At 71.6% G+C, this 56,305-nt stretch carries 52 protein-coding genes and 1 riboswitch (1 of these 53 cut by a window edge); of the genes, 19 read left to right on the forward strand and 33 right to left on the reverse strand.

Going from position 1 to position 56,305, the window contains the following annotated elements; genetic code table 11:
• Positions 1-244: 244 nt before the first annotated feature.
• Together ACQKM2_RS17995 and ACQKM2_RS18000 are read right to left on the reverse strand one after the other, a co-directional pair.
• Complete coding sequence (locus ACQKM2_RS17995; protein WP_405977798.1) at positions 245-688, reverse strand: SRPBCC family protein; 444 nt, start codon at positions 686-688, stop codon at positions 245-247.
• A 152-nt stretch (positions 689-840) separates the two neighbouring features.
• Complete coding sequence (locus ACQKM2_RS18000) at positions 841-1,041, reverse strand: hypothetical protein (protein WP_427710790.1); 201 nt, start codon at positions 1,039-1,041, stop codon at positions 841-843.
• 221 nt (positions 1,042-1,262) lie between these two features.
• Between ACQKM2_RS18000 and ACQKM2_RS18005 the strand changes: the two genes are divergently transcribed.
• The 3 genes from ACQKM2_RS18005 to ACQKM2_RS18015 all read left to right on the forward strand — a co-directional run bounded on the left by ACQKM2_RS18005 (position 1,263) and on the right by ACQKM2_RS18015 (position 4,472).
• Positions 1,263-2,297, forward strand: a complete 1,035-nt coding sequence (locus tag ACQKM2_RS18005) for an Rv2578c family radical SAM protein (protein WP_427710792.1) — start codon at positions 1,263-1,265, stop codon at positions 2,295-2,297.
• Positions 2,298-2,432: 135 nt separating this feature from the next.
• Entirely contained in the window at positions 2,433-4,022 is a 1,590-nt protein-coding gene (locus ACQKM2_RS18010) for an alpha/beta hydrolase (RefSeq protein ID WP_427710794.1), read from the forward strand.
• 24 nt (positions 4,023-4,046) lie between these two features.
• On the forward strand, positions 4,047-4,472 hold the full coding sequence (locus tag ACQKM2_RS18015; RefSeq protein WP_427710795.1) for a RidA family protein: 426 nt from the start codon (positions 4,047-4,049) through the stop codon (positions 4,470-4,472).
• Positions 4,473-4,577: 105 nt separating this feature from the next.
• On the opposite strand, the gene ACQKM2_RS18020 is transcribed toward ACQKM2_RS18015, so the two are convergent.
• The gene (locus ACQKM2_RS18020; protein WP_427710797.1) at positions 4,578-5,147 is read right to left on the reverse strand and encodes a HEAT repeat domain-containing protein; all 570 of its coding nucleotides are present in this window, start codon (positions 5,145-5,147) and stop codon (positions 4,578-4,580) included.
• Positions 5,148-5,533: 386 nt separating this feature from the next.
• On the opposite strand from ACQKM2_RS18020, the gene ACQKM2_RS18025 reads away from it, so the two are divergent.
• The 9 genes from ACQKM2_RS18025 (at position 5,534) to pssA (ending at position 16,587) form a co-directional block, all read left to right on the forward strand.
• On the forward strand, positions 5,534-7,336 hold the full coding sequence (locus ACQKM2_RS18025; RefSeq protein ID WP_427710799.1) for a 3-hydroxyacyl-CoA dehydrogenase family protein: 1,803 nt from the start codon (positions 5,534-5,536) through the stop codon (positions 7,334-7,336).
• 181 nt (positions 7,337-7,517) lie between these two features.
• Positions 7,518-8,333: a TetR family transcriptional regulator gene (locus ACQKM2_RS18030; protein WP_427710801.1), complete on the forward strand. Its 816-nt coding sequence runs from the start codon at positions 7,518-7,520 to the stop codon at positions 8,331-8,333.
• A gap of 423 nt (positions 8,334-8,756) precedes the next feature.
• Complete coding sequence (ccrA, locus tag ACQKM2_RS18035) at positions 8,757-10,094, forward strand: crotonyl-CoA carboxylase/reductase (protein WP_427710802.1); 1,338 nt, start codon at positions 8,757-8,759, stop codon at positions 10,092-10,094.
• A gap of 38 nt (positions 10,095-10,132) precedes the next feature.
• Positions 10,133-12,202, forward strand: a complete 2,070-nt coding sequence (locus ACQKM2_RS18040; protein ID WP_427710804.1) for a protein meaA — start codon at positions 10,133-10,135, stop codon at positions 12,200-12,202.
• A complete protein-coding gene (locus ACQKM2_RS18045; protein ID WP_427710806.1) occupies positions 12,199-13,173 on the forward strand; it encodes an HpcH/HpaI aldolase/citrate lyase family protein in 975 nt (324 codons plus the stop codon). Before ACQKM2_RS18040 ends, ACQKM2_RS18045 begins: the two co-directional genes overlap by 4 nt.
• A 3-nt stretch (positions 13,174-13,176) precedes the next feature.
• Positions 13,177-13,689 (forward strand): MaoC family dehydratase, encoded by a 513-nt coding sequence (locus ACQKM2_RS18050; protein ID WP_427710808.1) that lies wholly within the window; start codon positions 13,177-13,179, stop codon positions 13,687-13,689.
• Positions 13,690-13,691: 2 nt separating this feature from the next.
• Positions 13,692-14,897, forward strand: a complete 1,206-nt coding sequence (locus tag ACQKM2_RS18055) for an acyl-CoA dehydrogenase family protein (RefSeq protein ID WP_007267474.1) — start codon at positions 13,692-13,694, stop codon at positions 14,895-14,897.
• Between the two features lie 186 nt (positions 14,898-15,083).
• The gene (locus ACQKM2_RS18060) at positions 15,084-15,740 is read left to right on the forward strand and encodes a phosphatidylserine decarboxylase (protein WP_125817380.1); all 657 of its coding nucleotides are present in this window, start codon (positions 15,084-15,086) and stop codon (positions 15,738-15,740) included.
• A complete protein-coding gene (pssA, locus tag ACQKM2_RS18065; protein ID WP_185911220.1) occupies positions 15,727-16,587 on the forward strand; it encodes a CDP-diacylglycerol--serine O-phosphatidyltransferase in 861 nt (286 codons plus the stop codon). Before ACQKM2_RS18060 ends, pssA begins: the two co-directional genes overlap by 14 nt.
• A 398-nt stretch (positions 16,588-16,985) precedes the next feature.
• On the opposite strand, the gene ACQKM2_RS18070 is transcribed toward pssA, so the two are convergent.
• From ACQKM2_RS18070 to ACQKM2_RS18090, 5 genes are all read right to left on the reverse strand, one after another.
• Positions 16,986-17,996, reverse strand: coding sequence for a 2-hydroxyacid dehydrogenase (locus ACQKM2_RS18070; RefSeq protein ID WP_427710811.1), 1,011 nt, complete (start codon positions 17,994-17,996; stop codon positions 16,986-16,988).
• Between the two features lie 93 nt (positions 17,997-18,089).
• Positions 18,090-19,121, reverse strand: a complete 1,032-nt coding sequence (locus ACQKM2_RS18075; protein ID WP_007263649.1) for a 6-phosphofructokinase — start codon at positions 19,119-19,121, stop codon at positions 18,090-18,092.
• Positions 19,122-19,276: 155 nt separating this feature from the next.
• Positions 19,277-19,921 (reverse strand): response regulator, encoded by a 645-nt coding sequence (locus ACQKM2_RS18080; RefSeq protein WP_427710936.1) that lies wholly within the window; start codon positions 19,919-19,921, stop codon positions 19,277-19,279.
• 53 nt (positions 19,922-19,974) lie between these two features.
• Positions 19,975-21,186, reverse strand: a complete 1,212-nt coding sequence (macS, locus tag ACQKM2_RS18085) for a MacS family sensor histidine kinase (protein WP_427710812.1) — start codon at positions 21,184-21,186, stop codon at positions 19,975-19,977.
• Between the two features lie 57 nt (positions 21,187-21,243).
• Positions 21,244-22,035, reverse strand: coding sequence for a lysophospholipid acyltransferase family protein (locus tag ACQKM2_RS18090; protein WP_427710937.1), 792 nt, complete (start codon positions 22,033-22,035; stop codon positions 21,244-21,246).
• 160 nt (positions 22,036-22,195) lie between these two features.
• Here ACQKM2_RS18090 and ACQKM2_RS18095 point away from each other — a divergent pair, with 160 nt between their 5' ends.
• Entirely contained in the window at positions 22,196-22,975 is a 780-nt protein-coding gene (locus tag ACQKM2_RS18095; RefSeq protein ID WP_427710814.1) for an alpha/beta hydrolase, read from the forward strand.
• The gene (locus ACQKM2_RS18100; protein WP_427710816.1) at positions 22,968-23,525 is read left to right on the forward strand and encodes a hypothetical protein; all 558 of its coding nucleotides are present in this window, start codon (positions 22,968-22,970) and stop codon (positions 23,523-23,525) included. The genes ACQKM2_RS18095 and ACQKM2_RS18100 overlap by 8 nt, the downstream gene beginning before the upstream one ends.
• A 71-nt stretch (positions 23,526-23,596) precedes the next feature.
• Here ACQKM2_RS18100 and ACQKM2_RS18105 read toward each other — a convergent pair whose 3' ends face one another.
• The 7 genes from ACQKM2_RS18105 to ACQKM2_RS18135 form a co-directional block, all read right to left on the reverse strand.
• Entirely contained in the window at positions 23,597-24,370 is a 774-nt protein-coding gene (locus ACQKM2_RS18105; protein WP_427710817.1) for a glycosyltransferase family 2 protein, read from the reverse strand.
• A 165-nt stretch (positions 24,371-24,535) separates the two neighbouring features.
• Entirely contained in the window at positions 24,536-25,312 is a 777-nt protein-coding gene (locus ACQKM2_RS18110) for an endonuclease/exonuclease/phosphatase family protein (RefSeq protein WP_427710819.1), read from the reverse strand.
• 74 nt (positions 25,313-25,386) lie between these two features.
• Positions 25,387-26,328, reverse strand: a complete 942-nt coding sequence (locus ACQKM2_RS18115) for an ROK family glucokinase (protein WP_427710821.1) — start codon at positions 26,326-26,328, stop codon at positions 25,387-25,389.
• Between the two features lie 61 nt (positions 26,329-26,389).
• Positions 26,390-26,857 carry a DUF5304 domain-containing protein gene (locus ACQKM2_RS18120; RefSeq protein ID WP_427710823.1) on the reverse strand — a complete coding sequence of 156 codons (468 nt, stop codon included), beginning with the start codon at positions 26,855-26,857 and terminating at the stop codon, positions 26,390-26,392.
• A 67-nt stretch (positions 26,858-26,924) separates the two neighbouring features.
• A complete protein-coding gene (locus tag ACQKM2_RS18125; protein WP_427710825.1) occupies positions 26,925-28,082 on the reverse strand; it encodes an ArsA family ATPase in 1,158 nt (385 codons plus the stop codon).
• 174 nt (positions 28,083-28,256) lie between these two features.
• Complete coding sequence (locus ACQKM2_RS18130; RefSeq protein WP_007263665.1) at positions 28,257-28,700, reverse strand: SRPBCC family protein; 444 nt, start codon at positions 28,698-28,700, stop codon at positions 28,257-28,259.
• A gap of 107 nt (positions 28,701-28,807) precedes the next feature.
• Entirely contained in the window at positions 28,808-29,590 is a 783-nt protein-coding gene (locus ACQKM2_RS18135) for a metallophosphoesterase family protein (RefSeq protein ID WP_427710827.1), read from the reverse strand.
• Between the two features lie 253 nt (positions 29,591-29,843).
• Between ACQKM2_RS18135 and ACQKM2_RS18140 the strand changes: the two genes are divergently transcribed.
• Positions 29,844-31,640 carry an AMP-dependent synthetase/ligase gene (locus ACQKM2_RS18140; RefSeq protein WP_427710829.1) on the forward strand — a complete coding sequence of 599 codons (1,797 nt, stop codon included), beginning with the start codon at positions 29,844-29,846 and terminating at the stop codon, positions 31,638-31,640.
• 3 nt (positions 31,641-31,643) lie between these two features.
• Here ACQKM2_RS18140 and ACQKM2_RS18145 read toward each other — a convergent pair whose 3' ends face one another.
• From ACQKM2_RS18145 to ACQKM2_RS18175, 7 genes are all read right to left on the reverse strand, one after another.
• Positions 31,644-33,251 (reverse strand): GMC oxidoreductase, encoded by a 1,608-nt coding sequence (locus ACQKM2_RS18145; RefSeq protein WP_427710831.1) that lies wholly within the window; start codon positions 33,249-33,251, stop codon positions 31,644-31,646.
• Positions 33,252-33,429: 178 nt separating this feature from the next.
• A complete protein-coding gene (locus ACQKM2_RS18150; RefSeq protein WP_427710833.1) occupies positions 33,430-34,572 on the reverse strand; it encodes a glycosyltransferase family 4 protein in 1,143 nt (380 codons plus the stop codon).
• 21 nt (positions 34,573-34,593) lie between these two features.
• A complete protein-coding gene (locus ACQKM2_RS18155) occupies positions 34,594-35,718 on the reverse strand; it encodes a hypothetical protein (RefSeq protein ID WP_427710835.1) in 1,125 nt (374 codons plus the stop codon).
• 25 nt (positions 35,719-35,743) lie between these two features.
• The gene (locus ACQKM2_RS18160; protein WP_427710837.1) at positions 35,744-36,802 is read right to left on the reverse strand and encodes an NlpC/P60 family protein; all 1,059 of its coding nucleotides are present in this window, start codon (positions 36,800-36,802) and stop codon (positions 35,744-35,746) included.
• A gap of 234 nt (positions 36,803-37,036) precedes the next feature.
• A complete protein-coding gene (locus tag ACQKM2_RS18165) occupies positions 37,037-38,056 on the reverse strand; it encodes an NlpC/P60 family protein (RefSeq protein WP_427710839.1) in 1,020 nt (339 codons plus the stop codon).
• 193 nt (positions 38,057-38,249) lie between these two features.
• Positions 38,250-39,614 (reverse strand): NYN domain-containing protein, encoded by a 1,365-nt coding sequence (locus ACQKM2_RS18170; RefSeq protein ID WP_427710939.1) that lies wholly within the window; start codon positions 39,612-39,614, stop codon positions 38,250-38,252.
• A gap of 39 nt (positions 39,615-39,653) precedes the next feature.
• Positions 39,654-39,893, reverse strand: coding sequence for a hypothetical protein (locus ACQKM2_RS18175; protein WP_007263676.1), 240 nt, complete (start codon positions 39,891-39,893; stop codon positions 39,654-39,656).
• A gap of 113 nt (positions 39,894-40,006) precedes the next feature.
• Between ACQKM2_RS18175 and ACQKM2_RS18180 the strand changes: the two genes are divergently transcribed.
• Both ACQKM2_RS18180 and ACQKM2_RS18185 read left to right on the forward strand, forming a co-directional pair.
• Positions 40,007-40,741: a rhomboid family intramembrane serine protease gene (locus ACQKM2_RS18180; RefSeq protein ID WP_427710841.1), complete on the forward strand. Its 735-nt coding sequence runs from the start codon at positions 40,007-40,009 to the stop codon at positions 40,739-40,741.
• Positions 40,738-41,019, forward strand: coding sequence for an Lrp/AsnC family transcriptional regulator (locus tag ACQKM2_RS18185; RefSeq protein ID WP_007263678.1), 282 nt, complete (start codon positions 40,738-40,740; stop codon positions 41,017-41,019). Before ACQKM2_RS18180 ends, ACQKM2_RS18185 begins: the two co-directional genes overlap by 4 nt.
• A gap of 133 nt (positions 41,020-41,152) precedes the next feature.
• Here the strand turns inward: ACQKM2_RS18185 and ACQKM2_RS18190 are convergent, their stop codons facing one another.
• From ACQKM2_RS18190 to ACQKM2_RS18215, 6 genes are all read right to left on the reverse strand, one after another.
• Positions 41,153-42,544 (reverse strand): aminotransferase class V-fold PLP-dependent enzyme, encoded by a 1,392-nt coding sequence (locus ACQKM2_RS18190; RefSeq protein WP_427710843.1) that lies wholly within the window; start codon positions 42,542-42,544, stop codon positions 41,153-41,155.
• A 236-nt stretch (positions 42,545-42,780) separates the two neighbouring features.
• Positions 42,781-42,897: riboswitch (SAM riboswitch) on the reverse strand.
• A gap of 90 nt (positions 42,898-42,987) precedes the next feature.
• Complete coding sequence (gene trpD, locus ACQKM2_RS18195) at positions 42,988-44,052, reverse strand: anthranilate phosphoribosyltransferase (RefSeq protein WP_427710845.1); 1,065 nt, start codon at positions 44,050-44,052, stop codon at positions 42,988-42,990.
• Between the two features lie 163 nt (positions 44,053-44,215).
• Positions 44,216-45,853 carry a cytochrome b gene (locus ACQKM2_RS18200; protein WP_427710847.1) on the reverse strand — a complete coding sequence of 546 codons (1,638 nt, stop codon included), beginning with the start codon at positions 45,851-45,853 and terminating at the stop codon, positions 44,216-44,218.
• The gene (locus tag ACQKM2_RS18205) at positions 45,850-46,908 is read right to left on the reverse strand and encodes a cytochrome bc1 complex Rieske iron-sulfur subunit (protein WP_362468740.1); all 1,059 of its coding nucleotides are present in this window, start codon (positions 46,906-46,908) and stop codon (positions 45,850-45,852) included. Before ACQKM2_RS18205 ends, ACQKM2_RS18200 begins: the two co-directional genes overlap by 4 nt.
• Entirely contained in the window at positions 46,905-47,714 is an 810-nt protein-coding gene (locus ACQKM2_RS18210) for a cytochrome bc1 complex diheme cytochrome c subunit (protein ID WP_007263683.1), read from the reverse strand. Before ACQKM2_RS18210 ends, ACQKM2_RS18205 begins: the two co-directional genes overlap by 4 nt.
• A 76-nt stretch (positions 47,715-47,790) precedes the next feature.
• Positions 47,791-48,411, reverse strand: a complete 621-nt coding sequence (locus tag ACQKM2_RS18215) for an aa3-type cytochrome oxidase subunit III (RefSeq protein ID WP_007263684.1) — start codon at positions 48,409-48,411, stop codon at positions 47,791-47,793.
• A gap of 186 nt (positions 48,412-48,597) precedes the next feature.
• Here ACQKM2_RS18215 and ACQKM2_RS18220 point away from each other — a divergent pair, with 186 nt between their 5' ends.
• Positions 48,598-48,999: a hypothetical protein gene (locus tag ACQKM2_RS18220; protein WP_362468736.1), complete on the forward strand. Its 402-nt coding sequence runs from the start codon at positions 48,598-48,600 to the stop codon at positions 48,997-48,999.
• A gap of 96 nt (positions 49,000-49,095) precedes the next feature.
• On the opposite strand, the gene ACQKM2_RS18225 is transcribed toward ACQKM2_RS18220, so the two are convergent.
• From ACQKM2_RS18225 to coxB, 4 genes are all read right to left on the reverse strand, one after another.
• Positions 49,096-50,343, reverse strand: a complete 1,248-nt coding sequence (locus tag ACQKM2_RS18225; RefSeq protein WP_427710850.1) for an Ig-like domain-containing protein — start codon at positions 50,341-50,343, stop codon at positions 49,096-49,098.
• A gap of 116 nt (positions 50,344-50,459) precedes the next feature.
• On the reverse strand, positions 50,460-50,858 hold the full coding sequence (locus ACQKM2_RS18230) for a cytochrome c oxidase subunit 4 (protein ID WP_125818808.1): 399 nt from the start codon (positions 50,856-50,858) through the stop codon (positions 50,460-50,462).
• Positions 50,855-52,585 (reverse strand): aa3-type cytochrome oxidase subunit I, encoded by a 1,731-nt coding sequence (gene ctaD / locus ACQKM2_RS18235; RefSeq protein ID WP_125818809.1) that lies wholly within the window; start codon positions 52,583-52,585, stop codon positions 50,855-50,857. Before ctaD ends, ACQKM2_RS18230 begins: the two co-directional genes overlap by 4 nt.
• Positions 52,582-53,556, reverse strand: coding sequence for a cytochrome c oxidase subunit II (gene coxB / locus ACQKM2_RS18240; RefSeq protein WP_427710853.1), 975 nt, complete (start codon positions 53,554-53,556; stop codon positions 52,582-52,584). The genes ctaD and coxB overlap by 4 nt, the downstream gene beginning before the upstream one ends.
• 305 nt (positions 53,557-53,861) lie before the next feature.
• Here coxB and ACQKM2_RS18245 point away from each other — a divergent pair, with 305 nt between their 5' ends.
• Positions 53,862-55,241: a cysteine desulfurase/sulfurtransferase TusA family protein gene (locus ACQKM2_RS18245; protein ID WP_427710855.1), complete on the forward strand. Its 1,380-nt coding sequence runs from the start codon at positions 53,862-53,864 to the stop codon at positions 55,239-55,241.
• Between the two features lie 273 nt (positions 55,242-55,514).
• On the opposite strand, the gene ACQKM2_RS18250 is transcribed toward ACQKM2_RS18245, so the two are convergent.
• Positions 55,515-56,305, reverse strand: partial view of an ATP-binding protein gene (locus tag ACQKM2_RS18250; protein ID WP_427710857.1) — the final stretch only. It continues 1,684 nt past the right edge of the window; the window shows 791 of its 2,475 coding nt (coding positions 1,685-2,475); its start codon lies off the right edge, out of view — the gene reads right to left on this strand; the stop codon is at positions 55,515-55,517.

Genomic DNA, 56,305 nt, shown 5'->3' on the forward strand with positions numbered 1-56,305 from the left:
CGGGGAGCCCCCCTCCGCGCGCCCGGGGGGGGGGGGGGCCCGCCCCCCCCCCCCCGCGGGGCGGGGGGGGCCGCCCCCCCCCCCCCCCGCCCCCCCCCGGGCCGGGGTGCGGGCCGGGGTGCGCGGCGGGTCGAGGGGCGGGTCGCGGGCCGGGTGGAGGGGCGGCTCACGGCGGGCGGGAATTCCACCCGAACCGGTGAGCCGTCCCCCGGCGCTGTCCCGCCGGCGGCCGTGGTGCCGTCCGTCAGGCGCCGACTTCCTTGGCCAGGTTGTCGAGGACGGTGTCGTAGATGCGGCCGAGGCCCTTGGGGGCGAAGGTGCGCTCGAAGAAGCCGCCGATGCCGCCGGCGCCGTTCCAGACGGTGCTGACCACGGCGCGGGAGCGTCCCTCGCCGGCGGGGGTCACGGTCCAGGTGGTGACCATGGAGGAGTTGCGGTCCTTCTCCACGAGCTGGCCGTCGGTGGGCTCGGTGACCTCCAGCAGGCAGTCCCGTACGCGCTTGCTGGTGGCCTGGAGCTTCCAGTGGACCAGGGTGCCCTCGCCGTCCCCGCCCTCGCGCACCTCGTACTCGCTGAAGTGCTCGGGGAGCAGCTTGTTCCGGGTGCCGGTGTAGTCGGCCAGCGCGTCGAACACGGTGTCCGCGTCGGCCTCGATGATGCGCTCCGTGGTGGCCTCGACCTGCGCCATACCTGTTCCTCCAGCAGTCGTGAACGTTGCGGCGGCAAGCCAATCACCTCCGGGGCGGGCGCCCAAATCCGCCCTCCGTCGCCGGGCGGCCCCGGCCGGGGGCGAGGGGCCTCCGGCCGGGGGGACGGGACCGCTGCCGTCCTGACCGGTCCTCAGGAGAGGAGGCCGAGGAGGTTGCCCAGGGCGATGGTGGCGAAGTTCACGTCGTAGTTGTACGAGTTGCCGCTGCCGATGACGCTGCCGCCGAGGCCGTCGCCGCCGCCCAGGGCCGCGGCGTGGGCGGCGGTCGACGAGACCCCGCACACGACGATCGCGCCGACCGCCGCCAGGGAGGACTTGAGGAAGTTACGCATTTCATCACCTTTCATGATCTGTCGGACGTCGATTGCCTTCCCGGCGGGCCGGGCGGGACGCCCTCGCCGCGGGGCGGGCAACCCCATCGGCGCAGCACTTGCGGCCACTCGCAGCACCGCCCGCCCGCACCGGCGGGTTCTCGCCCGCACGATCATGGGAACGTTTGTTCTATTCTCGGGTCCCCGTCCGCGTCACCGTCCCCGTCACCGAGGAGGCATCCATGCGCTGGGAGAATCTGACCGGGGCGCCGGGCAGCGGTCCGGCCGCCCTGTTCGGGGCCGGCTCCGTCGTCACCCGCACCTTCGACACCCCCGAGTTCCGCGGGATCACCTTCCACGAGGTGCGGGCCCGCTCGATCGTCAACCGGGTGCCCGGGGCCTCGCGGATGCCGTTCGAATGGACCGTCAACCCCTACCGGGGCTGCAGCCACGCCTGCGTCTACTGCTTCGCCCGCAAGACCCACGGCTACCTCGACCTGGACACCGGGATCGGCTTCGACTCCCAGATCGTCGTCAAGGTCAACGCCCCCGAGCTGCTGCGCCGCGAGCTGGCCGCGCCGCGCTGGGGCGGCGCGCACATCGCGATGGGCACCAACGTCGACTGCTACCAGCGCGCCGAGGGCCGCTACCGCCTGATGCCCGGGATCATCGGGACGCTGCGGGAGCGCGCGAACCCCTTCTCGATCCTCACCAAGGGCACGCTGATCCTGCGCGACCTGCCCTTGCTGCGGCAGGCCGCCGAGGTCGCCGAGGTCGGCGTCTGCGTCTCGGTCGGGTTCACCGACACGGGCCTGTGGCGGACCGTGGAGCCCGGCACCCCCTCCCCCGCCGCCCGGCTGGCCGCCGTACGGGCCCTGACGGACGCGGGCCTCGAATGCGGGGTGCTGATGGCGCCGGTGATCCCCTTCCTCGGCGACTCCCCCGAGCAGCTGCGGGCGACCGTCCGGGCGGTCGCCGCGTCCGGGGCGGCCTCCGTGACACCCCTGGTACTCCATCTGCGGCCGGGGGCGCGCGAGTGGTTCACGGCCTGGCTCGGCCGTCATCACCCGCACCTGGTCGAACGGTACGAACGGATGTACGCGGGCGGCTCGTACGCGCCCACCTGGTACCAGCGCCGGATCACCCGCCAAGTCCACGAGCTCGCCGCCGAATTCGGCATCGGACCGGCCCGGCGCGGGCAGCCGCGGGCCCTGCCCGAGCCGGAGCGGCCCGCCGCCCCGGCCCCCGCCGGACCGACGCAGCTGACGCTGATGTGACCCCGCGGCACGCACCGCCCGTGACCCGGACGCCTCCCGACGGGTCATCACATCGGGCCAATGCGCGACCCAATCCCGTCTTCCCGCCACGGTTTCCGGGACGATTCCGCCCAGAACCCTCGGCTGGGAGGCCCCATGCTCCACCCCTCGAAGCTGCGCCCCGCGAAGAAGCGGGCCGCCGTCCTGCTGGCGATCTCCACCGTCGCCGCCGCACTCGCGACCCCCCTCACCGCCGCGCCGGCCGCGCCCGCCGAGGCGCCCGCCCCGGCCGCCGCGGGCCTGCGCTGGACCGGCTGCGCGACGCCCCGCTACCCGACGCTGCAGTGCGCCTCCCTCAAGGTCCCGCTCGACCACGAGCAGCCCGCCGGGCGGCAGATCTCCCTGGCCCTGACCCGCGTCCCGCACACCGCCGCCGCCTCCCAGGGGCCGCTGCTGGTCAACCCCGGCGGCCCGGGCGGCAGCGGCCGCGCGCTGGCCGGGTTCATCGCCTCGGCCCTGCCCAAGGACGTGGCCGCCCAGTACGACGTGATCGGCTTCGACCCCCGGGGCGTGGGCAAGAGCGAGCCCGCCCTCGACTGCGGGTCCGGGCACTTCAACCCGGTACGGCCCGACTCCGTGCCGCGGGACGGCGCGACCGAGCGGGCCAACCTGGAGCGGGTGCGGTCCTTCGCGGTGTCCTGCCAGGAGAAGCACGCGGACGTGCTCCCGTACGTCGGCACCGTCTCGGCGGCCCGCGACCTGGAGGTGCTGCGCACCGCGCTGGGCGCGCCGAAGCTCAGCTACTTCGGCTACTCCTACGGCACCTACCTGGGCGCCGTGTACGCCAAGCTCCACCCGGACCGGGTGCACCGGCTGGTGCTGGACTCCGTGGTCGACCCGGGCGGCGTCTGGTACGCGGACAACCTCTCGCAGGACCTGGCCTTCGACGCCCGCCACAAGGCGTTCCTGGCCTGGGTGGCCCAGTACGACTCCACGTACCACCTGGGCACCGACCCGGCCCGGGTCGAGGAGCGCTGGTACGCGATGCGCGAGGCGCTGCGCGGGGCCCCGGCGGGCGGGAAGGTGGGCCCGGCCGAGCTGGAGGACACGTACATGCCGGGCGGCTACTACAACGGCTACTGGCCGTCGCTGGCCGAGGCCTTCGCGGCGTACGCGGTCAAGCAGGACCCGAAGCCGCTGGTGGCGGCGTACGAGCGGCTGGGCGCGGTGGAGCCCTCGGCGAACAACAGCTACAGCGTCTACACGGCGGTGCAGTGCCGGGACTCGGCGTGGCCGCGGGACTGGAACCGCTGGCGGGCCGACATGTGGCGGACGCACGCCAAGGCGCCCTTCATGACCTGGAACAACGCCTGGTACAACGCGCCGTGCGCGTTCTGGCCGACGCAGCCGCTGGAGGCTCCGGACGTGACGAACACCGCGCTGCCGAAGGCGCTGCTGTTCCAGGCGACGGAGGACGCGGCCACCCCGTACGAGGGTGCGGTGAGCATGCGGGACAAGCTGGCGGGCTCGGCGCTGGTGGTGGAGGAGGGCGGAGGCAACCACGGCATCGCCCTGAGCGGCAACAAGTGCCTGGACGAGAAGCTGTCCGCGTACCTGAGGACGGGCCAGGCGGCGGACGCGACCTGCCAGGCGCAGCCCGCGCCGAAGCCGGCCACGGCGACCCGGGCGGTGCCGCCCTCGGCGGGCGGTGCGGCCCTGCACGGGCTGCTGGGCTTCCGGGGCTGACGCCGGGCGGGCAAGATCGTCCGCATGACTCTTCCTTCGAACGCCGACAGCCACCTCACCCGTATCGCCGCGCCCGAGGGCGTCAGCCCCGGCACCGGTTACAGCCACGTCGTCTGGGGCACCGGGCGGTTCGTGGCCGTGTCGGGGCAGTGCGCCTTCGACGAGAAGGGCGAGGTGGTCGGCGAGGGCGACCCGGCCGCGCAGGCGCGGCAGGTGTTCGAGAACCTGCGGCGGTGCCTGGCGGCGGCCGGGGCGGGCTTCGAGGACGTGGTGAAGCTGACGTACTTCGTCACGGACGTGGCCGACCTGCCGGCGGTGCGGGCGGCCCGGGACGAGGTGATCGCCCCGGACCGGCTGCCGGCGTCCTCGGCGGTCCAGGTCGCGGCCCTGTTCCGCCCGGAACTCCTGCTGGAGGTGGAAGCCTTCGCGGTGATCCCGGCGGAGCGCTGAGGGCACCGCTGCGCGGGGGTCCGGGGGCGGAGCCTTCGGGGAACGGGCGAAGGGCGGGTAGGGGACCGGCCCCGCGCAGCGGCATGCGCACCGCCCGGCCAGGGCTTACGCGTCGGGGTGCCCCGCCATCAGCCCGGCCAGGGCCTCGGTGGCGGCCAGCGCCAGCCGGGGGTGGGCCTGGGCCCGGACGAGGACGTCGCGGGCCCGGGCGTCGGCGAGGGCGCCCAGGCCCTCGACGCAGGCCAGGGCCACCCGCCAGTACGGGTCGTGCGGGGCCAGCAGCCGGGACAGGGTCTTGATCAGGGCCGGGGCCGACTCGGGCGCCCGCAGCGCGGTCAGCAGCCGGACCGGGTGCAGGGCGTAGGCCGTGCGCAGGGAGTTCGTCGCCAGGGCGGCCGCCGCGCGGGCGGTGCGCGGGTCGCCGAGGACGCCGAGCGCCTGAGCGGCGGCGGCGCAGCGGGCCGGGTCCCGGTGGTTGAGCAGCAGGACCAGTGGTTCGAAGGCCCGCCGGTCCCCGGCCATCCCGAGCCGGTACGCGGCCAGTTCGCGGGCCCACAGGGGCAGCCCGGCGGAGGTCAGGGAGGCGGCCAGGGCGTCCGGCGCCGCCGCGAGCAGTTCCGCGTACGCGGCCGAGCCGTCGGCCTCCGCCCGCAGGCGTTCCAGGACGTCGTTCACGCGGCCACCCTAGGGCCCCGCGGCCCCCGGTAGGCGGCGTTCCGCGGAGCCCGCTGATCGATGATCGATGATCGGTACATTTGGGCGGTACAGGTCACATCTCCGCGCTCTGGCGGACCAGTTACCGGCCGGTTAATGTCCTTCCCAACACGTACGGACGCGGCCTGGTGACGCAGCCGCCCCGTACCAGTCGGTCCGTTCGCTCGACCGTTTCACCCGTACGGCTGGACCCCGGGACAGGGTTCCGCCGTCTCCACCCGCCGCGCCCCCATCCCTCTCCGGGCGCACCGCCGGGTCCGCTCCGCACGGCTCTTCCGTACGGCATCCGCGCGCGCCGTGCGCCGCGCGCTCCCTCAGTCGTCACCCTCTTCCACTGGAGTCCCGCGATGGACCTTCCGTCCACGTCCAGTCAGTCCTCCCTCCGCACCGTCGCCGTCGTCGGCCTCGGCACGATGGGCACCGGCATCGCCGAGGTGCTCGCCCGGGCCGGCCGCGAGGTCATCGGCATCGACGTCAGCGAGGCCGCCACCCGACGCGCCGCCGGGGCCCTCGCGGCCGCCACGGCCCGCTCGGTGGCCAAGCACAAGATCACCGAGCAGGAGCGCGAGGCGGTCCTGGCCCGCTTCCGCACCTTCACGGACATCGGGGCCGCCGCCGAGGCCGACCTCGTCATCGAGGTGGTCCCGGAGGACTACGACCTCAAGCACCGGATCATCGGCGAGCTCGACGCGGTCGTCCGGCCCGACACCGTGCTGGCCACCGGCACCAACGCGCTGTCCGTGACCCGGCTCGCCGCCGAGTCCCGGCACCCGGAGCGGGTGCTGGGCATGCACTTCTTCAACCCGGCCCCGGCGATGAAGCTCGTGGAGGTCGTCTCCAGCGTGCTGACCGCGCCGGCGGCCGTCGAGGCGGTCACCGAGCTGGCGGTGGAGCTGGGCAAGCAGCCCGTCGCGGTCGGCGACCGGCCCGGCTTCGTCGCCGACGGCCTGCTCTTCGGCTACCTCAACCAGGCCGCCGCGATGTACGAGGCCAAGTACGCCTCCCGCGAGGACATCGACGCGGCGATGAAGCTGGGCTGCGGCCTGCCGATGGGGCCCCTGGCCCTGCTCGACCTGGTCGGCGTGGACACCGCGCGCACCGTGCTGGAGGCCATGTACGCCTCCTCGGGCGACCGGCTGCACGCCCCGGCGCCGATCCTGGGCCAGCTCGTCGAGGCGGGCCTGACCGGGCAGAAGGCCGGGCGCGGCTTCTACACGTACGAGGCCCCGGGCAGCCCGGTGGCCGTCCGCGACCTGCAGACCCCGCTGGACGGGTCCCTGCTGGGCGCGGGCCGTCCGGTCTCCTCGGTCGGCGTGGCCGGCTCCGGGACCATGGCGAGCGGCATCGCTCAGGTCTTCGCGCAGGCCGGCTACGACGTGGTGCTGGCCGCCCGCAGCGAGGAGAAGGCCGAGGCCGCGAAGGCCGCGATCGGGAAGTCCCTGGGCCGTGCGGTGTCCAAGGGCCGACTGACCGAGGAGGCCGCCGCGCAGACCCTGGACCGGATCACCCCGGCCGGGTCGCTGGACGCCTTCGCGGACGTGGACCTGGCGGTCGAGGCGGTCGCCGAGGACCTGGAGGTCAAGCAGCAGCTCTTCGCGGGCCTGGACAAGGTCTGCAAGCCGGGCGCGGTGCTGGCCACCACCACCTCCTCGCTGCCGGTGATCGCGGTCGCGCGGGCCACCTCGCGTCCGCAGGACGTGATCGGCATGCACTTCTTCAACCCGGCTCCGGCCATGAAGCTGGTCGAGGTGGTCCGGACGGTCCTGACGGCCGACGACGTGCACGCCACGGTCCGCGAGGTCTGCACCAAGGTGCGCAAGCACCCGGTGGACTGCGGGGACCGGGCCGGCTTCATCGTGAACGCGCTGCTGTTCCCGTACTTGAACAACGCCGTCAAGATGGTCGAGCAGCACTACGCGGGCATCGACGACATCGACGCCGCGATGAAGCTGGGCGGCGGCTACCCGATGGGGCCCTTCGAGCTCCTCGACGTGGTCGGCCTGGACGTGTCGCTCGCCATCGAGAAGGTCCTCTACCAGGAGTTCCGCGACCCCGCCCTGGCGCCGTCCCCGCTGCTGGAGCACCTGGTGGCGGCGGGCTGCCTGGGCCGGAAGACCGGCCGCGGATTCCGTGAGTACGCCCGCCGGTAGGGGGACACCCCCTGACCCCCGGCCGGGCCCCGATCAGGATGCGTGGGGAGGGCTGCTCGGGTCCGCCGGACCCTCACGGCGGACATACCCTCCCGAGCCCAGTGCGGGCCCTCCCCCGCATCCACCCCCCTCGCACCCCCCTCCGGCGCGCGCGCCTGCGCGAATGAAGTACTTTCGCTCTATGTCCCAGCCCGCCAAGACCTCACCCCGCGCCACGTCGGCCGCCGACTCCCAGGAGAGCGCGGCCGGCACCCGGGCGGCCGCCCAGCGGCTCAAGATGCGCCGCGAGCTCGCCGCCGCGGCGATGGAGCTCTTCGCGACCAAGGGGTACGAGGCCACGACGGTCGACGAGATCGCCGCGACCGCCGGGGTGGCGCGCCGGACCTTCTTCCGGCACTTCCGCTCCAAGGAAGAGGCGATCTTCCCGGACCACGACGACACCCTGATCCGCGCCGAGGCCGTCCTGGACGTGGCTCCGGCGCACGAGCACCCGCTCGACACGGTGTGCCGGGGGATCAAGGAAGTCATGAAGATGTACGCCGCCTCGCCGGCGGTGTCGGTGGAGCGCTACCGGCTGACCCGCGAGGTGCCGGCGCTGCGGGAGCGGGAGATCGCCTCGGTGGCCCGCTACGAGCGGCTCTTCACCCGCTACCTGCTCGCCCACTTCGACGAGACCGACCACCACGACGGCAACGACGACCCGCTGCTGGCCGAGGTGGCCGCCTCCGCGGTGGTGACCGCGCACAACCACGTGCTGCGGCGGTGGCTGCGGGCGGGGGGCCAGGGGGACGTGGAGGCCCAGCTGGACCACGCCTTCGCGATCGTCCGCAAGACCTTCGGGTCGGGGATCGGCGCCGGCCGGACACCGGGCGCGGCGGTCGAGGCACCGCAGGCGGCGGTGCGCACGGAGGGTGAGGTCCTGGTCGCGGTGGCGCGTACGGACGCTCCGCTCGACGAGGTCATGCGGACCATCGAAGAGGCACTCAGGAACAAGTAGGCGGTCGCCCCTCCAGCAGCAGGAGGCGACCTCCGTCACAGCGGCCGCTCCCATTCCGGGGGCGGCCGTTTTCCTTTGTCCGAGTTGCCCCTACTCGCGGGTAACTCTGATCGATCATCGCTCATCTGCGCAGGTCAATCGGCAAGTGAGAGAAATTTTTGGCACCCAGTGCCTTGCCGAGTGACACGGGGTGCCATACGTTGAGTCCCGTCCGGATGTCCCCGCGGCCCACACCCACTCGGTACGGAACGCGCCCCGGATGCCTGCGTCACCAGGCCCCGCTCGCCCTCACCACAGGCGCGACAGCACAGCAGCAGCACAGCTCCGCCGGACCGACGGCACCTCGCAGCACCACACCACACGTAACCGCGCACCCGCGTATCCCTCAGCGCACCCTCATCAGCGCTTGCCGGAGGCAATACCGTGAAGGACATCCTGGACGCGATTCAGTCGCAGTCCGCCACCGCCGCAGACTTCGCCGCACTGCCGCTCCCCGACTCGTACCGCGCGATCACCGTGCACAAGGACGAGGCGGAGATGTTCGCGGGGCTCACCACCCGCGAGAAGGACCCGCGCAAGTCCCTGCACCTGGACCAGGTCCCGGTTCCGGAACTCGGCCCGGGCGAGGCCCTGGTGGCCGTCATGGCCTCCTCGGTCAACTACAACTCGGTGTGGACCTCGATCTTCGAGCCGGTTTCCACCTTCAACTTCCTGGAGCGCTACGGGCGCCTGTCGGAGCTCACCAAGCGCCACGACCTCCCGTACCACGTCATCGGCTCCGACCTCGCGGGCGTCGTGCTGCGCACCGGCCCCGGCGTCAACTCCTGGAAGCCGGGCGACGAGGTCGTCGCGCACTGCCTCTCGGTCGAGCTGGAGTCCTCGGACGGGCACAACGACACGATGCTCGACCCCGAGCAGCGCATCTGGGGCTTCGAGACCAACTTCGGCGGCCTGGCGGAGATCGCCCTCGTCAAGTCGAACCAGCTGATGCCGAAGCCCGACCACCTGAGCTGGGAGGAGGCCGCCTCCCCGGGCCTGGTCAACTCCACCGCCTACCGCCAGCTGGTCTCCCGCAACGGCGCCGGCATGAAGCAGGGTGACAACGTCCTGATCTGGGGCGCCAGCGGCGGCCTCGGCTCCTACGCCACCCAGTTCGCCCTGGCCGGCGGCGCCAACCCGATCTGCGTCGTCTCCTCCCCGGAGAAGGCGGAGATCTGCCGCAAGATGGGCGCCACGGCCGTCATCGACCGCAACGCCGAGGGCTACAAGTTCTGGAAGGACGAGCGCACCCAGGACCCGCGCGAGTGGAAGCGCTTCGGCTCGAAGATCCGCGAGCTGACCGGCGGCGAGGACATCGACATCGTCTTCGAGCACCCGGGCCGCGAGACCTTCGGCGCCTCCGTCTACGTCACCCGCAAGGGCGGCACGATCACCACCTGCGCCTCGACCTCGGGCTACATGCACGAGTACGACAACCGCTACCTGTGGATGTCCCTCAAGAAGATCATCGGCTCGCACTTCGCGAACTACCGCGAGGCGTGGGAGGCCAACCGCCTGATCGCCAAGGGCAAGATCCACCCCACCCTCTCGAAGGTCTACTCCCTGGAGGAGACCGGCCAGGCGGCGTACGACGTCCACCGCAACCTCCACCAGGGCAAGGTCGGCGTCCTCGCCCTCGCCCCCGAGGAGGGCCTCGGCGTCCGCGACCACGAGATGCGCGCCAAGCACCTCGACGCGATCAACCGCTTCCGCAACGTCTGAGTCTGTAGTCCACTCAAAGGCCATAAGGATCGCCTGAGATGACAGAGCGCCAGAAGGACCGTCCGTGGCTCATGCGGACGTACGCCGGCCACTCCACGGCCGAGGCGTCCAACGAGCTGTACCGCCGCAACCTCGCCAAGGGCCAGACCGGCCTGTCGGTCGCGTTCGACCTCCCGACGCAGACCGGCTACGACCCCGACCACGTCCTCGCCCGCGGCGAGGTCGGCCGGGTCGGGGTCCCGGTCTCCCACCTCGGCGACATGCGGCGGCTGTTCCAGGACATACCCCTGGAGCAGATGAACACCTCGATGACGATCAACGCCACCGCCATGTGGCTGCTGGCGCTCTACCAGGTGGCCGCCGAGGAGCAGGGCGCGGACATCGCCCAGCTCCAGGGCACCACCCAGAACGACATCGTCAAGGAGTACCTCTCGCGCGGGACGCACGTCTTCCCGCCCGGGCCCTCGCTCCGCCTGACGACGGACATGATCGCGTACACGGTCAACCACATCCCGAAGTGGAACCCGATCAACATCTGCAGCTACCACCTGCAGGAGGCCGGGGCCACGCCGGTCCAGGAGATCTCGTACGCGATGTCCACCGCGATCGCCGTCCTGGACTCGGTGCGCGACTCGGGCCAGGTGCCCGAGGAGCGCTTCGGCGAGGTGGTCGCCCGCATCTCCTTCTTCGTGAACGCGGGCGTCCGCTTCATCGAGGAGATGTGCAAGATGCGCGCCTTCGGCCGGATCTGGGACAAGGTCACCAAGGAGCGCTACGGCATCGAGAACGCCAAGCAGCGCCGGTTCCGCTACGGCGTCCAGGTGAACTCGCTCGGCCTGACCGAGGCGCAGCCCGAGAACAACGTCCAGCGCATCGTGCTGGAGATGCTCGCGGTCACCCTCTCCAAGGACGCCCGGGCCCGCGCGGTGCAGCTGCCCGCCTGGAACGAGGCGCTGGGCCTGCCCCGGCCCTGGGACCAGCAGTGGTCGCTGCGCATCCAGCAGGTCCTGGCCCACGAGAGCGACCTGCTGGAGTACGAGGACATCTTCGCCGGCTCCCACGTCATCGAGGCCAAGGTCGACTCCCTGGTCGCCGACTGCCTGGCCGAGATCGACCGGATACAGGAGATGGGCGGCGCCATGGCGGCCGTCGAGTCCGGGTACCTGAAGTCCCAGCTGGTCTCCTCGCACGCCGAGCGGCGCGCCCGGATCGAGGCCGGCGAGGACAAGATCGTCGGGGTGAACTGCTTCCAGCAGACCGAGGAGAACCCCCTCACCTCCGACCTCGACGGGGCCATCATGACCGTCGACCCGGCGGTGGAGGCGTTCACCGTCGAGCGGATCACCCGCTGGCGGGCCGAGCGGCAGGAGTCCTCGGACCGGCAGGGGAACGGCGACCCGTTCGTCTTCCCGACCGCCGGGCAGGCCCTGGACCGGCTGAAGGAGGCCGCCGCCGGGACCGAGAACCTCATGGAGGCCACCCTGGAGTGCGCCCGCGCCGGTGTCACCACCGGTGAGTGGGCGAACGCCCTGCGCGAGGTCTTCGGCGAGTTCCGCGCCCCGACCGGCGTCTCCTCGGCCCCGGTCGCCGTCACCGCCGAGGAGGGCACCCCGCTGGCCCTGGTCCGCGAGAAGGTCTCCCGGACGGCGGACGAGCTGGGCTCCGGCCGACTGCGCCTGCTGGTCGGCAAGCCCGGCCTGGACGGTCACTCCAACGGTGCCGAGCAGATCGCCGTGCGGGCCCGCGACGCCGGGTTCGAGGTGGTCTACCAGGGCATCCGGCTGACTCCCGAGGAGATCTCCTCGGCGGCCCTGGCCGAGGACGTGCACTGCGTGGGACTGTCCATCCTGTCCGGTTCGCACAGCGCACTGGTCCCGGACGTCCTGGAACGACTGCGCACGGCGGGGGCGGGCGACATCCCCGTCATCGTCGGGGGCATCATTCCGAACGCCGACGCCGTCACGCTGAAGGCCGCCGGGGTGGCCGCCGTGTTCACCCCGAAGGACTTCGGCATCACGGAGATCATCGGCCGTATCGTCGACGAGATCCGCAAGGCCAACAAGCTCCACCCTCTCAACATCGCTGAAAGCACGGAGGTCCCCGCATGACCACGCCCCTCTCCCCCGTGAACCGGCTGCGTCCGCGCCGCTCCTGCCTCGCGGTCCCGGGCTCGAACCCGCGGTTCCTGGAGAAGGCCCAGGGCCTGCCGGCCGACCAGGTCTTCCTGGACCTGGAGGACGCCTGCGCCCCGCTCGCCAAGGAAGGCGCCCGCCACACCATCGTGGACGCGCTGAACAACGGCGACTGGACCGGCAAGACCCGCGTGGTGCGCGTCAACGACTGGACCACCCACTGGACGTACCGCGACGTCATCACCGTCGTGGAGGGCGCGGGCCAGAACCTCGACTGCATCATGCTGCCGAAGGTCCAGGACGCCCAGCAGGTCGTCGCCCTGGACCTGCTGCTGACCCAGATCGAGAAGACCATGGGCTTCGAGGTCGGCAAGATCGGCATCGAGGCGCAGATCGAGAACGCCAAGGGCCTGGTCAACGTCGACGAGATCGCCGCCGCCTCGCCGCGCCTGGAGACCATCATCTTCGGCCCGGCCGACTTCATGGCCTCGATCAACATGAAGTCCCTGGTCGTGGGCATGCAGCCGCCCGGCTACCCCGCGGACGCCTACCACTACATCCTGATGCGGATCCTGATGGCGGCCCGTACGCACAACCTCCAGGCCATCGACGGCCCCTTCCTCCAGATCCGCGACGTGGACGCCTACCGCGAGGTCGCCGGCCGCGCCGCCGCCCTGGGCTTCGACGGCAAGTGGGTGCTGCACCCCGGCCAGGTCGACGCGGCCAACGAGGTCTTCTCGCCCTCCCAGGAGGACTACGACCACGCCGAGCTGATCCTCGACGCCTACGACTGGTGCACCTCCGAGGCGGGCGGCAAGAAGGGCTCCGCGATGCTCGGCGACGAGATGATCGACGAGGCCAGCCGCAAGATGGCCCTGGTCATCGCCGGCAAGGGCCGGGCCGCCGGCATGCAGCGCACCACCAAGTTCGAGATCCCGGGAGCCTGAGCCATGCAGTTCGGACGCACTTACGAGGAGTTCGAGGTCGGCGCGGTCTACAAGCACTGGCCCGGGAAGACGGTCACGGAGTACGACGACCACCTCTTCTGCCTCCTCACCATGAACCACCACCCGCTCCACATGGACGCGAACTACGCCGAGAACACGACCGACTTCGGCAGGAACGTGGTGGTCGGCAACTACGTCTACTCGCTGCTGCTCGGCATGTCCGTGCCGGACGTCTCCGGGAAGGCCATCGCCAACCTGGAGATCGAGTCCCTGCGGCACGTGGCGCCGACCTTCCACGGCGACACGATCTACGGCGAGACCACCGTCCTGGACAAGACCCCGTCCAAGTCCAAGGACGACCGCGGCATCGTCTACGTGGAGACCAAGGGCTACAAGCAGGACGGCACCCTCGTCTGCGTCTTCCGGCGCAAGGTGATGGTCCCGACCGAGACGTACATCAAGGCGCGCGGCGGCGAGCAGCCCGGCCGGCCTCAGCTGAAGGAACAGGGGAAGTAGCCATGGCACGACTCGCCCAGACCGCCGGGCTCACGGACGTCCAGCAGGAGATCCTCAAGACCGTCCGGGAGTTCGTCGACAAGGAGATCATCCCGGTCGCGACCGAGCTGGAACACCGCGACGAGTACCCGCAGCAGATCGTCGACGGCCTCAAGGAGCTGGGCCTCTTCGGCCTGATGATCCCGGAGGAGTACGGCGGCCTGGGTGAGTCGCTGCTCACCTACGCGCTGTGCGTCGAGGAGATAGCCCGCGGCTGGATGTCCGTCTCGGGCATCATCAACACGCACTTCATCGTGGCGTACATGCTCAAGCAGCACGGCACGCAGGAGCAGAAGGAGTACTTCCTCCCGCGCATGGCGCTGGGCGAGGTGCGCGGCGCGTTCTCGATGTCGGAGCCCGGGCTGGGCTCGGATGTGTCGGCCATCACGTCGAAGGCGGTGAAGGACGGCGACGAGTACGTCCTGAACGGCCAGAAGATGTGGCTGACGAACGGCGGCTCCTCGACCCTGGTGGCCGTTCTGGTCCGGAGTGACGAAGGACACCCCGAGGGCACCGCGCCCCACAAGTCGATGACCACCTTCCTCGTGGAGAAGGAGCCCGGCTTCGGAGAGGTCCGTCCGGGCCTGACGATCCCGGGCAAGATCGACAAGATGGGCTACAAGGGCGTGGACACGACCGAGCTCATCATGGACGGACTGCGCATTCCGGCCAATCGGGTCCTCGGAGGCCAGACGGGCCGAGGGTTTTACCAAATGATGGACGGCGTCGAGGTCGGCCGCGTCAACGTGGCGGCGCGTGGCTGCGGCGTCGCGCAGCGTGCTTTCGAACTGGGTGTCTCCTATGCCCAGCAACGTCACACTTTCGGCAAGGCGATCGCCGAGCACCAGGCCATCCAGTTCAAGCTGGCCGAGATGGCTACCAAGGTCGAGGCCGCCCATGCCATGATGGTGAACGCGGCACGCAAAAAGGACTCCGGGGAACGAAACGACCTCGAAGCCGGGATGGCGAAGTACCTCGCCTCCGAATACTGCAAGGAGGTCGTCGAGGATGCCTTCCGTATCCACGGCGGCTACGGGTTCTCGAAGGAGTACGAGATCGAGCGCCTCTACCGGGAAGCGCCGATGCTTCTGATCGGTGAAGGAACCGCCGAGATCCAGAAAATGATCATCGGGCGACGCCTGCTCGAGGAGTACCGACTCCAGGGCTGAATGTCCCTTTTGCGGTGGATCATCCGATGATCCACCGCAGAAGAGTCACCGGCAGTCACTGGCTGACGGCCATCGACTCGGCTTCTGGCTTGCCCAGTTGTTGCGCGCAACCGATAGCATTCCAGTAAAGCCGCCGTCCCGTCCCCCCGTTTGCGGCGCGGCAATCACCCGCTACGAAGGTCATCCATGCCCCACAGCCAAACCTCTGCACACCGCGACAGCCTCTCCGGCGTACGCCTCGCGCGCGGAGCATCGCCGTGGCTTCTGCCGACCGTCGCCACCGCGGCGCTCAGCCTCACCCGGGCCCGCAAGTCCGGACGCTGGGCCGCGGCGGCCGTGCCCGCCACCGCTCTCGCGGCGGGCATGCTGTGGTTCTTCCGCGACCCCGAGCGCGAGATCGCCCAGGGCCGTGTCATCTCGCCCGCCGACGGTGTGGTGCAGAGCATCATGCCGTGGAAGGACGGGCGCACCCGCGTCGCGATCTTCATGAGCCCGCTGAACGTCCACGTCAACCGCGCGCCCCTGGCGGGCACGGTGACGTCCGTGGAGCACATCCCCGGCGGGTTCGTCCCGGCGTTCAACAAGGAGAGCGAGAACAACGAGCGCGTCGTCTGGCACTTCGACACCGAGCTCGGCGACATCGAGATGGTGCAGATCGCCGGCGCCGTCGCGCGTCGCATCGTCCCGTACCTGCCGGCCGGAACCAAGGTGGAGCAGGGCGAACGCATCGGTCTGATCCGCTTCGGCTCCCGCGTCGACATCTACCTCCCGGAGGGCGTCGAGGTCGCGGTCGAAGTCGGTCAGGCCACCACCGCGGGGGTGACCCGAATTGACCGTGACTGACCCCGAGACTCCTGCCACCGGCTGGGTTCCCGAATCCGCCGAGGAGGAGTCCGCCGAGGACGACATGCCGCTCTCACTGCGGCTGTCGATAGCGGACACGCTCACCCTCGGCAACGCCACGTGCGGATTCATGGCGGTGTACTTCACCACCACCGGGATCCTCATCCCGCACCTCACCGGCAGCGGCGAGTCGGGCATGGCCCGGCACAGCGCGGCGACCGCGGTGATACTGATGCTGCTCGCGGCGGTCTTCGACCTCTTCGACGGCATCGTGGCCCGCAAGCTGCGCAGCTCGCCGATGGGCGCGGAGCTGGACAACCTGTCCGACCTGATCAGCTTCGGGCTGGCGCCCGCGTACTTCGTGCTCGTCTACGGCATGGTCGCCGACGACGCGCACCAGAAGATGTCGGCGCTCGCCGCGATCGTGGTGCTGCTGGCGGTCGTCCTGCGGCTCGCGAGATTCAGCTGCGTGACGATGAAGGACGGCATGTTCCAGGGCATGCCGAGCCCCTTCGGTGCGCTGACGGTCGTCTCGATCGTGCTGCTGGAGCTGCCGTTCGTCCCGACGCTGCTGGCGATCATCGGGGTGGCCTGGCTGATGGTGAGCCGGGTCGAGTACCCCAAGCCGCGGGGTGTCCTCGCGGCGGCGATGCTGAGCTGGATCGTCGGGGCGATGGGCCTCCTGGCGGCCTGGGCGTTCGACGCCCCGGGCGGCCAGCTGCTCCTCCAGACCGGCTGCGCGCTCCAGATCGCCCTGGCGGCGACCATCCCGCTGTTCGCGACGACCCGTCGCGCGAACACGTTCCGCCACAACCGGCGCGAGGCACGCGCGGCGCAGCTCCCGTAGCCCGGCCGCTTTTGAAGGCCCCGGGGTGCCACTGGCCCTCCGGGGCCTTCCCGTTTCTGATGCGCCGCTCGCGCGGCTCGGCCGCGGGCGGCCTCCCCGGCTTCGCGCCGCTGCGCCGGACTCCGTCCGTCGGGTGCGGGGCGGGGTCGGTCTGGCCGGCTGGTGCCGGTGGGCGTGTGCGGGTGGTGTGCCGCTGCGCTGGCTGGGTCCCCTACCCGCCCTTCCTCCGTTCCCCGGGCGCTGCCCGGACCCGTACGGGCGCTTCGCGCCCGTCGCCTCAAACGCCGGCGAGGCTGAAATCAGCCTCGCCGGCGTTTGAGGCGCGGGTCCGGGCGGAGCCCGGGGAACGGTGGAAGGGAGGGTAGGGGACCTCGCCCCGCGCAGCGGCCACCCACGGCTCACGGGAGGGGCGAGACCAGGACGTTCTCGGAGCGGCGCCCGGCCAGGTAGTCCGCCACGTTGCGGACCGTCGCGTCGACGATCTGCCCCACCGCGTCCAGCGTGTAGTACGCCTGGTGGCTGGTCACGACCACGTTCGGGAACGTCACGAGCCGGGCCAGCGTGTCGTCCTCGACCGCCTCCAGGGACCGGTCCGTGAAGAAGACCCCGGCCTCCGCCTCGTACACGTCCAGGCCCACCCCCGTGAACCGCCCCGCCCGCAGCTCCGCGACCAGCGCCTCCGAGTCGATCAGCCCGCCCCGGCTGGAGTTCACGAGGACCGCGTCGTCCCGCATCGCCTTCAGCGCGGCCGCGTCGACGATGTGGTGCGTCGCCTCCAGCAGCGGCACGTGCAGGCTGATCAGGTCGGCGGACGCGAACAGCTCGTCCTTGTCCACGTACGCCATGCCCAGCTCCACGCACGCCGGGTTCGGCGCGAGGTCCCAGCCCAGCAGCTTCATGCCGAAGCCGTGGGCGATCCGGGTGAAGGCCTCGCCGATCTTGCCGGTGCCCAGCACCCCCGCCGTTCGGCCCCGCAGGTCGCGGCCCATCAGGCCGTTCAGGCGGAAGTCGAAGTCCCGGGTGCGGTTGGATGCGCGGACGATCCGCCGGTTCACGGCCATGGCCAGCGTCCAGGCGAACTCCGCCACCGAGTACGGGGAGTAGTACGAGACCCGGCCGACGGTCATGCGGAGCTGCCGGGCCACGTCCAGGTCGATGTTGTTGAAGCCGGTGGAGCGCTGCGCGATCATGCGGGTGCCGCCGGCGGCCAGGGTGCGCAGGACCCGCCCGTGCAGTTCGGCGTTGACGCTGGAGGAGACGACCTCGTACCCGGCGGCGATCGGCGCGGTGTCCTCGCCGAGGAAGACGTCGAGGCAGCGGACCTCGTGGCGCCCCTGGAAGTGTTCCTCGAAGGCGCGCTCCAGCAGGGGCTTCTCGTCGGCGGTCACGCCGAAGGCCAGGATCTCCACGCTCGCTCGCTCCCCACAGGTCGGTCGGCCACGGGTCGTTTCGTCACGATACGACCCGTGGCCGAGGTCTGCAGGCGCCGGCCGGCACGAGCCTCAGCCGAAGAAGACCCCGACCTCCTCGTACAGCGCGGGGTCGACCGTCTTCAGCTTGGCCGTGGCCTCCGCGATCGGCACGCGGACGATGTCCGTCCCCTTCAGCGCGACCATCTTGCCGAAGTCGCCGTCGCGCACCGCGTCGATCGCGTGCAGCCCGAAGCGGGTGGCGAGCCAGCGGTCGAAGGCGCTCGGGGTGCCGCCGCGCTGGATGTGCCCGAGGACCGTCGTACGGGCTTCCTTGCCGGTCCGCGACTCGATCTCCTTGGCCAGCCACTCGCCCACGCCCGACAGCCGGACGTGTCCGAAGGAGTCGCGGGAGACCGCGTCCTTGAGGACGAGGTCGCCGTCCTTGGGCATGGCCCCCTCCGCGACCACCACGATGGGTGCGTAGCTGGCCTTGAAACGGGAGGTCACCCAGGCGCAGACCTGCTCCACGTCGAAGCGCTGCTCGGGGATGAGGATGACGTTGGCGCCGCCCGCCAGCCCCGAGTGCAGGGCGATCCAGCCGGCGTGCCGGCCCATGACCTCGACGACCAGGACCCGCATGTGGGACTCGGCCGTGGTGTGCAGCCGGTCGATGGCCTCGGTGGCGATGCCCACGGCGGTGTCGAAGCCGAAGGTGTAGTCGGTGGCCGAGAGGTCGTTGTCGATGGTCTTCGGTACGCCGACGCAGGGGACGCCGTACTCCTCGTAGAGCCGGGCGGCCACGCCGAGGGTGTCCTCGCCGCCGATCGCGACGAGCGCGTCGACCTCGAACTTGGCGAGGTTCTCCTTGATGGCGCGGACACCGTTCTCCGTCTTGAACGGGTTGGTGCGCGAGGAACCGAGGATGGTGCCGCCCCGGGGCAGGATGCCCCGGACGGCGGGGATGTCCAGCGGGACGGTGTCCCCCTCGACCGGCCCCCGCCAGCCGTCCTTGAAGCCGACGAACCCGTATCCGTACTCCTGCGTGCCCTTGCGGACGACGCCCCTGATCACCGCGTTGAGTCCGGGGCAGTCGCCGCCGCCGGTGAGCACTCCGACCTTCATGGAATCTCCCTTCGTCATGACGGTCACGCTAGTGGTGACTCAGGTCACAGCAAGGGGCCCGGAAAGCCCAATTCCGGTGACGGCACGGCGCGTTGCGTAAGCCCGTTCACTCGTACGGGGAGCCGAGGTGCAAGTAAGTACGACGTACGAACGGGTTACGCGTCGTCGAGCCCGCGCTCTATCGCGTACCGGACGAGCTCCACCCGGTTGTGCAGCTGGAGCTTGCCCAGGGTGTTCTGCACGTGGTTCTGGACCGTGCGGTGGGAGATCACCAGCCGCTCCGCGATCTGCTTGTACGACAGCCCCTTCGCCACCAGCCGCAGCACCTCGGTCTCCCGGTCGGTCAGCTGCGGCGCCTTCGGCACGTCGGGCGCGGCCGGCGCCGGGTCGGTGGCCAGCCGCCGGTACTCGCCGAGGACGAGGCCGGCCAGGCCCGGCGTGAACACCGGGTCCCCGGCCGCCGTCCGGCGGACCGCGTCGATCAGCTCCTGCGCCCCGGCCGACTTCAGCAGGTAGCCGGTCGCCCCGGACTTCACCGCCTCCAGGACGTCGGCGTGCTCACCGCTGGCCGACAGCACGAGCACCCGCAGCGCGGGATCGGCGCCGACCAGCTCCTTGCAGACCTGCACCCCGGGCATGCCCGGCAGGTTGAGGTCGAGGACCAGCACCCGCGGCGCCACCGCACGGGCCCGGCGTACCGCCTCCGGCCCGTCGCCGGCCGTGGCGACGACGTCGAAGCCCGCGGCGGCCAGGTCGCGGGCCACCGCGTCCCGCCACATCGGATGGTCGTCGACGACCATCACCCTGATGTCCTGGAGCTGGAGCTGGAGCTCGCTGCCGGCGTTCGCGTCGTTCACTGGGTCCTCCCCCTCGGTACTTTCAGTTCCACTTCGGTGCCCTGTCCGGGGACGGACACCAGCTCGGCGCTGCCGCCGAGGTCGCGCAGGCGCCCGCGGATGGACAGGGCCACGCCCATGCGCCCCTCGCCCTCCGCCTGGTCGAGCCGGCCGGCCGGGATGCCCGGGCCGTCGTCCCGTACGGTCACGATCACCTCGTCGCCCCAGTCCTCGACCAGGATCCAGGCACTGGCGCCCTCCCCGGCGTGCTTGCGCACGTTGTCCAGGGCCGCGCCGACCGCCGCCGCCAGCTCCCGCGCGGCGGGCGCCGGCAGCACCACCGGACTGCCCGGCTCGGCGAAGCTCACCCGGGACCCGGCGTGCGGGGCCAGCAGCGAGCGCAGGTCCAGTTCGGCCTCCTCCGCGCCGGGCTCCTCCACCTCGTACATGTCCACCAGCGCGCCGAGCGACCCGTCGCGCGAGACCCGGGAAGGCCGCACCAGCCCGCTGGAGACCAGCGTGCGCAGCGCCACCTCCTGCTCCCCCGCCATCCGGCCCAGCTCGGCGGCCTCACCGCCCAGCTCGGTGCCGCGGCGCTGGACCATGGCGAGGACCTGGAGGACCCCGTCGTGGATGTCGCGGGCGAGGCGCTCGCGCTCGCGGGTCGCGGCCTCGATCTCCAGGGCGCGGGCGAGGGTGGCCTCACTGGCCCGGGCGACCTCGACGACGTAGCCGATGGCGATGGAGGCCACCCAGACCAGCAGCACGTTGTGCAGGGCGTCCCGGGTGGGGTCGCCGCCGTGGATGACGAGGTTGGCGGCGGCCACGAAGGTCGAGGCGAAGCCGGCCCAGCGCCAGCCGCCCTTGAGGGCGAAGGCCAGGACCGAGCCCGCGGTCCAGATGCTGGGGAGCGTGGGGCCGCCCGCCGTGATCCGCGCGTGGGTGTCGGCGAGCGGGGTGAGGAGGATGCCGGTCAACGCGACGGCGAGGTCGGCGACGAGGAAGCCCTTGGTGCAGCTGGCCGCGTTCGCCACCCGGCGGTGGGTGGCCAGCGTCCAGACGGCGAGGAGGCCGAGGTAGCCGGCCGCCACCATCGGCTGGTCGAACTTCCGGTAGGCCGTTGCGAACAGCAGGGCCGCGTAGACCATGGTGAGCAGCCGGTACGCGGTCAGTGCCTGCCACAGCGGCTGCTCGACCGACATCCGTACGACGCGCTCGCGCTTCGCCATCTCCCCCACCCGCCCTGTCCCCGCGGACCCGGCCTCCCGGCCGGCCCGCCGCGCGCGCTACTCCGCGCCCGTCTCTCCCTTGGCCTTCTCGGCTTCGGCCTGCTCGGCCTTCTCGGCTTCGGCCTTCTCGGCCTTGGCCGCCTTGTCGGCCGCCTTGCCGCTCTCCTTGGCCGCCTTCTCCGCGTCCGCGATCTGCCGCTTGGCGGCCGTCGCGTAGATGTCCACGTACTCCTGGCCGGAGAGCTTCATGATCTCGTACATGACCTCGTCGGTCACCGAGCGGAGGATGAAGCGGTCCCCGTCCATGCCCTGGTAGCGGCTGAAGTCCAGCGGCTTGCCGATCCGGATGCCCGGGCGCATCAGCTTCGGGACCACCTTGCCGGGCGGCTGGATCTTCTCGGTGTCGATCATCGCGACGGGGATCACGGGCGCACCGGTGGCCAGCGCCACCCGGGCCAGACCGCCCGGCTTGCCGCGGTAGAGGCGGCCGTCGGGTGAACGCGTCCCCTCGGGGTAAATACCGAACAGCTCCCCGCGCTCGATGACCTCGATGCCGCTCTTGATGGCGGCCTCGCCCGCACCGCGCGCGCCGGAGCGGTCCACCGGGAGCTGGCCGACGCCCTTGAAGAAGGCCGCCGTCAGCTTGCCCTTGACCCCCGGGGAGGTGAAGTACTCCGCCTTCGCGATGAAGGTCACCTTCCGGTCCAGTACGGCCGGCAGGAAGAAGGAGTCGGAGAAGGACAGGTGGTTGCTCGCGAGGATCGCCGGCCCCTCGGCGGGAATGTTCTCGAGGCCCTCCACCCACGGCCTGAAGGCGAGCTTCAGGGAACCCCCGATGGAGAACTTCATTGCGCCGTAGATCAACTCGAAAGCCTTCCTGTGTCTGTCGAACAGACCATATCCCGTGGGCCCGCGCGGAGCGCCCGACGGCCCTGGTCGGTGTCATCCCGGTCGCGTACGGTGAAGTCACACAGCGCAACGCACCCCCCACCCTTCGAAGGAGACCCTGGTGCCCGTCCTCCCTGGAGCAGAGCCGTTCCGCCACGAGGGCGGAGAGGTGGGCGTACTCCTCTGCCACGGCTTCACCGGTTCGCCCCAGTCGCTCCGCCCCTGGGCCGAGTACCTGGCCGAGCGCGGGCTGACCGTCTCGCTCCCGCTGCTGCCCGGGCACGGGACGCGCTGGCAGGACATGCAGCTCACCGGCTGGCGGGACTGGTACGCGGAGGTCGACCGGGCGCTGCGCGAGCTGCTGGACCGGTGCGAGCAGGTCTTCGTCTTCGGACTCTCCATGGGCGGCGCGCTGACGCTGCGGCTGGCCGCCAAGCACGGTGACGCCATCAGCGGCATCGTCCTCGTCAACCCGGCCAACAAGGTGCACGACCCGCTGGCCGTCGCCCTTCCGGTGGTCAAGCACTTCATCCGGTCGACGCCGGGCATCGCCAGCGACATCGCCAAACCCGGCTCGGCGGAGGTCGGCTACGACCGCGTCCCGACGAAGGCCGCGCACTCGCTGCGGCAGTTCTTCCAGCTCGTGGACACCGAGCTGCCGCAGGTCACGCAGCCGGTGCTGCTGCTCCACAGCCCCCAGGACCACGTGGTCCCGCCGGTGGACTCGGCGCGGATCCTGTCCCGCGTGTCGTCGACCGACGTCACCGAGACCCTGCTGGAACAGAGCTACCACGTGGCGACGTTGGACCATGACGCGGAGCAGATCTTCGCGGACAGCTATGCGTTCATCGGGCGGCTCGCGAAGAGTGTCGGCAGGGAGGGGGCGGCCAGCGGTGGCTGAGCACGAGGAGTCCTCCGGGGGCGTTCCCCCGCTGGACGAGGAAGCGGCGTGGGCCGCGATCGTCGCCGGGTACGGGCAGGAACCCCCGGACCCGCCGGGGGCGAGGCCGTTCCGGCCGATCGAGAACCTGATGCTGCCGGAGGAGGACGTCAAGCCCGAGCCGAAGGCCCCGAAGCCCGACCCGGAGCCGAAGCCCGAGCCCAAGCCGGAGCTGGGCAGCTCGATCACCTTCGCCCCGGGCGTGGGCACCCCGGTCCCGACCCCGGGCCCGCGCGACCACACCCCGGCCGAACCGGCGGACGAGGGCCACTTCGTGCCGCCGGAGCCCGAGCTGCCGGAGGCGGACACGACGGCGAAGTTCGCCTGGCTCGCGGTGGTCGGCGGACCGGTACTGCTGCTGCTGGCGGTGCTGTTCCAGTGGGACATGACCTGGTGGCTGACCACCCTGGGCATCGGCGGCTTCCTGGGCGGCTTCGCCACCCTGATCGCCCGCATGTCGGGCGGCGACGAGGACGATGACGACGACCCGGGCCGCGGCGCGGTGGTGTAAGACCGGTGTCGGCCCACCCGCCCGCCGGGTGCGGGTGGGTGCCCGGCAGATCGCTACGCGCTTCCCTGTGCCTAGATGCGGGAGTTGCGCACCGACTGCCACACGGCACCGGCCAGCGCCCGCGTCGCGCGCGGGACCGACAGGTGCTCGTGCTCGCGGTACAGCGACCAGTTGTACTGGACGAGCGAGAGCTTGTTGGAGGACAGGGATCCCGCCTGGTGGGCCCTGTACACCGCGAGCGGCTCGGTGAGGCCCCGGGCGTCGGCGCCGTCCCGCATGATCGAGAGCCAGAGAGCGTAGTCCTGGCGCTTGCGCATCTCCGGCATCAGCCTCGTGCCCAGGACGTTGCGGTCGTACATGGCGGTGAGGGCTCCGATGTGGTCGCGGACCAGCATCGCGCGGTAGTCCACGTGCTCCCGGGCACGGACCACGCGCCCGTTGGGGACCCAGTCGGTGCTCTCGCCGTCGTAGTCGGCGTCCATCTTGAAGTACGAGGTATACGTCAGCGGCGCGGTCGCCTGAGCGGCGAAGGCGAGCTGCTTCTCGGTCTTCTCCGGAAGCCACATGTCGTCGCTGTCGAGGAAAGCGACGTAGTCCCCGCGAGCCCGCTCGATCGCACGGTTGCGGGCCCGGCCGGCGCCGCCCTGCTCGGGCGCCCGCTCCGGCAGGACGCGCTCGTCCTGACGGGCGAACTCCGCGAGCAGGTCCATGGAGCTGTCAGAGGACTGGTCGTCGGTGACCAGCAGCTCCAGGTCGGCGTGGGTCTGGGTGAGCACCGACCGGACGGCCGCACCGAGGGTCGCCGCCGAGTTGTATACGGGCATCACGACAGACACCAAAGGCACAGCACTTCTCCTTGCGAGACCAGGAACGACCACCCATTCAAGCACCACAACCGAGTCGGAGCTGCCATGCAGATCGTCTTCTGGTGCGGGTACCAGCCCCGGACGGTCGTCCGACGCTGAGAAATGAGGGGCCGCATGCCCGGTCGGCCGGCGCCCGGCCCCTCCTCACCCCGCCGGGAGCCGCAGTGCCGCCAGGACCGGGAGGTGGTCGGTGGCGGCGCGGAGGTCGGGGGTGGTGATCCCCGGGAGCCCTGTGGGGACTCCGCAGGCCAGGACCTCCACGCCCCGGGAGGCGAAGACCGCGTCGATGCGGCGGTTCGGGGCCGTCGAGGGGAAGGTGTCGCCGTCGCCCCACGGGGAGACCGTCCAGCAGTCCTGGAGCGCTCCCGACAGGCGGCCGAAGGCGGGGCCGCCCGACGCCTCGTTGACGTCGGCGGCCGCGATCACGTGCGGTGCGCCCAGGGCGGCGGCCCGGTCCAGGAGCAGCTGCGCCTGCGCCTGCCGTTCGCGGGCGTCCAGCGAGAGGTGGGCGCTGACCACGCCGACGCGGGCGGCGCCGAAGCGGACGACGGCCGTGGCGAAGCCCCGGCGGTGCAGGCCGGGGGTGCGCGGGAGCAGGACGTCCTCGGTGCGTTCCACGAAGGCCCGTAGCGAGCACAGCAGCAGGGGTCCGGCCGCGGTGGCTCCGCCTCCCAGCACCACGAGGCCGGTCTTCGCGGCGAGCCTCGCCGCGTGCTTGCGCCAGCGGAAGAACCGGGGCGCTTCCTGGACGAACACCAGGTCGGGGGCGCAGGCGCGGATGACCCGGGCCAGGGCTTCCTCGTCGTCGCGCAGCGAGCGGATGTTGTAGCTGAGGGCCCGGATGACGGCTGAGCCGTCGGGCTCGGTCACGGACTTCGGCAGCGTGTGCAGCGTGCGCGGCATGTGCGGCATGTGCGGCATGCCTCGAACATACGCAGCTGCCCGCCGCTCCCACAGGGGGCGCGGCGGGCAGTCGCAGCCGAAACGAGGGGGTGTCAGCCCTGGCGGGCCAGGTCCGCGGCGCCGACGAGGCCGGCCTTGCCGCCGAGCTGGGCGGCGAGGACCTGGGCGTGCGGGCGCCAGGCGCCGCCGACGAGCCAGCGCTTGAAGGACTTGCGGATCGGGTCGAGGACGAGGTCGCCCTCGTCGGAGACGCCGCCGCCGACGATGAACGCCGAGGGGTCGAAGAGGGAGGCCAGGTCGGCGAGGCCGGCGCCGGCCCAGCGGGCGAGCTCGCGGAAGGCGTCGACGGCGACGAGGTCGCCGGCGCGGGCGGCTTCGCTGATGTGCTTGCCCTCGATGCCGTCGGCGGTGCCGTCGCCGAGGCCGAGGAGGATCGCGGCGTTCTCGGGGGTGGCGTTGGCGCGCTGCTTGGCGTAGCGGACGAGGGCGCGGCCGGAGGCGTACTGCTCCCAGCAGCCCTGGCTGCCGCAGCCGCAGAGCAGGCCGTCGGGGACGACGCGGATGTGGCCGAACTCGGCGGCGACGCCGAAGCGGCCGCGGCGCAGCTTGTTGCCGATGATGATGCCGCCGCCGAGGCCGGTGCCGAGGGTGATGCAGATGACGTCCTCGTGGCCCTGGCCGGCGCCGAAGCGGTATTCGCCCCAGGCGGCGCAGTTCGCGTCGTTCTCGACGACGACGGGCAGGCCGATGCGCTGTTCGACCTTGTCCTTGAGCGGTTCGTGCCGCCAGTTGATGTTGGGTGCGAAGAGCACCGTGGCGCGCTTGTCGTCGACGTATCCGGCGGCGCCGATGCCGACGGCGTCGATGGTGTGGTTGCTGCTGACCTCGGAGACGGCGGCGCAGATCGCCTCCGTCACGCCGTCCGCGGTCGGCGGGGTGGGCACCTTGTACGTCTCAAGGATGGTGCCCTCTTCGTCGACCACGCCGGCCGCGATCTTCGTGCCGCCGATGTCGACGCCGATGGTGAGTCCCATTAGTCCCTCGGTTTCCGGTCAAACCCCGCCACGGCCAACCGTACACGGGCCCGGCGGAGGTTCAGTCGAGATCGATCCGCTGGGCAGGGCCGGTACCGGGGCCCTCGTCTCCCTCGCCGGAGGGCCTGCGGGGTGCGGGGGGTTCGTCGTGGGTCCAGCGGCGTTCGTGGCCTTCGACGGCGGAGCGGTAGGCGGCGAGGAGTTCGGATCCGGCGGCGGCGAGGTGGCCGAAGACCTCGGGGTTGCGCTCGATGACGGGCTTGGCGGCGGTCTTGGCCTGGTTGACGAACTGGCGTACGGCGTCCTGGGCGGCGACGCCGACGGCGCCGACGGCGGGGTTGTTGAGGGAGGAGACCTTGTCGGCGACGGCTTCGAAGAGCTTGAACAGCTCCTCGGCGGCGGTCCCGGTACCCGTGCCGGCGCTGCCGGGCCGCGCTGACCTGCGGCGTTCCTTCTCGGCGGCGAGGTCCTCGGCGCAGGCCCGCGCCCAGGCGTCGTCGGCGTCGGGGTGGTCGGTGGCCTCGCTCATGGCGGACTCTCCTGGCGGCAGCTGCGGTGGGTCTTCCTTCGACGGTACCCGAACGGTGGTACGGGTCTCAGCGCTCCCTCGGCCACAGCCGCGGGTCCGGGGTGAAGCGGACGCGGAGGGCGCCGTCGGTGAGGGCGGCTCCGGAGACGGTGCAGCGGCGCAGGGCCGAGGGCAGCGGAACGATCCTGCGGTGCGGTCCGGCGGCGACGAGCAGTTCGTCGCCGCGCCGGATCAGGTCGAGCTCGCTCTTGCGGGCGCGGGGCAGCGGGATCGCCCAGACGAGCACCCCGTCGTCGGCGAGGCGGTCCTCGACGGTCCAGCCGGGTCCGGGGGCGGGGGCGGGGCCGGGGGCGAGGTCCCGGGTGGCGGAGAGGGCGGCGAGGTCGTCGGTGCCGCGGGGGTCCCGGCCGAGGTGGGCGAGCTCGTGGACGGGGAGGCCGCGGCGGGTCCATGCGTCGAGGAAGGCGCGCTGCTGCTCGGCGAGGCCCGCGGCCCAGGGGTGGGCCGCGGCGGCGTCCGCCGGGACGAGCCGGTTCGCGACGAGGGACTCGGTGCGCAGCTCGTGCAGGGCGAGCCCGAGCATCCCGGTGCGCAGGGCGGTGTCCGCCGCGGGGCCGGGTTCGGCGACGAGGCGGATCCGGGTGGTGGGGGCCTCCACGACGGCCTGGACGGCGGCGAGCTCCTCGTCCCAGCGGGCGGCGGTCTCGTACAGCCACTGCGCGGGCATGGGCACGCCGGCGAGCTGGGCGAGTACGGGGCGCAGGGCGCGGGCGGCCTGCCGTTCGGCGGGGAGCAGCCGGGCGAGGTAGCGGCGGAGCTGGGCGGGGAGGGCGAGGGTGGCCACGGCCTGGTGGAGCGGGGGCATGTCCACGACGACGAGGTCGGTGGCGGGTTCGGCGGCGGCCCGGCGCAGGGCGCGGAGCAGGGCGAACTGTTCGGCGCCGGGGAGTTCGGTGAGTTCCTCGGTGCCGAGGGGGCGGCCGCCGAGCATGCCGATGAGGGCGGCGCCGCGTTCCTGGAGGGCGGCGAGTTCGGTGCGGAACTCCTGGCCGGAGTCGACGGGGGTGACGCGGAGTCCCGCCGGGACCGGGGCGGGGAAGGGGTCGGCGTCGGGGCCGCACAGGAGCAGGACCCGTCGGCCCTCGCGTGCGGCGGCGAGTGCGGTGGCGGCCGCGACGGTGCTGCGGCCTGCGCCTCCCGGGCCGGTGACGAGGAGGGTCTGCATGGTGGTGCCGTGCCTTTGCTGTGCTGGTCGGTGCCGGTGCGCGGGCCGGGCCGGCCAGTACCGGGTGCGGGCCAGGCCGGTCAGTGCTGGTCGGTGCCGGTGCGGGCCGGGCGGTGCCGGTGCGGGCCCCTTCCGGGTGCCGCGCGGGCGGTGTCCCGGAAGGGGGCCGGGGCGTCAGGGGCGGGGGGTCTCGACGCGCTTCTTGAGGCCTGCGAGGGCGCGGTCGATGATGACCTTCTCGGCCTTGCGCTTGATCATGCCCAGCATGGGGATCTTGACGTCCACGGTGAGCTGGTAGGTGACCTCGGTGCGGCCGCCGTCGAGCGGGGCGAGGCGGTAGGAGCCGTCCAGCTGGCGCAGCATCTGGGACTTGTCGAGGGTCCAGCTGACCTCGTCGGCGCCCTTCCAGGTGTAGGCGAGGGTGTGGTCGTCCTTGATGGCGCCGGCGTCCAGCAGGAGGCGGACCTTCTCGGCGCGGCCTTCGGCGTCGGTGGCCAGTACCTCGGCCTCCTTCACCTCGCCGGTCCACTCCGGGTAGCGGGCGAAGTCGGCGATCACGGCCATCACGTCGGCCGGGGAAGCGTCGATGGTGATGCTTGAGCTGGTGTGTTCCGCCATCGCGGTGGCTCCTCCGGGGGAGATTCGAGGAAGTGTGCGGCCTGCGGCCGCCGCGTGCAGGCTACCGTGCGTGTGGAGGTCACCACTCCAGGGAGGTCACCCGGAGGTCACCACTCCAGGGCCCACGGCTTGCCGGTGGCGGCGAAGTGGCCGACGTTGACGCATTCGGTGGCGCCGATCCGGGCCCGCCGGGCCAGCGGCTGGTGGACGTGGCCGAAGAGGGCGAAGCGGGGCCGGGTGCGGCGGATCGCGGCCAGCAGGGCTTCGCTGCCGCGTTCGAAGCGGCGGGCGACGGTGTCGTAGCAGAGTTCGGGGACCTCGGGCGGGATGTGCGAGCAGAGGACGTCGACCTCGCCGAGGGCTTCGACCTTGGCGGCGTATTCCTCGGGGTCGACCTCGTAGGGGGTGCGCATCGGGGAGGGGAGTCCGCCGCCGACGAAGCCGAAGACGCGGCCGCCGATCTCCACGCGCTGGCCGTCGAGGACGGTGGTGCCGGGTCCGGCGTACTCGTTCCACAGGCCGGGGATGTCGACGTTGCCGTACGTGGCGTACGTCGGGCTGGGGAAGGCCGCGAACATCTGCGCGTACTGGCGGCGTACGGCTTCCTCGATCATCCGTTCCCTGTCGAGCCCGTCCCACAGCCGGCGGCCGAATTCGCGCGCTTCCGCGAAGCGGCGGGCGGTGCGCAGTTCGACGATGCGGTGGGCGTTCTCGACGCCGAAGAGGTCGGGGAAGATGCCGCGGGAGTGGTCGGCGTAGTCGAGGAAGAGCACCAGGTCGCCGAGGCAGAGGAGCGCGTCGGCGCCGTCTCCGGCGCGTGCGAGCGCTTCGGTGTTCCCGTGGACGTCGCTGACGACGTGGACCCGCGTACGACTCTTCCTGCCACCCATGCGCTCACCCTAGGGGGGCTCGGCTCCGGGCGGGTAGAGGGAGGGTCGCAGGCGGCCGGACCTGCGGTTACTTCCGAGTCGCGAACACGGTCGACTACTGTCGGCAGCGTATCGGCGGGTCTTGCGCCGCATCGCGATGTACAGAATGTGACGCACGGAACATCTGGCCGGTTCCCTCTATCGGGAACCCACTACCGGTGGGTAACGTCCGGTCGGTCCACACGTGGCGATGGCGCCCAGAGGAGCAGCAGTCTTGCGCGAGTTCAGCCTTCCGGCCCTGTACGAGGTCCCGTCGGACGGGAACCTGACGGATCTCATCCGCCGCAACGCCGCCCAGCACCCAGACACCGCCGTCATCAGCCGCAAGGTCGACGGCCAGTGGCAGGACGTGACCTCCGTCGAGTTCCTCGCCGAGGTGCGGGCCGCCGCCAAGGGCCTGATCGCGTCCGGCATCGAGCCCGGCGACCGGGTCGCACTGATCTCCCGTACCCGCTACGAGTGGGTGCTGTTCGACTTCGCCATCTGGACCGCGGGCGGCGTCACCGTCCCCGTGTACGAGACCAGCTCCCCCGAGCAGATCCAGTGGATCCTCGGCGACTCCGGGGCCGTCGCGGCCATCGTGGAGAGCCCCGGGCACAGCGCGAACGTGGCCTCCCTGCGGGACCGGCTGCCCGAGCTGCGCGAGGTCTGGGAGATCGAGAAGGACGCCCAGGGCGCCCTCGTGGCCGCGGGCTCCGAGGTCACCGACGCCGAGGTGGACGCGCGCAGCGCCCTCGCGGTCGCCGACGACCCGGCCACGATCGTCTACACCTCGGGCACCACCGGCCGCCCCAAGGGCTGCGTGCTGACCCACCGCAACTTCTTCGCCGAGTGCGGCAACGTGGTGGAGCGGCTGAAGCCGCTCTTCCGCACCGGCGAGTGCTCCGTGCTGCTGTTCCTCCCGGCCGCGCACGTCTTCGGCCGCCTGGTGGAGGTCGCGGCGGTGCTGGCGCCGATCCGGCTGGGCTGCGTACCGGACATCAAGAACCTCACCGACGAACTGCAGTCCTTCCGCCCCACGCTGATCCTCGGCGTGCCGCGCGTCTTCGAGAAGGTCTACAACTCGGCGCGGGCCAAGGCGCAGGCCGACGGCAAGGGCAAGATCTTCGACAAGGCCGCCGACACGGCGATCGCGTACAGCCGGGCGCTGGACACCCCCTCGGGCCCGTCCTTCGGCCTGAAGCTCAAGCACAAGCTCTTCTCCAAGCTCGTCTACTCCAAGCTGCACGCCGTCCTCGGCGGGCGCGGCGAGTACGCGATCTCCGGCGGCGCCCCGCTCGGTGAGCGCCTCGGCCACTTCTTCCGCGGCATCGGCTTCACCGTCCTGGAGGGCTACGGCCTGACGGAGACCTGCGCGGCCACCGCCTTCCTGCCGTGGGACAAGCAGAAGATCGGTACGGTCGGCCAGCCGCTGCCCGGTTCCGTGCTGCGCATCGCCGACGACGGCGAGGTGCTGGTGCACGGCGAGCACGTCTTCAAGGAGTACTGGAAGAACGAGGCGGCCACCGCCGAGGCGATGACGGACGGCTGGTTCCACACCGGCGACGTCGGCACCCTCGACGAGGACGGCTACCTGAAGATCACCGGCCGCAAGAAGGAGCTCATCGTCACGGCCGGCGGCAAGAACGTCGCCCCCGCGGTGATCGAGGACCGGATCCGGGCGCACGCGCTGGTCGCGGAGTGCATGGTGGTCGGCGACGGGCGGCCGTTCGTGGCCGCGCTGGTCACCATCGACGAGGAGTTCCTCGGCCGGTGGGCCGCGGAGAACGGCAAGCCGGCCGGGGTGACGGCGGCGGAGCTGCGCGAGGACGCGGAGCTGATCGCCGCCGTCCAGAAGGCCGTCGACGACGGCAACGCGGCGGTGTCCAAGGCGGAATCGGTGCGGAAGTTCCGCATCCTGGGCTCCCAGTTCACGGAGGAGTCCGGCCACATCACGCCGTCGCTGAAGCTGAAGCGCAACGTGGTGGCGAAGGACTTCGCGGACGAGATCGACGCTCTGTACCGCGGTTAGTCCTCAGGGCTGGGCGAGGATCCGCTCCATGTTCCGCTCGGCGAGGGCCGTGATCGTCACGAACGGGTTCACGCCGAGCGAGCCGGGCACGAGCGACCCGTCGAGCACGTACAGCCCCTGGTAGCCCTTGACCCGCCCGTAGGCGTCGGTGGCCTCGCCGAGGACGCAGCCGCCGAGCGGGTGGTAGGTGAAGTCGTCGGCGAAGGCCTTGTTGTCGCCGAACAGGTCGTAGCGGTAGATGGTGACGTTGCGGCGGTTGATCCGGTCGAAGAGGTTCTTGGCCGCCGCTACCGCCGGGGCGTTCTGGTCCCGGGTCCAGTTCAGCCGTGCCGAGTCGGTCGCGGCGTCGTAGACGAAGCGGCCGCGCTCCGGGTTCTTGGTGATGGCCAGGTACATCGAGATCCAGTGCTCGATGCCCATGGGGAGCGGGGCGATCTCCGCGAAGACCGGGTTGGCCGCGTTGTCCCAGTCGTCGATGCCGAGGGCGGGCATGGTGGCCTGGTTGCAGCCGACGGTGTCCCACAGGTGGTTGGCGCGGGCGGTCATGACGTTGCCGTTGGGGCCCCAGCCGAGCCCGACCTTCTCGCTGAGCGCGGGCAGCGCGCCGGTCTCGCGGGCGCGCAGCAGGATCTCGGTGGTGCCGAGGCTTCCGGCGCCCAGGAACAGCTGCGCGCAGCCGAGTTCGCGGACCTGGGTGACGCGGCCGGTGAGGTCGCTGGTGCGGACGGTCAGGACGTAGCCGCCGGCCGGGTCCTGGCGTACGGCGACCACCCGCTGCATGGTCTCGATGGTGACGTTGCCGGTGCCGAGGGCGGCGGCGAGGTAGGTCTTGTCGACGCTCTTCTTGCCGTGGTTGTTGCCGTAGATGACCTCGCCGGCGAGGGCGGAGCGGGTGGCGGTGCCGGCGGCCTCGCGCTTCATGTACTCGAAGTCGTAGACGTTGGGCACGAAGGTGGTCTTCAGGCCGGTGTTCTGGGCGTGTTTCCTGGAGATCCGGGCGAAGCGGTACCACTCCGTGGACTCGAACCAGGCGGGGTCGATGTCGCCCACGCCGAGCATGGCGCGGGCGCGGGGGTAGTAGGTGCCGTACATCTCCTCGGCGTCCACGCCGGGGAACACCTCGGTGAAGTAGGAGCGTCTGGGGGTCGGGGCCATGCCGCCGTTGACGAGCGAGCCGCCGCCGACGCCGCGGCCGACGTAGACGGACATGCCGCCGTGGTTCACGCGGTCGAGGACCCCGGGGTAGGGGCTGATGTCGCGGTTGACCACGTCGAGCCAGAGGAACTGGGCGAGCGGGGCCTCGGTGCGGGTGCGGAACCACATGGAGCGGTGGTCGGGCGCGGAGGTGGAGGGGAACACCTTGCCGTCGGGGCCGGGGGTGTCCCACAGCCGCCCCATCTCCAGGACGACGGTGCGCACGCCGGCCTGCCCGAGGCGCAGCGCGGCGACGGCGGATCCGTAGCCGGAGCCGACGACGACGGCGGGCGCGTACTGGGCGGCGGCGGGTTCGGCCGCGGCGGCGGCGCCGAGGCCGATGCGGGTGATGCCGAGGGCTGCGGCGGCGCGGAGGGCGTTGAGGCCCAGTTGACGGCGCGTCAGGTTGTGTGTCATGGCCGCATCATGAGCGGATTCCGCCCAACCGGCCATAACTCGCACTGCCACGCATGTGAGTAACAGTCAGACATGTGTGGACCGTAGCCGGGAGGGAGTCGATCACCGCCCGCCTGCGCGATTCCGCCCGGGATTGACCCTGATCGAGCGGAACCGCCGCCTTTTGCTCCTCCCGGGACTAAAGGAGCTCGCGGAGCCCCTCGGCCAGGTGGTCCCAGCGCCACTGGCGTTCGACCCAGGCGCGGCCCGCCTCGCCCATGCGGGTGCGGAGTTCCGGGTCGCGGAGCAGGGTGATGACGCGGTCCGCCGCGTCGTCGGGGTCGCCGCCCCGGACCACCCAGCCGGTTTCGCCGTCCAGCACCGCGTCCGGCGCACCGCCCGAGTCGCCCGCGACCACCGGCAGGCCCGTCGCCGAGGCCTCCAGGTAGACGATGCCGAGCCCCTCCACGTCCAGCCCGCCCCGCCGGGTCCGGCACGGCATCGCGAAGACGTCCCCCGCGCCGTAGTGGGCCGGCAGCTCCGACCACGGGACGGCGCCCGTGAAGACCACCGAGTCCGCGACCCCCTTCGCGGCGGCCAGCGCCCGCAGGTCCCCCTCGTACGGCCCGCCGCCGACGATCAGCAGCGCCGCGTCCGGCACCGCCGCCAGGATCCGCGGCATCGCCTCGATCAGGGTGTCCTGCCCCTTGCGCGGCACGAGCCGGGAGACGCACACCACCACCGGCCGGTCGGACAGCCCCAGCCGCGCCCGGACCTCCGCGCCGCCCGAACCGGGGTGGAAGGTCTTCTCGTCGACCCCCGGCGGGAGCTGGACCATCCGCGCCGCCGCCCGGTCCGTCACCGCCGAGGCGATCCGCGAGCGCGTGTACTCCCCGAGGTAGGTCAGGGTGTCCGTGCCCTCGCCGATCCGCCGCAGCAGCTGCCGCGCGGCCGGCAGCTGCGCCCAGCCGGCCTCGTGCCCGTGCGTGGTGGCGACGATCCGCCGCGCGCCGGCCCTGCGCAGCGCCGGGCCCATCAGCCCGAGCGGGGCCGCGGCCCCGAACCACACCGACTCGCAGCCGTGTTCGCGCAGCAGGGACACCGCCCGCCGGGTCACCCGGGGCGTCGGCAGCAGCATCGTCGTACGGTCGCGCACCACCCGGAACGGCTGTTCCGCGTCGAAGGCGGCGGTGGCCTCGCGGCCCTCCGCACCGTGCTTCCAGGTGGACGCGTAGACGACGACCCGCTCGGGGTCCAGCCGCAGCGCCATGTTGTGGAGGAAGGCCTGGATGCCGCCCGGGCGCGGCGGGAAGTCGTTCGTCACGATCAGCGTCTTGTGCATCCCCGCCAACGTACCGGACGGCTACCCGAGGTCCTCCCTCAGCGCCTGCCGCCAGGCCTCCGTCAGCCCGGCGGCGTCCGTCCCCAGAGCCTGCTGGAGCGCCGTCGGCAGCGGTTCGCGGCCCGCCAGCTCGTACAGCCGCACCAGCGCCGCCTCGCCCCAGCGGTCGGCGACGAGCCGGCAGGCCAGCCAGGCGCCCTCGTACGCCCGGGCCGCCGCCGCCGGGTCGCCGCCGAAGGCGAAGTCCCCGTCGGCCGGCAGCGCCCCCGGCAGCTCGCCGCGCCGCACGGCCCGCGCCAGCTCGGGCGCGCCCTCGGCCGGGGCGGTCCCCGTCTCCCGGTACGCCGCCCAGTCCGCGAAGCCCTCCGACAGCCACTGCGGGGTCCGTGCCGAGGTGGCGGCGCGGGTCGCGACGTGGGTGACCTCGTGGGTGAGGACGATCCGCCGCCCGGCCTCGGAAAGGCCCGCGTACCCCTCCGGGTTGACGACGACCCGGTCGGCCGGCGCCGGCCCGCCCCCGGTGCTGCCGGTGGTGACGGCGCCCAGGCCCCGGTAGGTGTCGGCCGGCCGTCCCAGCAGCGCGGCCATCGCGTCCAGCGTCGCGGGGGCCAGGACCACCACCCGCCGCGCCCACGGCCCCGGCCAGGCCGCGCTGACCGCCGGCACCGCCCGGTCGGCCTCCGCGGCGAGGGCGGACAGCTCCTGCGGGCTGCGGCCGACCCCGAGGACCAGGCTGTGCGCACCCCGCACGGCGGCCGGATCGCCCTGGTCCCACAGCTGCGCCGGCGCCCCGGGGGCGGGCCGGTCGGCGGTGACCCGCCAGCCGGCGGCGTCCCGGGTCAGCTCCACCTCGCGGTCCGAGACCGCCGGGGCCGCGTCGTAGCCGGCGAGCCGGTAGCGCAGCTCCGCGCGCGCGAAGGCCCGTACGCCGTCCTGCCGGACCGCGGTCACCGCGTACGACCAGCCCTCCAGCGGGATCCCGGCGAGCCGCGCGGGCGGGGCCGCCGCCCAGTCGGCCACGGCCCGCCGGACCGCCGCGTCGGCCGGGGCCGCGGGCGCCGGGTCCGTGCAGCCGGCCAGCGCCGGGAGCGGGCACAGCGCGAGTGCGAGGAGGCGTACGGCGGTGCGCCGGCGGACCGGGGTCATCCGCCGATCGTACGCACGGCCGTGGTCAGGGCCGGGTCACCGAGGACACCGGCATCATCCCGACGGGGTCGTACCGCACCCGCGCGCCCGGGTACGGGGCGTGCACCACCTGGCCGTTGCCGACGTACATGCCGACGTGGCTGGCGTCGGAGCGGTATGTCACCAGGTCCCCGGGCTGCGCCTGCGACAGCGGGACCCGTCGGCCCGCGTACCGCTGGGCCTGCGAGGTGCGCGGCAGGGACACGCCCGCCTGGCGGTACGACCACACCATCAGCCCGGAGCAGTCGAAGCCGGAGGGGCCGGTGGAGCCCCACACGTAGGGCTTCCCGACGGCGGCCCGGGCGGCCATCACGGCGGCCATGGCGCGGCCCGAGGCGTGGCCGCCGCCGGTGGGCAGGTCGGGCGGTCCGTCGGCGCCGACGTGGCCCCGGCCGCCGGAGCGGGAGGCGCGCTCGAAGTCGGCGCGCTCCTCGGACGGCATCTCGTTGAGCAGCCGGCGCGCGGCGGCGAGCTTCGCCGTGACGGAGCGCTTCTGGGTGGCCACCTCGGTGCGCAGCGCCTCCAGTTCGGCGAGCTGGCGGGAGGCCTCCTGGCGCTGCTGCCCGATCCGCCGCTGCTCCTCGCGGAGTTCGGCCAGCTGCTGGGCGCGGCGGCCGCTGAGCCGGCCCAGGACGGCGGCCTTGTCGAGGTAGGCGGCGGGGTCGTCGGAGAGCATCAGCTCGACGGTGGGGTCCAGGCCGCCGGAGCGGTACTGGGCGCCGGCGAAGGTTCCGAGGACCCCGCGCATGGTGTTGATGCGGTCCTGGCCGCGGGCGACGGCGTCCTGGGCCTGGCTGATCCGGGTGCGCAGGGCGTCGGCCTTCTCGCCGGCCTCGTTGTACCGCTCGGTGGCCTGCTCGGCCTCCTCGAAGAGCCGGTCGACCTGGGCGCGGGCGCTTCCGGCGGGTTCCTGGGGGAGGCCCGGGGAGGCGAGCGCGGGTGCGCCCGTGATGGCCACGGCGGCGCCCGCCGCGGCGGCGGTGAAGGCGGTGACCTTGGTGTTCCGGTCGAGGCCGCTGAGCCCGGACCGGCGGTGGGACGCCATGGGGAACCGCTCCTCCCGCTGCGCGGGGCCCGGGTCCGCCCCCGTGGACGGCCGTGTACCGGGGTTCCGCGCTGGCAGACAGTAGCCGTGCGACCACGCACCGGCCAACGACCGCCGGGGAGCGGACGGGGCGGCGACCCGCCTCAGACGCAGGTCATGGGCGGGGCGCGAGGTCAGGGCGGGTCCGCGCAATTCGCCCGGATGGGCGGTGTGCGGCGCGTCCGGGGCGGGGGGTCAGATGCGGACGCCGAACTGGAACGGCATGTTGTCCATCGACTCGTACTTGACGCCGCCGCGCGGGTTGGAGGCGTGCAGGGTCATGTTGTTGCCGGCGTACAGGCCGACGTGGTGCAGGTCGTCGTAGAAGAAGACCAGGTCACCGGGCTGGAGCTGGCTGCGGCCGATGCGCGTGCCGTCGTTCGCCTGGGTGTAGGTGGTGCGGCTGATGCCGACGCCGGCCTGGCCGTAGGCCCACTGGGTCAGTCCGGAGCAGTCGTAGGCGCTGGGGCCGGTGGCGCCCATGATGTACGCGCTGCCCAGTTTGGTCTTCGCGGCCGCGAGCGCGGCCCCGGCGCGGCCGGAGGCCTTCACCGCGGGGGCGGCCTTCTGCCCGGCCGCGCTCTGCCCGGCCTCCTCCTCCTTGAGGCGGCCGCGGTCCTGGGCGCTGAGCGTGTTGAGGAGGGCCTGGGCCTCGGCGAGCTTGTCCTGGGCGGCCTTCTTCTTCTCGCCGAGTTCCTTGCGGGTGGCGTCGAGGTCGGCGAGCTTGCCCGCGGCCTCCTGGCGCTGCTGGGCGAGGGCGCGCTGCTTGGCCTGGATCCTGGCGACCGCCTCCAGCTGCCGGCCGCTCAACTGCTGGAGGGTGGAGGCCTTGTCGAGGTAGGTCTCGGGGTCACCGGAGAGCAGGAGCGCGACGGAGGGGTCGATGCCGCCGCCGCGGTACTGGGCGGTGGCCAGCGAACCGAGGGTGTTGCGCAGGCCGTTGAGCTCGTCCTGGTCGCGGGCCACGGCGTCCTGGAGCCGCGCGATCTCCTGTTCGAGCTCCTTCTGGTGCTCGCGGGCCCCGTTGGACTTCTCGGAGGCCTGCTCGGCCTCCTCGTAGAGGGCGTCGACCTTGCTCTTGACCTCGTCCTTGTCGGGTCCGGCGGGGGCGGCCACGGCGGACTGCGCGGAGAGGGCGACCGCCGCGGCGGCGGTGGCGGTGAGCACGGTCGCGCGCGTGCGGGCCGGCTGCTTGGGTCGGCGGTGGGACGCCACGGGGGCGGGCTCCTTCTCCTCAGGGGCCCACACCCGAACGGGTGCGCTACCGCACGAAGGTTTGAGCGGACCCTAGCGAGCCGTCCTTGATCACTTCAAACCCCCTGCGGAAAAAATCCCGACGCCGTTCCGCTTCCTTCACAGAAGCCCCACGCTGCGTGCCGAGAAGCTGACGGTACGTCTTCCGCTTGCGTTACGAAACGCGCGAAAGCCGCTTGAGCAGCAATGCGGACGTCACCGGCCGGGCGCCCGCCTTCGCCACCCCGTCGGCCACCTCGCGGTCGGTGGAGACCACCACCACCGGACGGCCGGGCGGCTCGGCCCGCACCAGTTGGCGGATCAACTCGTCCGCCGTCACACCGGCCTTGGAGAACAGCACCCGCACCCCGCGCGGCGGCGCCAGCAGCACCGGCGCCGCCAGCTCCGCACCGTCGAAGACGCACGTCATCTCGGCACCCGTCTGCGCGGCCAGCATCGACAGCCCGCCCAGCAGCCGCAACCGCTGCTTCTCCAGCGGCATCGTCGGATAGCCGGTCTTCGTCACGTTGTAGCCGTCGACCACCAGATGCGCCTGGGGAAGCGCCAACAACTGGTCCAGCAGCGCCGGATCGGTCTCCGACAGGGCCCGCGCCGCGATGTCCTTCGGCGTCATCCGGCCCGGCTCCACCGCGTCCACGGTGTCGGCCGGCCGCGTCGAGACCGGCGGCAGCGCCAGCTCCCGGCGCAGCCCGGCCGCCGCGTCCAGCACCGTGTCCAGCAGCAGCCGCAGTCTCATGTCCTCGATGCTGCGCCCCTCCCGGGTGGCCCGGCGCGAGGTCTCCAGCGCCGACTCCACCTCCGCGAGACGGGACTTGAGGCGCCGGGACTCGCTCTCGGCCGCGGCCACCTGCGCCGCCGCCTCACCGCGGATCGCGTCGATCTCGCCGCCGACCTTGCGCAGGGCCGCCTCGCCCCTCTTGACGTCGCTCAGGGCGCTGCGCAGCTTGCGCTGAAGCGATTCCGCTTCCTTGCGGGCGGCCTCCAGCTCGGTCCGCACCTGCTCGCCGCCGGAGCGCTGCGACTCCTTCAGCTGGGCCAGCTCCTCGCGCAGCCGCTCCAGCTCCCGCCGGGTCTCGTCGCCGACCCGCTCGGCGTCGGCGCGCTGCGCCTCCTCACCGGCGGACGCCACCAGCTTCACCCAGCCGGCCGGGCGCAGCACGTACGCGGCGGCCGCCACGTCCAGCGGGTCCGCCGCGGCCGGCGGGGCACCCGACTCCAGGGCCCCGGTCAGCTCCGGCTGCGCCTCGCGCAGCTTCTCCGCGATCCGGCTGCGGAAGACCCCGTCGGTCTCCACGGCCGCGGCCATGGCGTTGCCCGCGAACTTGGCGCGCCGGGTCGGGGTGAACCGGGCGTACTGGCGCAGCTGCGCCGGGAGGTCCCCGACCGTCAGACCGCCGAAGGCGTCCGAGACGATCGTGACGACCCGGCGCCGCACGCCTTCCGGCAGCGGGCGGTCGAGGACCTCCGCGGCGTCGCCGGCCGCGTCGGCCGGCGTCGCGCCGCTTGCTGGCTCCACAATCCGTCACCCCTACCGTGATCTACTGTGGGCCCGGCTCCGTCAGGAGTCGGTGCCCGGCCTGTCCACGAGTTCGATCTGGTCCACCGCGTTGCACCAGCGGCAGCGGACCGACTCGATGGTCTCACTGACCACCTCGCGCTCCTCGACCTTGGGCTCCCCGGCAAGATCGAGGTGGACGTACTCCACGACCTTCGACGATCGGGTGACATCGAACCGCGTGAGGTTGCCGCACAGGGTGCAGCGCCACCGGGTGGTGTCGGTCGGCAGGGGAACCGTCATCAGGCCGCTCTCTCCTTCGTAGCTCATTCAATTAAAGCCCTACGCCGCGGTCGGCGGACCGCAGCACGTAACCCTACGGCCTGGCACCACCCTCAGGTGGGTCCCCCTGCGTCATGCTCTGTCTCATGATCGTAAAGTGGCGGACCCTGTGCGATGCCGCCCGGGGCCCCGTGGTCACGTACGCGCTGATCGCCGCCTGCTGCACGGCGTTCTTCCTCGGCCCGGCTTCTGGCCTGAACCCGGCCTACGGGACGGGCGATCTGCTGACGGAGACGGGGACGGCCTACTTCCGGCACTGGGGCGTCGTCCCCGACGAGCTGTTCTCGGGGGCCGGACGCCCGCTGCTGACCCCCCTGACGGCGCTCTTCGTCCACGGCAGCTGGCTGCACCTGCTCGGGAACATGCTCTTCCTCTACGTCTTCGGCGCGATGACGGAGGAGCGGATGGGCCGGGCGCCGTTCCTCTTGTTCTACGTCTGCACGGGCTACCTCGCGCTGGCGGCCTACGCGGCGGCCAACGCCTCCTCGGACCAGACCCTGGTGGGCGCGTCGGGGGCGATCTCGGCGGCGCTCGGGGCCTTCCTGTGCCTCTTCCCGCGGGCGCGGGTGACCAGCCTGTTCCCGTTCCTGCTCTTCCTGCCGCTGCGGTTCCCGGCGTGGATCGTGCTGCTGTTCTGGTTCGGCCTCCAGTGGCTGGCGGCGCACCGCGCGGGGAGCGGTCCCGGGGTCGCCTACCTGGCCCACGTCGTGGGCTTCTCCCTCGGCTTCTGCTACGCGTGGGCCCGCTATCGCCGTACGACTAGAGTGAGGAGACCAGTGACTGCCGGCGAGGGAGACAGCCAACCGTGATCACCGCGATCGTGCTCATCAAGACCAGCGTGGACCGGATCCCCGAGATCGCCGAGTCCATCGCGCAGCTGGACAGCGTCAGCGAGGTCTACTCCGTCACCGGTACGTACGACCTGATCGCCCTGGTCCGGGTGGCCCGCCACGAGAACCTCGCGGACATCATCCCGGGCCGCATCAGCAAGATCCCGGGCGTCGAGGCCACCGACACGCACGTCGCGTTCCGCACGTACTCGCAGCACGACCTCGAAGCCGCGTTCGCCATCGGCCTGGACGCGTAGCCCTCTCCCCGGGCCGGTACGGAGCCGCTGTGCGGGGCCACTCCTGGGGGCTCCGCCCCCAGACCCCCGCGCCTCAAACGCCGGCGGGGCTGGGATGTGCTGCGCACATCCAGCCCGCGCGGCGCCACCCCCGCTACACGGCGGGAACGCAGCGGCCCTCTTCCGTGCGGTACTGCCACTTCGCCCCGTCCGCGACGAGTTCCTTGACCGCGCGGACGAACCGCTCCACGTGCTCGTCCGGCGTCCCCGCCCCGAAGCTGACCCGGATCGCGTTCAGCGACCGCTCCCCCGGCGCCGCCTCCGGCGCCCCGCACTCCCCCTGGGCCTGCGGCTCGCTGCCCAGCAGGGTGCGCACCAGCGGGTGGGCGCAGAACAGCCCGTCCCGCACCCCGATCCCGTACTCGGCGGACAGCGCGGCCGCGAAGTGCGAGCTGTTCCAGCCGTCGACCACGAACGAGATGACGCCGACGCGCGGCGCGTCGTCCCCGAACAGGGACAGCACCCGCACCGCCGGGACCTCCGCCAGGCCCTCGCGGACCTTGGCGATGAGGTGCTCCTCCCGGGCGACGAGGTTCTCGAAGCCCGCCTCCCGCAGCGCCCGGCAGGCGGAGGCGATGGAGTAGACGCCGATCACGTTCGGGGAGCCGGCCTCGTGGCGGGCGGCGGTGGTGTGCCACTCGACGTCGACGCCGCCGTCCTCGCGGCGGGCCACCTTGCGGGAGGCGCCGCCCCCGGCGAGGTAGGGCTCCGCCTCCTGGAGCCAGTCGGCGCGGCCCGCGAGCACGCCCGAGCCGAAGGGCGCGTACAGCTTGTGCCCGGAGAAGGCGACCCAGTCCACGTCCAGCTCCCGTACGGAGACGGGGTGGTGGGGGGCCAGCTGGGCGGCGTCCAGCACGATCCGCGCGCCGTGGGCGTGCGCGGCGGCGGCGAGTTCCCTCACCGGCCACAGCTCACCGGTGACGTTGGACGCGCCGGTGACGCACACCAGCGCCGGGCCGTAGGGGTCCCGGTCGGCGAGGGCCCGCTCCAGGGTGGCGACGGCCTCGCCGGGGGTACGGGGGGCGTTGAGGTAGGTGACCCGGGCGTCGCCCCAGGGCAGCAGCGAGGCGTGGTGCTCGGTCTCGAAGACGAACACCTGGCAGTCGGCGGGCAGCGCGGCGGCGAGCAGGTTCAGGGAGTCGGTGGTGGACCGGGTGAAGACGACCTGGTCGCAGGGTCGGCAGTCGAGGAACTCGGCGACCGTGGCGCGGCTCTGCTCGAACAGGTCGGTGGACAGCTGCGAGAGGTAGCCGGCGCCGCGGTGGACGCTGCCGTAGTACGGGGCGTACGCGGCGACGTCGTCCCAGACCCGCTGCAGCGCGGGAGCGCTGGCCGCGTAGTCCAGGGCCGCGTAGGTGACCTCGCCGCCGGTGACGAGGGGCACGGTGACGTCCCGGCCGAGCACCGGCAGCGGCCCGTCACAGGCGGGGTCGGCAGCGGCGGTGGCGCAGGCGGCAGTGGTGGCGGCGTTCAGGGATGCGGACATGGCGGTATCTCCCGGCAGGCAGGGCTGAATGGCTTCGGTGTGCCCGTACGCGGGTGCGGCGGCGCGCGGCGACGCCGGCCGTCAGGGGGTACGGGAAGGTCCTCGGACTGATCGGGGGTACGCGGTACGCGGAAGGGACCCTGATCCGAGGGTTGAAGAAGGGGCGGATTCGCCCTATCGCATTCGCTTGCTCACGGAAAACGCTCCTCGAGAGACCAGGACCCCTGGTGTCGAGGGATCCGCGCTTGCCGTAGACCTCGCTGCCTACGGCCTGGTCATCACCCGGGGCACCCCGCCACGGAAGGAGGGTTGCCGGACAGCAAGCCGGGGCCTAAACGCTGTCACTCGTGACCTTGGAGAGCATCCTGCCACAAGATCCCGCACGCGCAAGACCCCGGTCCACATCGTGGACCGGGGTCTTGCCCGAAAGGGACTGCTCGCCCTCAGCGGTTGGTGGCCGCCACCCAGCGGTCCAGCACGGCGCGGGCGGAACCGGAGTCGATGGACTCCGCCGCGCGGGCCATGGCGGCCGCGAGCTGCTCCTCCAGCGTGCCCGTGCCGGGGTCCAGCGCCACCAGGGCGCTCGCCGAGTTCAGCAGGACGGCGTCGCGCACCGGGCCCGTCTCCCCCGCCAGCAGGCGGCGGGCGACGTCCGCGTTGTACGAGGGGTCGCCGCCGCGCAGGGCCGAGATGTCGACCGCGGCGATGCCGACGTCACGGGGGTCGAAGGCGTGCTCGGTGACCTCGCCGTCCCGGACCCACCACACCCGGGAGGTGCCGGTGGTGGTCAGCTCGTCCAGGCCGTCGTCGCCGCGGAAGACCAGCGCGGAGGTGCCCCGCTCGGCGAGCACCCCGGCCATGATCGGGGCCAGCCGCGGGTCCGCCACGCCGACCGCCTGCGCCTTGACGCGGGCCGGGTTGGTGAGCGGGCCGAGGCCGTTGAACGCGGTGCGCACCCCGAGGTCGCGGCGGGCCGAGGCGGCGTACCGCAGGGCCGGGTGGAATACCACCGCGGCGCAGAAGGTGATGCCGGCCTCCTCGGCGACCTGCGCCACCCGCTCCGGGGTGAGGGCCAGGTTGACGCCGAGCTTCTCCAGGACGTCGGAGGAGCCGCTGGCGGAGGACGCCGCCCGGTTGCCATGCTTGACGATCTTGGCTCCGGCGCCGGCGGCCACGATGGCGGACATGGTCGAGATGTTGACCGTCTTGGCGCCGTCGCCGCCCGTGCCGACGATGTCCACGGTCCGCCCGGGCACCTCGATCAGGTTGGCGTGGGCGTACATCGTGCGGACCAGCCCGGTGTACTCGGCGACCGTCTCGCCCTTGGCCCGGAGGGCCACCGCGAAGCCCGCGATCTGCGCGTCCGTGGCCTCGCCCCGCATGATCCGCTCCATCGCCCAGGCGGTGTCCTCGGCGACGAGGTCCTGACGGCTCAGCAGCGCTTCCAGGATGCCCGGCCAGCCGCGGGCCGCCACGCTGTCGCCGCCTGCCGGGGTCGCAACGTTCATGGTCAGCTCCTGCTGCTCGTCGGGTCGTACGTCCGATGGAAAGGATCTCAGCCTATCCAGCCCGGGAGACGGCAAAGAGCCCCGTCCAGTCACTGGACGGGGCTCTCGCCGTGGCGACACCAGGACCGGCCGGGGCCGGTCCCTCAAGCGGTCGTGCCGGAGATCAGTGGTGGCCGTGGCCGGACTGGATCTCCTTGTACTCCTCCGCCGTGGGCTTCGGAATCTGGTTGTTCTCCGCGTAGAAGCCCTTGCTGAGCTTCGCCCGCAGCTTCTCGGAACGCGTCACCTTGCGCTCGACACCGTTCTCGTCGACCGTCGGGCCGATCTCGACCGGCTTGTACTGCTCGTGCGCGGTGAGCGTGTGCAGCTTGCCCTGCGACAGCGGCTCGTGGACCTCGACGAACTCACCGTGCGGCAGGCGCTTGATGATGCCGGTCTCGCGACCGTGCAGCACCTTGTCGTGGTCCCGGCGCTGGAGGCCGAGGCAGATGCGCTTGGTGACGATGAACGCCAGGACCGGGACGACGAAGAAGCCGATCCGGACGAACCACGTGATCGAGTTGATCGACAGGTGGAAGTACTGGGCGAACATGTCGTTGCCGCCGCCGATGAGGAGCACGATGTACTCCGCGATCCAGGCGACACCGAAGGCCGTACGGGTCGGGACGTTGCGCGGGCGGTCCAGGATGTGGTGCTCGCGCTTGTCGCCGGTGACCCAGGACTCGATGAACGGCCAGACGGCGATGGCGCCGAGGACCAGCGGGAAGAGCAGCAGCGGGATGAACACGCCCAGGACGAGCGTGTGGCCCCACAGGTTGATCTCCCAGCCCGGCATGGCTCGGATGAGGCCTTCCGGCATACCCATGTACCAGTCGGGCTGCGCACCGGTGGACACGTGGTCCGGGCGGTACGGGCCGAGCGCCCAGATCGGGTTGATCGAGGCGATCGCCGCGATGGCCGCGATGACACCGAAGACCAGGAAGAAGAAGCCTCCGGCCTTGGCCATGTAGACGGGCAGCAGCGGCATGCCGACGACGTTGTTGTTCGTCTTGCCGGGGCCGGCGAACTGGGTGTGCTTGTGGAAGAACACCAGGATCAGGTGCGCGACCAGCAGGCCCATCATGATGCCGGGCAGCAGCAGGATGTGCACCGAGTAGAAGCGCGCGACGAAGTCGCCGCCCGGGAACTCCCCGCCGAAGAGGAACATCGACAGGTAGGTGCCGACGACCGGGACGGACAGGATGGCGCCCTGCATGAAGCGGACACCGGTACCCGAGAGCAGGTCGTCCGGCAGCGAGTAACCGGTGAAGCCGGTGAACATGCCGAGGACCAGCAGCAGGAAGCCGAAGATCCAGTTGACCTCGCGCGGCTTGCGGAACGCGCCGGTGAAGAAGACGCGCATCATGTGCACGACCATGGCCGCGACGAAGATCAGCGCAGCCCAGTGGTGGATCTGGCGGATCAGCAGGCCACCGCGGACGTCGAAGCTGATGTCCAGGGTCGAGGCGAAGGCCTCGGACATCATGACGCCCTGCATCGGCACGTACGAGCCGTGGTACACGACCTCGTTCATGCTCGGGTGGAAGAAGAGCGTCAGGTACACACCCGTGAGGATGATGATGATGAAGCTGTAGAGGCAGATCTCACCCAGCATGAAGGACCAGTGGTCCGGGAAGATCTTGCGCATGTTGGCCTTGGCGAGGCCGTAGATGCCCAGGCGGCCGTCCGCCCAGTCGGCTACGCGCTCGCCGCGCGACGCGTTGCGCGCCGGGCCGGCCGAGGTGTTCGTGGAGGTGCTCATCCGCGCTCCCAGAATGCAGGACCGACGGGCTCTTCGAAGTCGCCGTGCGCCTCGAGGAAGCCTTCGTCATTCACGCCGATCCGCAGCTGCGGAAGCGCGTGACCGGCCGGGCCGAAGATGACACGGGCGCCGTCGGAGAGGTCGAAGGTGGACTGGTGGCACGGGCAGAGCACGTGGTGCGTCTGCTGCTCGTACAGGCTGATCGGGCAGCCGACGTGGGTGCAGATCTTGGAGAAGGCCACGATCCCCTCGTGGGACCACTCCAGCTCCTGCTTGTCCTTGATGTCCTCCGGCTTGATGCGGACGATCATCAGGGCGGCCTTGGCGATCTGCGTCTGGAAGTCGTGCTGGTCCTCCTCCAGGCCTTCCGGCATGGCGAAGGTCAGCGAACCGACCAGGACGTCCTCGGGACGCAGCGGCTCCATCGTGTTCTGGTTGATGAGCAGCTTGCCCTTGGACCACAGGGTCTTGCGCAGCTTGTCCTCGGGCAGCGGGCCCAGGTCGCGCAGGATCACGACGGCGGAGAGCGGCAGCAGGGCCAGCGCGCCGAGCATCGTGTTGCGGATCAGCGGGCGGCGGCCGATGCCGGACTCGTTCGCACCGTCGGCGAAGTCCTGCATGACCTTCGCCTTGACCTCCGGGGAGGCGGCGATCTCGTGGCGCTCGTCGGCGACCTCGACGTCCGACATCAGCGTGCGGGCCCAGTGGACCGCGCCGGCGCCGATGCAGAACAGGGCCGTGCCGAGCGTCATGCCGAGCGCGAAGTTCAGCGCGCTGACCTTCCCGATGGGGAAGATGAACACGATCTTGTCGACCGGGAAGGCCACGTACGAGGCGATGAAGCCGATCGTGGCCAGCATCGACAGCGTGAACAGCATCGCGACCGTGCGCTCGGACCGCTTGGCGGCCCGCTCGTCGATGTCCTGGATGCGCGGCTTGTGGACCGGGAGGCCGGGGTCCGCGAACGGGTCGTCCGCGACCGCTACGGCACCGTGGTGCGCGTCGCCCTGCTCGCTCGGCAGGTGCTTGTCTTCGGGAATGTCTTGGCTACTCATGACTTCTTGGCCTTAGCGGTGTGGGCCGCGACCCAGACGGCAACAGCGATCAGCGCACCCAGGCCGAAGATCCAGCCGAACAGACCCTCGGAGACGGGACCGAGGCCGCCGAGCTTGAGGCCACCGGGGCTGGTGGACTTCTCGCCGTTGACGTTCTCGAGGTACGCGATGATGTCCTTCTTCTGCTTCTCCGGCATGGTGCTGTCCGGGAAGGAGGGCATGTTCTGCGGGCCGGTCAGCATGGCCTCGTAGATGTGCTTCGGCGAGACGTCCTCGAGGTTCGGGGCGTACTTGCCGTTCGTCAGCGCGCCGCCTTCGCCGGTGAAGTTGTGGCACTGCGCGCAGTTGTTGCGGAACAGCTCGCCACCGGCGGCGATGTCGGCACCGGCCGGGTCGTACTGCTTCTCGGTCGGCGTGATCGGGCCGGCACCGAGCGACGCGATGTACGCCGCGAGCTGGTCGATCTGGGGCTGGGTGTAGATGTTCGGCTTCTTCGGCACCTGGGCGCCGGGCTGCTGGGCGGGCATGCGGCCCGTGCTCACCTGGAAGTCGACGGCCGCGGAGCCGACGCCGACCAGGCTGGGGCCGTCAGTGGAACCCTGACCGCCGGTTCCGTGGCAGCTTGCGCAGCCCACGGCGTAGAGCTTCTTGCCCTCCTCGATGGCGAGGGACTGGGCGGTTTCATCGGCCTGCGCCTTGCCCGCGGGCGCGAAGGCGGCGTACAGCCCCCCCGTGACCGCCAGCGCGAAGAGTAGAACGACGACCGCCGCCAGCGGATGGCGTCGTCGTGCGGAGAGCTTTTTCACGGATTACCCCGGTGTCAGGATCTTCTGCGTCGGTGTTTCTGGACGGTGTGCCGAGCGGTACCCGGCGACGTGATCGCTACTTGATCAGGTAGATCGTCGCGAAGAGGCCGATCCAGACGACATCGACGAAGTGCCAGTAGTAGGACACGACGATGGCCGACGTGGCCTGTTCGTGGGTGAACCTCTTGGCCGCGTACGTCCGGCCGAGGACCAGCAGGAAGGCGATGAGACCGCCCGTCACGTGCAGCCCGTGGAAGCCGGTGGTCAGGTAGAAGACCGTGCCGTACGGGCCGGACGAGAGGGACATGCCCTCGTGCTTGACCAGCTCGGTGTACTCGAACACCTGGCCGCCAATGAAGATCGCACCCATGACGAACGTGATGATGAACCACGTCCGGAGCTTCTTCACGTCACCGCGCTCGGCGGCGAAAACGCCGAGCTGGCAGGTGAGGGAGGAGAGCACCAGGATCGTGGTGTTCGTCGCCGAGAAGGGCAGATTCAAGGCCTCGGCCTGCTCTGTCCAGTACTCGGCACCCGTCACGGATCGCAGGGTGAAGTACATCGCGAAGAGGGCCGCGAAGAACATCAGCTCGGAACTCAACCAGATGATGGTTCCGACGCTGACGAGGTTCGGCCGATTGACCGTCGGGTGCGCGTGCCCGGTATCTACTGTCGTTGCTGTCGCCACGACCGACATTATGTCGGTCGCTTATCCCGCCCTCACCCCGGGGGGTGCCGTTCGGAGTGTCAGGGGGGTGTGCAAGGCCCGAACGGCCCATCAGAAGCCCGCTCGCGAGGCTTGCGGAACCGATGTTGACAGCGGGTCGGACGGAGTAGCATCCCGCGCATCATCAGCGTGATTCACGGCCAGGTGGAGGACGAAATGCGGGCGACTGCGCGGGTTCTGGTCTACAGCGACGACGCGGGCACCCGGGAGCAGGTGCGGCTGGCCGCCGGGCGCAGGCCCGCGGCGGACCTGCCGCCGGTGGAGTTCCTGGAGTGCGCCACGCTTCCAGCGGTCCTCAAGGAGCTGGACGCGGGCGGCATCGACCTGTGCGTGCTGGACGGCGAGGCGGTTCCGGCCGGGGGCATGGGCGTGTGCCGGCAGATCAAGGACGAGATCTTCCGGTGCCCCCCGGTGCTGCTGCTGATGGGGCGTCCCCAGGACGCGTGGCTGGCTACGTGGAGCCGGGCGGACGCGGCGGTCACCCTTCCGGTGGACCCGGTCGACTTCCCCGACACCCTCGCGGGGCTGTTGCGGTCGCGGCTGTCGCCGGCCGCCTGAGGCTGCCGGGGCGCCCGGGGCGCCGGTTGCGCGACACGGGCCCGCGGTCCGGCCTGTCGGCCGGGACGCGGGCCCGTACGGCCTTCTGCGGGGCTCTCAGACGGTGGGGCGCAGTCGTGCCTGGTCGACGGCGCTGCGGCCTTCCTGGGTGCCCTTGAGGAGGGCGCTGCCCTCGCGCCACTCCTTCCACTCCATGTTCCAGTCGCCGAAGCCGTTGCCGAAGGTGTCCATGTCGTCGCCGATGCTGTTGATCACCTTGACGATGTCGCCTTCGGTGATGTTCTCGTAGAACCAGGCGGCGTTGCCGGTGCTCATGCCGGTGCAGCCGTGGCTGACGTTCTCGTAGCCCTGGGAGCCGACCGACCACGGCGCGGCGTGCACGTACTCGCCGCTCCAGGTCACGCGGGTGGCGTAGTAGACGGGCAGGTTGTAGTACTCGCTGCCGCCGATGCCGACGGTGTCGCCGCGCATCTGGACGAAGTACTGCTTGCCGAGCACCACCTTGACCCCGTTGCGGGTGGAGAAGCCGGGCTTGCCGGTGGTCACCGGGATGGTGTTGATCACTTCGCCGTTGCGTTCGAAGGTGAGGTAGTGCGAGGCGGCGTCGGTGGTGACCTCGACGCGGTCGCCGATCTCCAGCTTCAGGGGCTTGGAGGCCGCTCCGTGGAGTTCGTCGGAGACCTTGATGCCCTCCAGGTTGCTCCGTACGGAGACGGTGGTGTGGGCGGGCCAGTAGTCCTTCGGGCGGTAGTGCAGGTTCTTGTCGTCCACCCAGTGCCAGGCGCCCTCGACGCCGGCGGGCGCGTCGACGACCAGGCCCCGTTCGACGATGGCGCGGGCGGCCTTGTCCTTGACGGGCTCGTTCAGTTCGGCCGTGATGGGCTGTCCGACGCCGTACTTGCCCTCGTCCGGGCCGAATTCGACCTTGAGGACCTGCTTGGCCGGGGTGGTCTCGAAAGTCAGCGTGCGCTGCCCCGGGGCTCCGCGCTGGTCCTCCGTGCTGACGAGGACGGTGTAGCGCACGCCCGCCGCCATGGGGACGGTGCTGTGCCAGCGGTCGCCCTTGGCGGAGAGTTCGCCCGCCAGGCGGCGGCCGTGGGTGTCGACGGCCATCACGTCGGTGATCCGCGCCTCGGCTCCCTTGGCGGTGACCTCCAGCGGCTTGTCCGGGTCGGTGGGACGGCCGCCCGGGGGCTGGTTGAAGACGATCTGGTCGCCCGCGTCGTACGGGCGGGCGGACAGCGGGTTGTTGTCGCCGGACCCGCATGCGGTGGCGCCGGCCCCGAGGGACGCGACCAGCAGGGAGCAGCTGAGTACCGTCCAAAGACGCGGTGAGTGCTTCATGCGCCCAACGCTATGAAGATATGACAAATCCAGCGCGCGGGGTGACTGCAAACGAGGGGCCCGGACTCCTCCGAAAAGGTGTCCGGGCCCCTCTGTACTGCTCGTACCGCTACTGCTTACTGGTTCTGGTTCTCACCGCGGTAGTACTCGTACACCCAGCCCCACAGGCCGATCAGGATGATCGGGGCCGAGAAGTACATGAGCCACCAGCCGAAGATGACGCCCATGAACGCGAGCGCGCCACCGATGGCGAGCGAGAGCGGCTGCCAGCTGTGCGGGGAGAAGAACCCCAGCTCGCCGGCCTCGTCCGCGACGTCGGCCTCCAGGTTGTCCTGAGCCATCTCGTCCACACGCTTGGCCGTGAAGGCCAGGTAGTAGCCGATCATGGCGCTCAGGCCGAAGGCCAGCGCGAGAGCGGTGGTTCCGACCGGCTCCTTCGACCAGACGCCGTAGACGACGGTCATGATCAGGATGAAGGCGGAGAGCCAGAGGAACATCTTGCCCTGGATCTTCACTTGCCGGCCTCCTTGCCACCGGTGACGGCCTTTGCCGGGGCGTGGTCCTCGAGGTGGTCGAGGGCCGCGATCTCCGGGTGGTGCAGGTCGAACGCCGGCGATTCACTGCGGATGCGCGGCAGGGTGAGGAAGTTGTGCCGCGGCGGCGGGCAGGACGTCGCCCATTCGAGCGAACGGCCGTAGCCCCACGGGTCGTCGACCTCGATCTTCTTGCCGTACTTCGCCGTCTTCCAGACGTTGTACATGAAGGGCAGCATCGACAGGCCCAGCAGGAAGGAGCTGATCGTGGAGATGGTGTTCAGCGCCGTGAAGCCGTCGGCCGCGAGGTAGTCCGCGTAACGACGCGGCATGCCCTCGGCGCCCAGCCAGTGCTGCACCAGGAAGGTGCCGTGGAAGCCGATGAACAGCGTCCAGAAGGTGATCTTGCCGAGGCGCTCGTCCAGCATCTTGCCCGTGAACTTCGGCCACCAGAAGTGGAAGCCGGAGAACATCGCGAAGACCACGGTGCCGAAGATGACGTAGTGGAAGTGCGCGACGACGAAGTACGAGTCGGAGACGTGGAAGTCCATCGGGGGCGAGGCCAGGATGACGCCGGTCAGACCACCGAAGGTGAAGGTGATCAGGAAGCCGACGGCCCACAGCATCGGGGTCTCGAAGGACAGCGAGCCCTTCCACATGGTGCCGATCCAGTTGAAGAACTTCACACCGGTCGGTACCGCGATCAGGAAGGTCATGAAGGAGAAGAACGGCAGCAGCACACCGCCGGTGACGTACATGTGGTGCGCCCACACGGTCACCGAGAGGCCGGCGATCGCGATCGTCGCGGCGATCAGACCGATGTAACCGAACATCGGCTTGCGCGAGAAGACCGGGATGACCTCGGAGATGATTCCGAAGAACGGCAGCGCGATGATGTACACCTCTGGGTGTCCGAAGAACCAGAAGAGGTGCTGCCACAGTAGTGCGCCGCCGTTGGCCGCGTCGAAGACGTGCGCGCCGAACTTGCGGTCGGCCTCCAGCGCGAAGAGCGCGGCGGCGAGGACCGGGAAGGCGAGCAGGACCAGGACACCGGTCAGCAGCACGTTCCAGGTGAAGATCGGCATGCGGAACATCGTCATGCCCGGAGCGCGCATGCAGATGATCGTGGTGATGAAGTTGACCGAGCCGAGGATCGTGCCGAAGCCGGAGAAGGCCAGACCCATGATCCACATGTCGGCGCCGATGCCCGGCGAGCGGACCGCGTCCGACAGCGGGGAGTAGGCGAACCAGCCGAAGTCGGCGGCACCCGAGGGGGTGACGAAGCCGGCCACCGCGATGGTCGAGCCGAAGAGGTACAGCCAGTACGCGAACATGTTCAGCCGCGGGAACGCCACGTCGGGCGCGCCGATCTGCAGCGGCATGATCCAGTTGGCGAAGCCGGCGAACAGCGGGGTCGCGAACATCAGCAGCATGATCGTGCCATGCATGGTGAACGCCTGGTTGAACTGTTCGTTCGACATGATCTGCGTGCCCGGACGGGCCAGCTCGGCGCGCATGAAGAGCGCCATGATCCCGCCGATGATGAAGAACACGAACGACGTGACCAGGTACATCGTGCCGATGGTCTTGTGGTCGGTGGTGGTGAGCCACTTCACGACCACGTTGCCCGGCTGCTTGCGCCGCACCGGCAGCTCGTTCTCGTACGAGTCAGCTGCGGCGGCACCCTGGGATTCGTTGAGGATGCTCACAGTTTGTTCGTCTCCGCATTCCGGGCCGGGTCAGTCTGCTTGATGCCGGCCGGCAGGAAGCCGGTCTGACCCTTCTCCGCCAGCTCCTTCAGGTGCGCCCGGTACTTCTCCGGGGAGACGACCTTCACGTTGAAGAGCATGCGGGAGTGGTCGACACCGCAGAGCTCGGCACACTTGCCCATGAAGGTGCCTTCCTGGGTCGGGGTGACCTCGAAGACATTGGTGTGACCGGGAATCACGTCCTGCTTGAACAGGAAGGGCACCACCCAGAAGGAGTGGATGACGTCGTTCGACGACAGGATGAAGCGGACCTTCTCGCCCTTGGGCAGGTAGAGGGTCGGCCCCGGGTTGTTGGTCTGGGGGTTCCGGTCGCCGGGAACGCCCTTCTCGTAGACGCCCTCGGCGCCCGCCGGGAACTCCTTGATGAAGCGGTCCGGCAGCGAGGCGAGTTCCTTCGGGGTCTCGCCGGCCTTCGGGGTCGCGGCATCGCCGTCGACGTTCTCGACGTAGTTGAAGCCCCAGCTCCACTGGAAGCCGATCACGTTGATCGTGTGCGCCGGCTTCTTGGAGAGGGAGAGCAGCTTCGACTCATCACGCGCGGTGAAGTAGAAGAGCACCGAGACGATGATGAGCGGGACCACGGTGTACAGCGCCTCGATCGGCATGTTGTACCGGGTCTGCGCGGGGACCTCGATCTTCGTCCGGCTACGCCGGTGGAAGATGACGCTCCACATGATCAGGCCCCACACCAGGATGCCCGTGATGAGAGCGGCCGCCCAGGATCCCTGCCACAGGGAGAGGATGCGAGGCGCCTCCTCCGTGACCGGGGTGGGCATTCCGAGGCGGGGGAAGTCTTTCCAGGTGTACGAGCAACCAGTGGCGGTCGCCAGGACCACGCCCGCAGTCAGCGCCTGCAGCAGCTTCCGCCGCATCGGGCGCCGCGGCGAGCGGTCGGAGCCGTAGGGACTCACGTAGCGCCTTCCCGAGAGTCTCGGCCCGCGCGGCCGGCCGCGGCCGTGTTCGGGTCGGTCGCCGGCCCTGACGCAGGCAGGGGTTTGGATGTTTATGCGGACCAAACCCTACTGGACGCTATTTGGGGTCGCGCGGGGAGGGTGCCCAACGCGCCGCTACTGCCCCCGAAGGGATGGATCCGCCGTACGGGGGACGGGCCGAACGGCCCTGAACGGCTGGCTCCGGACGGCATCTGACGGTCCCTGAACCGGATGCGCGCGGGGCGGGCCCCGCGCGGGCTGCGGCCACCATCTACCGTGGCCGGATGCCGTACTTCGACACCGCGTCCGCCGCTCCCCTGCACCCCGTGGCCCGGCAGGCGCTCCAGGCCGCCCTGGACGAGGGCTGGGCGGACCCCGCCCGGCTGTACCGGGAGGGGCGGCGGGCCAGGCTGCTGCTGGACGCGGCGCGCGAGGCGGCGGCCGAGGCGGTGGGATGCCGCGCCGACGAGCTCGTATTCACTCCTTCGGGGACGCACGCGGTTCACACGGGCATGGCGGGCGTGCTCGGGGGGCGCCGGCGCGTCGGCGGCCATCTGGTCGTATCCGCGGTGGAGCACAGCTCCGTACTCCACGCGGCGGACGCGCACGCGGCGGCCGGCGGGACGGTGACGGAGGTTCCGGTGGACCGGCTCGGCGCGGTCTCCGCCGCCGGGTACGAGGCCGCGCTCGGCTCCACCACGGCTCTGGCGTGTCTCCAGTCGGCCAACCACGAGGTGGGCACGGTCCAGCCGGTGGCCGAGGTCGCCGAGGTCTGCGGGGCCGCCGGGGTGCCGCTGCTCGTTGACGCCGCCCAGTCGCTGGGGTGGGGCCGGGTGGAGGGCGCGTGGTCGGTCCTGGCGGCCAGCGCCCACAAGTGGGGCGGCCCGCCCGGGGTGGGCCTGCTCGCCGTCCGCAAGGGGGTCCGGTTCTCCGCCCAAGGCCCCGCCGACGAACGGGAGTCGGGCCGCTCCCCCGGCTTCGCCAACCTGCCCGCCGTCGTCGCGGCGGCGGCCTCGCTGCGGGCGGTGCGCGCCGAGGCGGACGCGGAGGCGGCCCGGCTGCGGATCCTGGTGGACCGGCTGCGGCGGCGGGTGGTCCGGCTGGTGCCCGACGTCGAGGTGGTCGGGGACGCCGACCGGCGCCTGCCCCACCTGGTCACGTTCTCCTGCCTCTACGTGGACGGCGAGACCCTGCTGCACGAGCTGGACCGGGCGGGGTACTCCGTCTCCTCCGGCTCCTCCTGCACGAGCTCCACGCTGACCCCCAGTCACGTGCTGCGGGCGATGGGGGTGCTGTCGGAGGGGAACGTACGGGTCTCCCTGCCGCGGGGGACCTCCGCCGACGAGGTCAACGGCTTCCTGGAGGTGCTGCCGGGCGCGGTGGCGGGCGTGCGCGAGAAGCTCGGCGTCTCGGAGCCCTCCGCGGTGGCCCCGGTGGCGGACTCGGTCGAGATCGACGCCCTGGGCCTGCGCTGCCCGCAGCCGGTGATCGAGCTGGCCCGGGCGATCACCACGGTCCCGGTCGGCGGCACCGTCACGGTCGTCTCCGACGACGAGGTGGCCCGCCTGGACATCCCGGCGTGGTGCGCGATGCGCGGCCATACGTACCTGGGCGAGAGCCCGCGCGCGACGGGTGTGGCCTACCGGGTCCGCCGCGAGGGCTGAGGCCCCTTGCGGGTGGCAGATCCCCTACCCACCCTTCGCCCGTTCCCCGGGCTGCGCCCGGACCCCTCCTGGGGGCTCCGCCCCCAGGCCCCCGCGCCTCAAACGCCGGCGAGGCTATGAGTAGCCCCGCCGGCGTTTGAGGCGCGGGGGTCTGGGGGCGGAGCCCCCAGGGAACGGGCGAAGGGTGGGTAGGGGACCTCGCCCCGCGCAGCGGCCGGCCCGGCGGACGGTACCGCGCTCCGCCCGGCCAGGGCAGCGCCACGCCCCGGCGGGTCAGAGGGTCGTCGGGGATTCCGCCGCCGTCGGGGACTGGGCCTCCGTGGAGGTCGTCGTCGGAGTGGTCGGAGCCGAAGGCGTGACCGGCGGCGGGGTCGTGGCCGGCGGGGGCGTCGTCGCCGGCGGCGGGGTGGTCGCCGGGGGCGGGGTCGTCGCCGGCGGCGGCGTCGTGGCCGGCGGGGTCGGCTGCGGCTGCTCCGGCTCCGGCGTCGTCCCCGCCGACGGGGGCGTCGTCGCCGGCCGGGGCGCCTCCCCCCGGCCCGGATCCGCGGCAGCGCTCGGCTCCGGCGGCGAATCGTTCCCGCTGTTCCCCGGCACCTGCGGCGGGGTCACCGCCGGCGCGTCCGGGGTCGAGGACACGGTCGGCTCCGCCGGCTGCTCCGGGTCCTCGCCCGCCGTCAGCGACAGGCCGACGACCGTGCCGAGCGCCACCACCGTCAGCGCCCCGGCGGCGGCCAGCAGCACCGTCTTGCGCCGCCGGTCCGGTCCGGGCGGCGCGGGGCGGCGCGGGAACGGCGCCGGCTCCGGAGCCGGCGTGAACGCGTCCGCGTAGGCCTGGGACACGGTCGTGGCCGAACCGGCCGGCTTCCCGATCACCTGCATCACCGGGGTCACCTGGGTGACCGCCTCGGAGCCGGCCGGCTTCGGCGCGGCGGACGCACCGGGCGGCAGGGCGGCGAGCACCGGCGGTGCCTCCAGCCGCAGCGGCGGCGAGGCCGCCCCCGCCGCCTCCCGGTCCCGGTCGGTGACCAGGGCCAGCGCCCGCCGCCCGGCGACCGTGCCGCGCT

The organism is Streptomyces sp. NPDC004126 (assembly GCF_050275515.1).
Lineage (GTDB): Bacteria > Actinomycetota > Actinomycetes > Streptomycetales > Streptomycetaceae > Streptomyces.

Coding starts and splice junctions, on each gene's coding strand:
- ACQKM2_RS18040 (WP_427710804.1), top strand. CDS start 10,133: ATGACAGAGCGCCAGAAGGACCGTCCGTGGCTCATGCGGACGTACGCC.
- ACQKM2_RS18180 (WP_427710841.1), top strand. CDS start 40,007: ATGCTCTGTCTCATGATCGTAAAGTGGCGGACCCTGTGCGATGCCGCC.
- ACQKM2_RS18045 (WP_427710806.1), top strand. CDS start 12,199: ATGACCACGCCCCTCTCCCCCGTGAACCGGCTGCGTCCGCGCCGCTCC.
- ACQKM2_RS18125 (WP_427710825.1), bottom strand. CDS start 28,082: ATGCAGACCCTCCTCGTCACCGGCCCGGGAGGCGCAGGCCGCAGCACC.
- ACQKM2_RS18225 (WP_427710850.1), bottom strand. CDS start 50,343: ATGAAGCACTCACCGCGTCTTTGGACGGTACTCAGCTGCTCCCTGCTG.
- ACQKM2_RS18120 (WP_427710823.1), bottom strand. CDS start 26,857: ATGAGCGAGGCCACCGACCACCCCGACGCCGACGACGCCTGGGCGCGG.
- ACQKM2_RS18110 (WP_427710819.1), bottom strand. CDS start 25,312: ATGCCGCACATGCCGCACATGCCGCGCACGCTGCACACGCTGCCGAAG.
- ACQKM2_RS18200 (WP_427710847.1), bottom strand. CDS start 45,853: ATGAGCACCTCCACGAACACCTCGGCCGGCCCGGCGCGCAACGCGTCG.
- ACQKM2_RS18090 (WP_427710937.1), bottom strand. CDS start 22,035: ATGAAGTTCTCCATCGGGGGTTCCCTGAAGCTCGCCTTCAGGCCGTGG.
- ACQKM2_RS18135 (WP_427710827.1), bottom strand. CDS start 29,590: ATGGGTGGCAGGAAGAGTCGTACGCGGGTCCACGTCGTCAGCGACGTC.
- ACQKM2_RS18130 (WP_007263665.1), bottom strand. CDS start 28,700: ATGGCGGAACACACCAGCTCAAGCATCACCATCGACGCTTCCCCGGCC.
- ACQKM2_RS17995 (WP_405977798.1), bottom strand. CDS start 688: ATGGCGCAGGTCGAGGCCACCACGGAGCGCATCATCGAGGCCGACGCG.
- ACQKM2_RS18175 (WP_007263676.1), bottom strand. CDS start 39,893: ATGACGGTTCCCCTGCCGACCGACACCACCCGGTGGCGCTGCACCCTG.
- ACQKM2_RS18150 (WP_427710833.1), bottom strand. CDS start 34,572: ATGCACAAGACGCTGATCGTGACGAACGACTTCCCGCCGCGCCCGGGC.
- ACQKM2_RS18000 (WP_427710790.1), bottom strand. CDS start 1,041: ATGCGTAACTTCCTCAAGTCCTCCCTGGCGGCGGTCGGCGCGATCGTC.
- ACQKM2_RS18080 (WP_427710936.1), bottom strand. CDS start 19,921: ATGGTCGTCGACGACCATCCGATGTGGCGGGACGCGGTGGCCCGCGAC.
- ACQKM2_RS18030 (WP_427710801.1), top strand. CDS start 7,518: ATGTCCCAGCCCGCCAAGACCTCACCCCGCGCCACGTCGGCCGCCGAC.
- ACQKM2_RS18115 (WP_427710821.1), bottom strand. CDS start 26,328: ATGGGACTCACCATCGGCGTCGACATCGGCGGCACGAAGATCGCGGCC.
- ACQKM2_RS18205 (WP_362468740.1), bottom strand. CDS start 46,908: ATGAGTAGCCAAGACATTCCCGAAGACAAGCACCTGCCGAGCGAGCAG.
- ACQKM2_RS18050 (WP_427710808.1), top strand. CDS start 13,177: ATGCAGTTCGGACGCACTTACGAGGAGTTCGAGGTCGGCGCGGTCTAC.
- ACQKM2_RS18025 (WP_427710799.1), top strand. CDS start 5,534: ATGGACCTTCCGTCCACGTCCAGTCAGTCCTCCCTCCGCACCGTCGCC.
- ACQKM2_RS18190 (WP_427710843.1), bottom strand. CDS start 42,544: ATGTCCGCATCCCTGAACGCCGCCACCACTGCCGCCTGCGCCACCGCC.
- macS (WP_427710812.1), bottom strand. CDS start 21,186: ATGGCGAAGCGCGAGCGCGTCGTACGGATGTCGGTCGAGCAGCCGCTG.
- trpD (WP_427710845.1), bottom strand. CDS start 44,052: ATGAACGTTGCGACCCCGGCAGGCGGCGACAGCGTGGCGGCCCGCGGC.
- ACQKM2_RS18005 (WP_427710792.1), top strand. CDS start 1,263: ATGCGCTGGGAGAATCTGACCGGGGCGCCGGGCAGCGGTCCGGCCGCC.
- ACQKM2_RS18160 (WP_427710837.1), bottom strand. CDS start 36,802: ATGGCGTCCCACCGCCGGTCCGGGCTCAGCGGCCTCGACCGGAACACC.
- ACQKM2_RS18060 (WP_125817380.1), top strand. CDS start 15,084: ATGCCCCACAGCCAAACCTCTGCACACCGCGACAGCCTCTCCGGCGTA.
- ACQKM2_RS18075 (WP_007263649.1), bottom strand. CDS start 19,121: ATGAAGGTCGGAGTGCTCACCGGCGGCGGCGACTGCCCCGGACTCAAC.
- ACQKM2_RS18010 (WP_427710794.1), top strand. CDS start 2,433: ATGCTCCACCCCTCGAAGCTGCGCCCCGCGAAGAAGCGGGCCGCCGTC.
- ACQKM2_RS18015 (WP_427710795.1), top strand. CDS start 4,047: ATGACTCTTCCTTCGAACGCCGACAGCCACCTCACCCGTATCGCCGCG.
- ACQKM2_RS18145 (WP_427710831.1), bottom strand. CDS start 33,251: ATGACACACAACCTGACGCGCCGTCAACTGGGCCTCAACGCCCTCCGC.
- ACQKM2_RS18155 (WP_427710835.1), bottom strand. CDS start 35,718: ATGACCCCGGTCCGCCGGCGCACCGCCGTACGCCTCCTCGCACTCGCG.
- ACQKM2_RS18220 (WP_362468736.1), top strand. CDS start 48,598: ATGCGGGCGACTGCGCGGGTTCTGGTCTACAGCGACGACGCGGGCACC.
- ACQKM2_RS18055 (WP_007267474.1), top strand. CDS start 13,692: ATGGCACGACTCGCCCAGACCGCCGGGCTCACGGACGTCCAGCAGGAG.
- ACQKM2_RS18245 (WP_427710855.1), top strand. CDS start 53,862: ATGCCGTACTTCGACACCGCGTCCGCCGCTCCCCTGCACCCCGTGGCC.
- ACQKM2_RS18215 (WP_007263684.1), bottom strand. CDS start 48,411: ATGTCGGTCGTGGCGACAGCAACGACAGTAGATACCGGGCACGCGCAC.